Origin of the sequence: Streptomyces albus subsp. chlorinus, assembly GCF_013302895.1 — a bacterium.
Lineage (GTDB): Bacteria > Actinomycetota > Actinomycetes > Streptomycetales > Streptomycetaceae > Streptomyces > Streptomyces chlorinus.
The window spans coordinates 2,415,786-2,463,870 of sequence record NZ_VJOK01000001.1 but is presented as its reverse complement, the minus strand read 5'-3'; the positions used below and the strand labels follow the sequence as shown (position 1 = coordinate 2,463,870).

At 70.9% G+C, this 48,085-nt stretch carries 41 protein-coding genes and 2 tRNA genes; 29 read left to right on the top strand and 14 right to left on the bottom strand.

The window, feature by feature from the left end; all coding sequences use genetic code 11:
- The coding region (pepN, locus tag FM076_RS11115; protein ID WP_173874663.1) for an aminopeptidase N at nucleotides 1–2,557 on the bottom strand (2,557 nt) is incomplete at its 3' end.
- A 199-nt stretch (nucleotides 2,558–2,756) separates the two neighbouring features.
- Here pepN and FM076_RS11110 point away from each other — a divergent pair.
- Nucleotides 2,757–3,410, top strand: coding sequence for a DsbA family protein (locus tag FM076_RS11110; protein ID WP_173869903.1), 654 nt, complete (start codon nucleotides 2,757–2,759; stop codon nucleotides 3,408–3,410).
- A 143-nt stretch (nucleotides 3,411–3,553) separates the two neighbouring features.
- Here the strand turns inward: FM076_RS11110 and FM076_RS11105 are convergent, their stop codons facing one another.
- Together FM076_RS11105 and FM076_RS11100 are read right to left on the bottom strand one after the other, a co-directional pair.
- Nucleotides 3,554–4,195, bottom strand: a complete 642-nt coding sequence (locus tag FM076_RS11105; protein WP_173869901.1) for a superoxide dismutase — start codon at nucleotides 4,193–4,195, stop codon at nucleotides 3,554–3,556.
- Between the two features lie 190 nt (nucleotides 4,196–4,385).
- Nucleotides 4,386–5,858, bottom strand: a complete 1,473-nt coding sequence (locus FM076_RS11100) for an amino acid permease (protein ID WP_173869899.1) — start codon at nucleotides 5,856–5,858, stop codon at nucleotides 4,386–4,388.
- 395 nt (nucleotides 5,859–6,253) lie between these two features.
- Between FM076_RS11100 and FM076_RS11095 the strand changes: the two genes are divergently transcribed.
- Complete coding sequence (locus FM076_RS11095) at nucleotides 6,254–6,862, top strand: biotin transporter BioY (RefSeq protein ID WP_173869897.1); 609 nt, start codon at nucleotides 6,254–6,256, stop codon at nucleotides 6,860–6,862.
- A 115-nt stretch (nucleotides 6,863–6,977) separates the two neighbouring features.
- Here FM076_RS11095 and FM076_RS11090 read toward each other — a convergent pair whose 3' ends face one another.
- Nucleotides 6,978–8,465 carry an amino acid permease gene (locus FM076_RS11090; RefSeq protein WP_173869895.1) on the bottom strand — a complete coding sequence of 496 codons (1,488 nt, stop codon included), beginning with the start codon at nucleotides 8,463–8,465 and terminating at the stop codon, nucleotides 6,978–6,980.
- Nucleotides 8,466–8,644: 179 nt separating this feature from the next.
- On the opposite strand from FM076_RS11090, the gene FM076_RS11085 reads away from it, so the two are divergent.
- Both FM076_RS11085 and FM076_RS11080 read left to right on the top strand, forming a co-directional pair.
- Nucleotides 8,645–9,142 (top strand): ribose-5-phosphate isomerase, encoded by a 498-nt coding sequence (locus FM076_RS11085; RefSeq protein WP_173869893.1) that lies wholly within the window; start codon nucleotides 8,645–8,647, stop codon nucleotides 9,140–9,142.
- A 4-nt stretch (nucleotides 9,143–9,146) separates the two neighbouring features.
- On the top strand, nucleotides 9,147–9,989 hold the full coding sequence (locus FM076_RS11080) for an Fpg/Nei family DNA glycosylase (protein ID WP_173869891.1): 843 nt from the start codon (nucleotides 9,147–9,149) through the stop codon (nucleotides 9,987–9,989).
- A 67-nt stretch (nucleotides 9,990–10,056) separates the two neighbouring features.
- On the opposite strand, the gene FM076_RS11075 is transcribed toward FM076_RS11080, so the two are convergent.
- Nucleotides 10,057–11,313 (bottom strand): GNAT family N-acetyltransferase, encoded by a 1,257-nt coding sequence (locus tag FM076_RS11075; RefSeq protein ID WP_173869889.1) that lies wholly within the window; start codon nucleotides 11,311–11,313, stop codon nucleotides 10,057–10,059.
- A gap of 149 nt (nucleotides 11,314–11,462) precedes the next feature.
- Between FM076_RS11075 and FM076_RS11070 the strand changes: the two genes are divergently transcribed.
- The 3 genes from FM076_RS11070 to FM076_RS11060 all read left to right on the top strand — a co-directional run bounded on the left by FM076_RS11070 (nucleotide 11,463) and on the right by FM076_RS11060 (nucleotide 14,497).
- Nucleotides 11,463–12,626 (top strand): PP2C family protein-serine/threonine phosphatase, encoded by a 1,164-nt coding sequence (locus FM076_RS11070; RefSeq protein WP_173869887.1) that lies wholly within the window; start codon nucleotides 11,463–11,465, stop codon nucleotides 12,624–12,626.
- Nucleotides 12,627–12,788: 162 nt separating this feature from the next.
- Nucleotides 12,789–13,655 (top strand): ABC transporter ATP-binding protein, encoded by an 867-nt coding sequence (locus FM076_RS11065; protein ID WP_173869885.1) that lies wholly within the window; start codon nucleotides 12,789–12,791, stop codon nucleotides 13,653–13,655.
- On the top strand, nucleotides 13,652–14,497 hold the full coding sequence (locus FM076_RS11060; RefSeq protein WP_173869883.1) for an FtsX-like permease family protein: 846 nt from the start codon (nucleotides 13,652–13,654) through the stop codon (nucleotides 14,495–14,497). Before FM076_RS11065 ends, FM076_RS11060 begins: the two co-directional genes overlap by 4 nt.
- Before the next feature lie 284 nt (nucleotides 14,498–14,781).
- Here FM076_RS11060 and FM076_RS11055 read toward each other — a convergent pair whose 3' ends face one another.
- Nucleotides 14,782–16,005, bottom strand: a complete 1,224-nt coding sequence (locus tag FM076_RS11055) for an acyltransferase family protein (protein WP_173869881.1) — start codon at nucleotides 16,003–16,005, stop codon at nucleotides 14,782–14,784.
- Nucleotides 16,006–16,585: 580 nt separating this feature from the next.
- Here FM076_RS11055 and FM076_RS11050 point away from each other — a divergent pair.
- On the top strand, nucleotides 16,586–16,780 hold the full coding sequence (locus FM076_RS11050; protein ID WP_173869879.1) for a hypothetical protein: 195 nt from the start codon (nucleotides 16,586–16,588) through the stop codon (nucleotides 16,778–16,780).
- Nucleotides 16,781–17,135: 355 nt separating this feature from the next.
- Here the strand turns inward: FM076_RS11050 and FM076_RS11045 are convergent.
- A tRNA-Gly gene (locus tag FM076_RS11045) sits at nucleotides 17,136–17,206 on the bottom strand.
- 69 nt (nucleotides 17,207–17,275) lie between these two features.
- Between FM076_RS11045 and FM076_RS11040 the strand changes: the two genes are divergently transcribed.
- From FM076_RS11040 to clpX, 5 genes are all read left to right on the top strand, one after another.
- A tRNA-Pro gene (locus FM076_RS11040) sits at nucleotides 17,276–17,352 on the top strand.
- A gap of 101 nt (nucleotides 17,353–17,453) precedes the next feature.
- The gene (gene tig / locus FM076_RS11035; protein WP_173869877.1) at nucleotides 17,454–18,893 is read left to right on the top strand and encodes a trigger factor; all 1,440 of its coding nucleotides are present in this window, start codon (nucleotides 17,454–17,456) and stop codon (nucleotides 18,891–18,893) included.
- 248 nt (nucleotides 18,894–19,141) lie between these two features.
- A complete protein-coding gene (locus FM076_RS11030) occupies nucleotides 19,142–19,747 on the top strand; it encodes an ATP-dependent Clp protease proteolytic subunit (protein WP_173874662.1) in 606 nt (201 codons plus the stop codon).
- 70 nt (nucleotides 19,748–19,817) lie between these two features.
- A complete protein-coding gene (locus FM076_RS11025) occupies nucleotides 19,818–20,477 on the top strand; it encodes an ATP-dependent Clp protease proteolytic subunit (RefSeq protein ID WP_173869875.1) in 660 nt (219 codons plus the stop codon).
- Between the two features lie 172 nt (nucleotides 20,478–20,649).
- Nucleotides 20,650–21,933 (top strand): ATP-dependent Clp protease ATP-binding subunit ClpX, encoded by a 1,284-nt coding sequence (gene clpX, locus FM076_RS11020; RefSeq protein ID WP_173869873.1) that lies wholly within the window; start codon nucleotides 20,650–20,652, stop codon nucleotides 21,931–21,933.
- Between the two features lie 120 nt (nucleotides 21,934–22,053).
- Here clpX and FM076_RS11015 read toward each other — a convergent pair whose 3' ends face one another.
- The 3 genes from FM076_RS11015 to FM076_RS11005 form a co-directional block, all read right to left on the bottom strand.
- The gene (locus tag FM076_RS11015) at nucleotides 22,054–22,830 is read right to left on the bottom strand and encodes a hypothetical protein (RefSeq protein WP_173869871.1); all 777 of its coding nucleotides are present in this window, start codon (nucleotides 22,828–22,830) and stop codon (nucleotides 22,054–22,056) included.
- Between the two features lie 11 nt (nucleotides 22,831–22,841).
- Nucleotides 22,842–23,672, bottom strand: a complete 831-nt coding sequence (locus tag FM076_RS11010; protein WP_173869869.1) for a hypothetical protein — start codon at nucleotides 23,670–23,672, stop codon at nucleotides 22,842–22,844.
- A gap of 221 nt (nucleotides 23,673–23,893) precedes the next feature.
- Entirely contained in the window at nucleotides 23,894–24,967 is a 1,074-nt protein-coding gene (locus FM076_RS11005; RefSeq protein WP_173869868.1) for a hypothetical protein, read from the bottom strand.
- Between the two features lie 131 nt (nucleotides 24,968–25,098).
- On the opposite strand from FM076_RS11005, the gene FM076_RS11000 reads away from it, so the two are divergent.
- From FM076_RS11000 to FM076_RS10935, 14 genes are all read left to right on the top strand, one after another.
- Complete coding sequence (locus tag FM076_RS11000) at nucleotides 25,099–27,741, top strand: valine--tRNA ligase (RefSeq protein WP_173869866.1); 2,643 nt, start codon at nucleotides 25,099–25,101, stop codon at nucleotides 27,739–27,741.
- A 411-nt stretch (nucleotides 27,742–28,152) separates the two neighbouring features.
- Nucleotides 28,153–29,703: a bifunctional tetrahydrofolate synthase/dihydrofolate synthase gene (gene folC / locus FM076_RS10995; RefSeq protein WP_173869864.1), complete on the top strand. Its 1,551-nt coding sequence runs from the start codon at nucleotides 28,153–28,155 to the stop codon at nucleotides 29,701–29,703.
- Nucleotides 29,704–30,069 carry a DUF4233 domain-containing protein gene (locus tag FM076_RS10990; protein WP_173869862.1) on the top strand — a complete coding sequence of 122 codons (366 nt, stop codon included), beginning with the start codon at nucleotides 29,704–29,706 and terminating at the stop codon, nucleotides 30,067–30,069. It abuts the gene before it with no gap.
- Nucleotides 30,070–30,243: 174 nt separating this feature from the next.
- Entirely contained in the window at nucleotides 30,244–30,657 is a 414-nt protein-coding gene (gene ndk, locus FM076_RS10985; RefSeq protein ID WP_173869861.1) for a nucleoside-diphosphate kinase, read from the top strand.
- A 265-nt stretch (nucleotides 30,658–30,922) separates the two neighbouring features.
- Nucleotides 30,923–31,942, top strand: a complete 1,020-nt coding sequence (locus FM076_RS10980; protein WP_016468964.1) for a rod shape-determining protein — start codon at nucleotides 30,923–30,925, stop codon at nucleotides 31,940–31,942.
- 194 nt (nucleotides 31,943–32,136) lie between these two features.
- Complete coding sequence (gene mreC / locus FM076_RS10975) at nucleotides 32,137–33,075, top strand: rod shape-determining protein MreC (protein ID WP_173869859.1); 939 nt, start codon at nucleotides 32,137–32,139, stop codon at nucleotides 33,073–33,075.
- A 24-nt stretch (nucleotides 33,076–33,099) separates the two neighbouring features.
- The gene (mreD, locus tag FM076_RS10970; RefSeq protein WP_173874661.1) at nucleotides 33,100–33,750 is read left to right on the top strand and encodes a rod shape-determining protein MreD; all 651 of its coding nucleotides are present in this window, start codon (nucleotides 33,100–33,102) and stop codon (nucleotides 33,748–33,750) included.
- Complete coding sequence (mrdA, locus tag FM076_RS10965) at nucleotides 33,747–36,029, top strand: penicillin-binding protein 2 (protein WP_173869857.1); 2,283 nt, start codon at nucleotides 33,747–33,749, stop codon at nucleotides 36,027–36,029. The genes mreD and mrdA overlap by 4 nt, the downstream gene beginning before the upstream one ends.
- Nucleotides 36,026–37,225: a rod shape-determining protein RodA gene (gene rodA, locus FM076_RS10960; RefSeq protein WP_173869855.1), complete on the top strand. Its 1,200-nt coding sequence runs from the start codon at nucleotides 36,026–36,028 to the stop codon at nucleotides 37,223–37,225. Before mrdA ends, rodA begins: the two co-directional genes overlap by 4 nt.
- Before the next feature lie 127 nt (nucleotides 37,226–37,352).
- A complete protein-coding gene (locus tag FM076_RS10955) occupies nucleotides 37,353–39,278 on the top strand; it encodes a TIGR03960 family B12-binding radical SAM protein (protein WP_173869853.1) in 1,926 nt (641 codons plus the stop codon).
- Nucleotides 39,279–39,280: 2 nt separating this feature from the next.
- Nucleotides 39,281–39,469 carry a hypothetical protein gene (locus FM076_RS10950; RefSeq protein WP_071281764.1) on the top strand — a complete coding sequence of 63 codons (189 nt, stop codon included), beginning with the start codon at nucleotides 39,281–39,283 and terminating at the stop codon, nucleotides 39,467–39,469.
- A 168-nt stretch (nucleotides 39,470–39,637) separates the two neighbouring features.
- On the top strand, nucleotides 39,638–39,844 hold the full coding sequence (locus FM076_RS10945; RefSeq protein ID WP_079171356.1) for a hypothetical protein: 207 nt from the start codon (nucleotides 39,638–39,640) through the stop codon (nucleotides 39,842–39,844).
- Complete coding sequence (locus FM076_RS10940) at nucleotides 39,828–40,352, top strand: DUF6879 family protein (protein ID WP_173869851.1); 525 nt, start codon at nucleotides 39,828–39,830, stop codon at nucleotides 40,350–40,352. Before FM076_RS10945 ends, FM076_RS10940 begins: the two co-directional genes overlap by 17 nt.
- Nucleotides 40,349–41,182 (top strand): Scr1 family TA system antitoxin-like transcriptional regulator, encoded by an 834-nt coding sequence (locus FM076_RS10935; RefSeq protein ID WP_173869848.1) that lies wholly within the window; start codon nucleotides 40,349–40,351, stop codon nucleotides 41,180–41,182. The genes FM076_RS10940 and FM076_RS10935 overlap by 4 nt, the downstream gene beginning before the upstream one ends.
- A gap of 738 nt (nucleotides 41,183–41,920) precedes the next feature.
- On the opposite strand, the gene FM076_RS10930 is transcribed toward FM076_RS10935, so the two are convergent.
- From FM076_RS10930 to FM076_RS10915, 4 genes are all read right to left on the bottom strand, one after another.
- Nucleotides 41,921–42,505 carry a recombinase family protein gene (locus FM076_RS10930; protein ID WP_173869846.1) on the bottom strand — a complete coding sequence of 195 codons (585 nt, stop codon included), beginning with the start codon at nucleotides 42,503–42,505 and terminating at the stop codon, nucleotides 41,921–41,923.
- 109 nt (nucleotides 42,506–42,614) lie between these two features.
- A complete protein-coding gene (locus tag FM076_RS33625; RefSeq protein ID WP_243274424.1) occupies nucleotides 42,615–42,932 on the bottom strand; it encodes a hypothetical protein in 318 nt (105 codons plus the stop codon).
- Nucleotides 42,933–43,341: 409 nt separating this feature from the next.
- A complete protein-coding gene (locus FM076_RS10920) occupies nucleotides 43,342–44,916 on the bottom strand; it encodes a recombinase family protein (protein ID WP_173869844.1) in 1,575 nt (524 codons plus the stop codon).
- Nucleotides 44,917–45,089: 173 nt separating this feature from the next.
- Nucleotides 45,090–45,443 (bottom strand): hypothetical protein, encoded by a 354-nt coding sequence (locus tag FM076_RS10915; RefSeq protein ID WP_173869843.1) that lies wholly within the window; start codon nucleotides 45,441–45,443, stop codon nucleotides 45,090–45,092.
- A gap of 286 nt (nucleotides 45,444–45,729) precedes the next feature.
- Here FM076_RS10915 and FM076_RS10910 point away from each other — a divergent pair, with 286 nt between their 5' ends.
- On the top strand, nucleotides 45,730–46,662 hold the full coding sequence (locus FM076_RS10910) for a hypothetical protein (RefSeq protein ID WP_173869841.1): 933 nt from the start codon (nucleotides 45,730–45,732) through the stop codon (nucleotides 46,660–46,662).
- Between the two features lie 275 nt (nucleotides 46,663–46,937).
- Nucleotides 46,938–47,753 (top strand): TIGR03936 family radical SAM-associated protein, encoded by an 816-nt coding sequence (locus tag FM076_RS10905; protein WP_173869839.1) that lies wholly within the window; start codon nucleotides 46,938–46,940, stop codon nucleotides 47,751–47,753.
- Nucleotides 47,754–48,085 lie beyond the last annotated feature (332 nt).

Genomic DNA, 48,085 nt, shown 5'->3' with positions numbered 1-48,085 from the left:
CCGGGGCCGCGTCCGGGTGGCCGGCCAGCCACGCGTCGGTGGCCTCCAGCGTCGCCCGGTCCCCCTGCGCGGCGGGGAAGAGCCCGCGCACGACGGCCATCGCGATCTCGATGGAGCGCGAGGCCCACACCTCTTCCAGCACCTCGAAGTACCGGGCCGTGTAGGGGGCCGTCAGCTCGGCCTGCCCCGGCTGGGCGAACCCGGCGATGGTCGCCTCGACCAGGGCGTTGGACAGCGCGTCGGACTCCACCACCGAGGCCCACGCCTGTGCCTTGACGGCGGCGGACGGCCGCGCCGCCAGGCACCGCACCTGGTGCCGCTTCCCCGAGGCGGTGTCGTCCCTGGCCAGCTCCGCCCTGAGCGTCTCCTCGTCCGCGATCCCCTGGGCGGCCAGCGGTTCCAGGAAGGTCCAGCGCAGCTCCTGGTCCACCTCCAGGCCGTCGATGCGCCCGGTGCCGGCCAGCAGCCCCTCCAGCAGCCGCAGTTCCTGCTCGCCGGAGGCGACCGACGCCAGGAAGCGGGCCCAGGCCAGCTGGTGCCCGCTGCCGGGCGCGGCCTGCCGCAGCTGGGTGACGGCGCCCTCGGACAGCAGCCGGCGGCCCTCGGCCCGCCACGCGGGCGCCGTGTAGTGCTCCAGCGCCAGCCGGGCCTGGGCGTGCAGCATCTGGAGCACCCCGATCTCGGACTCCTGCCCGGCGAACCGCAGCACCAGGCGGAGGAAGTCCCGGGCCGGCATCAGCCCGTCGCGGGTCAGGTTCCACACCGCCGACCAGCACAGGGCGCGGGCGAGGGGGTCCGTGAGGGCGCCGAGGTGGTCGCGGAACGTGGCCAGCGACACCTCGTCGAACCGCACCTTGCAGTAGGTCAGGTCGCCGTCGTTGACGAGCACCAGATCGGGCCGTTCGGCGCCGGCCAGTTCGGGCACCGCCGTCCGCGCCCCGGTCACATCGGTTTCGGCGTGCGCGTACCGCTCCAGCACGCCGCGGGCCGGGTCCCTGCGGTAGAGGCCGACGGCGACCCGGTGGGGCCGCAGCACCGGGTGGGACTCGGCGGCCCCCTGGAGGACGGCCAGCTCGGTGACGCGGCCGGCCGCGTCGTAGGTCAGCTGCGGGGTGAGGGTGTTGACGCCGGCGGTCTGGAGCCACGCCTTGGACCAGGTGGCCATGTCGCGGCCGGAGGTCTCCTCCAGCACGGCCAGGAGGTCCTCCAGCCGGGTGTTGCCCCACTGGTGGCGCTTGAAGTAGCGGCGCGCGCCTTCCAGGAACGCGTCCTTGCCGGCGTAGGCGACCAGCTGCTTGAGGACGGAGGCGCCCTTGGCGTAGGTGATGCCGTCGAAGTTGAGCTTGGCGTCCTCCAGGTCCCGGATGTCGGCGGTGACCGGGTGGGTGGAGGGGAGCTGGTCGGCGCGGTAGGCCCAGGACTTGCGGCGGTTGGCGAAGGTGATCCACCCGTCGCGGAAGCGGGTGGCCTCCACCAGCGAGAAGGCGCCCATGAAGTCGGCGAAGGACTCCTTGAGCCACAGGTCGTCCCACCACTCCATGGTGACCAGGTCGCCGAACCACATGTGCGCCATCTCGTGCAGGATGACGTTGGCGCGGCCCTCGTAGGACGCCTCGGTGACCTTGCCGCGGAAGACGAACTCCTCCCGGAAGGTGACACAGCCGGGGTTCTCCATGGCGCCGATGTTGTACTCGGGCACGAACGCCTGGTCGTACTTGCCGAACGGGTACGGGTAGTCGAAGTGGTCGTGGAAGAAGTCGAGGCCCTGCTTGGTGACGGTGAAGATGTCGTCCGCGTCGAAGTAGGGCGCCAGCCCTTTGCGGCACAGCGCGCCCAGCGGGATCTCCAGCTCGGTGCCGTCCGGGAACCGGCGGCGGTAGGTGTCGGACACGTAGTGGTACGGGCCGGCCACCACCGCGGTGATGTACGTGGAGATCGGCGCGGTGGTGGCGAAGCGCCAGACGGCCGCCGCCCCGTTGTCCACCGGGCGCGGCTCGCCTTCGCGGGCGCCGTTGCTGAGCACCGTCCAGCCGGCCGGTGCGGTGACGGTGAAGTCGAACGGGGCCTTGAGGTCCGGCTGTTCGAAGGTGGCGAAGACGCGGCGCGCGTCGGCCGGTTCGTACTGCGTGTAGAGGTAGACCTCGCCGTCCTCGGGGTCGAGGAAGTGGTGCAGCCCCTCACCGGTGCGGCTGTAGGCGCACTGCGCGTCGATCGTCACTGTGTTCTCGGCGTGCTCGGCGTGCTCGCCGTCGCCGTCCCGCCCGCCGCGCAGTCCGGGCAGGGTGATCCGGCTGCCGTCGAACACGTCGTCCACCGGGAGCGCCTGTCCGTTCAGCGTCACCGAGTGGACGTGCGGGGCCACCAGGTCCACGAACGTCGTGGCGCCCTCCTGGGCGCAGCGGAACCGGATCGTGGTGGTGGACCGGAAGGTGCGCGGCCCCTCGGCCGGCGGCGGCGTGACGGCCGAGCGCAGGTCCAGCGCCACGTCGTACCCGCTGACGGTCAGCAGTGCGGCCCGCTGCCGGGCCTCCGTGCGGGTCAGGTTCTCTCCGGGCACTGCCACGCTCCCTCTCCGTCGTGATCCCTCGTGATCCGTCACGATCCGTCCTGCATGTGTCGTTCCGTTGCCGTACCGCATGGTGGACAACCTGCCCAGCATCGCATGCGCCGCCGACACGCAGTAGCGGGAATGCCGCCGGTGGCTGGGTACGTTGTCCGCGAGCGAGACCACCCATCCGCACTGCCTAGGAGCGCGCATGCCCCAGTCACCGGAGAACCAGTCACCGGAGAAGACCCCCGCCGACTTCTGGTTCGATCCCCTGTGCCCCTGGGCGTGGATGACCTCCCGCTGGATGCTGGAGGTGGAGAAGGTACGGCCGGTGGAGGTCCGCTGGCACGTGATGAGTCTGGCGGTGCTCAACGAGAACAGGCTGGACGACGTGCCCGAGCGCTACCGCGAGATGATGCGGCGCGCCTGGGGCCCGGTCCGCGTGTGCGTCGCCGCCGAGCAGGAGCACGGCAGCGAGGTGCTGGGGCCGCTCTACACCGCCATCGGCACCCGTGTGCACCCGGGCGGCCGGGAACTGGACCGCGAGGTGCTCGTCGAGGCCCTGGAGGAGGCCGGGCTGCCCGCCTCGCTGGCGGACGCCGCCGGCTCCGACGCCTACGACACCGCCCTGCGCGCCTCGCACCAGGAGGGCATCGGGCTGGTCGGCGAGGAGGTCGGCACCCCGGTGATCGCCGTCCCCGGCGCGGACGGGGAGCGGATCGCCTTCTTCGGGCCCGTGGTCACCCCCGCTCCCAAGGGCGAGGCAGCGGCCCGGCTGTGGGACGGCACGCTGATGGTGGCCTCGACCCCGGGCTTCTTCGAGATCAAGCGCACCCGCGACGTGGAGCCGATCTTCGACTGAGCCCCGGGCACGCGCACCGGGCGCGTACGGACACGGCGAAGGGCCCCTGTGCGTCACGTCCGCACAGGGGCCCTTCCTCTTTCCTTCCGTCCGCCGCGAAAGGTGAGAAGACGATCACGAGGACGGAAGCGCGGGCCGCGGCCTTACGGCGCCAGCAGCAGGTTGGTGGCGCGCTCCTTGGCGGCCCTGTAGCGGGCGGCGACGTCCTGCCAGTTGACGACGCGCCACATCGCCTCGACGAAGTCCACCTTCTGGTTGCGGTACTGCAGGTAGAAGGCGTGCTCCCAGGCGTCGAAGACGAGGAGGGGCACCGAGCCCTGGCCGACGTTGCCCTGGTGGTCGTAGACCTGCTCGACGATGAGCCGGCCGGTGACCGGCTCGTAGGCCAGCACGCCCCAGCCGGAGCCCTGGGTGGTGGCCGCGGCCTTCGACAGCTGGGCCTTGAACTTGGCGAAGCTGCCGAAGGACTCCGCGATGGCGTCGGCCAGTTCGCCCGTGCCGTCCTTCTCCAGCGGCTCGCCGCCGCCGTCGCCGGTCATGTTCTGCCAGTAGATGGTGTGCAGGATGTGCCCGGACAGGTGGAAGGCGAGGTTCTTCTCCAGGCCGTTGATGGTGCCCCACTGGTCCTTGTCGCGGGCCTGAGCGAGCTGTTCGAGCGTGTCGTTGGCCCCCTTCACGTACCCGGCGTGGTGCTTGTCGTGGTGCAGCTCGATGATCTCGCCGCTGATGACCGGCTCCAGCGCGGAGTAGTCGTACGGCAGCTCCGGCAAGGTGTATGTCGCCATGCTCTCGCCCTTCGCTCGCTAATGCACATTACTTGCAACTAGAAGTTAGCAGCAACAGTGCACGAAACAGCGGAGCGCCCCCTGCCGTCAGGGGGCGCTCCGCTGTGCGGCGAGCGGTCCGAGAACCCGGGCCGCGCCGACCGGCTGAGTCCGCGTCAGGCGGCGGGACCGGGGAGCCGGCGCCGGCCGGTCAGGCGTCCTCGGGCACCGGGGTGCGCGGACGCAGCCGCTGCCGCAGGTAGCCCACGGCCGCCAGCACCACGGTCAGCCCGGCGGTGAAGCCCAGCTGGGTGCGGGTGTCGCCCTCGCGCAGCATCAGCAGCAGGACGGCGACGATGCCCAGCACGGCCACGATGGTCAGCCCGGGGAACAGCCACATGCGCACCACCAGCTTCTCCGGGGCCTCGCGCTCCATCCGGTAGCGGGTGATCAGCTGCGAGACGGCGATGAAGCCCCACACCACCAGCGTGGCCGCGCCGACCATGTTCAGCAGCCACTGGAAGACCGTCTCCGCCCAGAAGAGGTTCAGCAGCACCGCCACGAAGCCGAAGAAGGACGAGGCGATCACCGCGTAGCGCGGCACGCCCTGGGGGCTCAGCCGGTTCAGGAAGACGGGCCCCTCCCCGCGCTCGACCAGGGAGTAGGACATCCGCGAGGCCCCGTAGATGTTGGCGTTCATCGCCGACAGCAGCGCGATGAGCACCACCACGTTCATCACCTGCGCGGCGGCCGGGATGCCGATGTAGTCCAGTACGGCCGCGTACGGGCCCGACAGCACCGACTTGTCGTTCCACGGGATCAGCGTGACGATCACCAGCATCGAGCCGACGTAGAACAGCGCGATCCGCCACACCGCCGTGCGCACGGCCCTGGCGACCCCCGAGACCGGTTTCTCCGACTCGGCCGCCGCGATCGTCACCGTCTCCAGCCCGCCGAAGGCGAACACGGAGGCGAGCAGCCCGACGATCAGTCCGTCGGCGCCGGTGGGGAAGAAGCCGCCGTCACCCGTCAGATGGGCGGCCCCCGGGGAGTCGGTGCCCGGCAGCACCCCGGCTATCGCGAGCACCCCCAGGACCAGGAAGGCGGTGATGGCGAGCACCTTCAGCGCGGCGAACCAGAACTCGTACTCGCCGAAGTTGCGGACCGCGGCCAGGTTGGTGGCACAGAAGACGAGCATGAACAGGGCGACCCACATCCACTGCTCGGTGTCCGGCAGCCAGCCCGTCATGATCTTCGCCGCCGCCGTGGCCTCGGTGGCGATGGCGACGCACAGCAGGGTCCAGTAGATCCACCCCGAGGTGAAACCCGCCCACGGCCCCAGGGCCCGCTCGGCGTGCACGGAGAAGGAGCCGGAGGCCGGACGGGCCGCCGACATCTCGCCCAGCATCCGCATCACGAGCATCACCAGCGCGCCGGAGGCGGCGTACGCCAGGACGATCGAGGGGCCCGCCGCGGCGATGCCCGCGCCGGAGCCGACGAACAGCCCCGCGCCGATCACGCCGCCGAGGGCGATCATCGAGAGGTGGCGCTGCTTGAGCCCGTGGGCGAGGGAGCGCTCGGGGGCACCGTCCTCGCCGTCGGAACCGGAAGAGCGGGAGGAGCCGGAAGAGGGGGAGGGCTCGCCGGGCGGGGGTGGCGCGTCGGAGGTCTCGGTGCGCGTCATCAGTGGCCGTTTCCTGGGTGTGAGGGGACGAACGGGGTAACGTGAGCGGTTCACGGTGCGTGTGCTGCCCCCGTGGTGGTAGGTGTTCGCCCCCAGTGTTGGTGAGGCAGCCCAGCACATCAATAATCGTGCGGCCCATCCCGCGATACGGACAGGCCCCGGAACGCGCGAAACCGGAGCGAAGGGGCGCCCGGCGGGACCCACTGTCGCCAAGCTCACGCCCCGCTCACGCTCGGCGCTCGAGCGGTTTCGGCTAGCGTCGACGGGCAGACAAAAGGCTGTGGCCGGCTGGTCGCCCCGTGTGAGGGCCGCGGTGTCGCAGGGCGGCGGCCCGCACGGGGACGACCAGCCGAACCCGGCCGCTCCTACCCGCTCGCACCAGACGGAGAGTCCAGATGAGTGCCCTCACATCCGCCGCAGCCACCCCGCGCCCCGGAACCGTGCTCGCGGATCTGCTGCCCGCCTCCAGTGCGACCCGCGCCCGTGTCCGCGACGTCGCCCTGGTGGCCGGCGGCGCCGCCCTGACGGGGATCGCCGCGCAGATAGCAATACCCGTTCCCGGCTCGCCGGTGCCGGTCACCGGGCAGACCTTCGCCGCGCTGCTGGTCGGCGCCGGGCTCGGCGCCGGCCGCGGCTTCCTCGCACTGGCCCTGTACGCGATGGCGGGCATGGCCGGGGTGCCGTGGTTCGCCGAGGCGTCCTCCGGGGTGGGCATACCCACGCTCGGCTACGTCTTCGGCATGATGCTGGCCTCCATCGCCGTGGGCGCGCTGGCCCGCCGCGGCGGCGACCGCGGCGCGCTGCGCACCGCGGGCACCATGGCGGCCGGCCTCGCCCTCGTCTACGCCGTCGGCGTCCCCTACCTGGCGCTGTCCACCGGGATGTCGCTGAGCGAGGCCGTCGCCGCCGGCCTGGTGCCGTTCCTGGTCGGGGACGCCCTCAAGGCCGCCCTGGCGATGGGTGCCCTGCCCACCGCCTGGAAGCTGGCGGGCCGCAAGAGCTGAGGCCCCGGCCCCGGCGGGTCCGGGGAGGGACCGGCGGGTCCGGGGAAGGACCGGACGCGGGAGGGCCCGGCGCCGTGTGGCGCCGGGCCCTCCCGCCTGCCGGCCGGGGCCCGGGTCAGCCCGCGTCGGCGGGGGACGTCACCGGCGCCTGGTCCGGCTCCGCGCCGCCCAGCGGCTCCCGGGCCGCCGCCTGCCCGCGCTGGACGCGGTCCTTGACCAGCGAGGTGACCAGCACCACCGCCGCGACGGCCAGCGAGAGCACCATCTGGGTGCGCCCGTCGTCGTCCGTGAACATGTAGCCGATCACGAAGACGATCAGGCCGATGGTGGCCCACGTCAGATACGGGTACAGCCACATCCGCACCGTCAGCCGCTCGGGGGCCTCCCGCTCGATCCGGTGCCGCATCCGCAGCTGCGAGGCGCAGATGACCAGCCAGACGAAGAGCGCGACCGCGCCCGAGGAGTTGAGCAGGAACTCGAAGACGGTGTCCTTGGCGATGTAGTTGAAGAAGACCGCCACGAACCCGAAGGCCACCGAGGCGAGGATCGCGGCCGTGGGCACGCCCCGCTGGTTGGTGCGGCCGAAGGAGGCCGGGGCGTCCCCGCGCTCGCCCAGCGAGAAGGCCATCCGCGAGGCGGTGTAGAGACCCGAGTTGAGGCAGGAGAGCACCGCCGTCAGCACGACGACGTCCATCACGGTGCCCGCGTAGGGGATGTCCAGCGCGTCGAGGACCGCCACGTACGGGCCGTCGGTGGCGATGGCCTCGGAGTCCCACGGCAGCAGCGAGACGATCACGAACATCGAGCCGAGGTAGAACAGGCCGATGCGCCAGATCACGCTGTTGACGGCCTTGCGCACGGCGGTGACCGGGTTCGGCGACTCGGCGGCGGCCAGCGTGACGATCTCGCTGCCCATGAAGGAGAAGACCACCAGCAGCATGCCGGAGAGGATCGCCCCCGGCCCGTTGGGCAGGAATCCGCCCTGCCCGGTGAGGTTCTCCAGACCGGCGGCGCCGTCGGCGGGCGGCAGCCCGACGAAGGCGATCAGGCCGACGGCGATGAACGCGATGATCGCGACGACCTTGATGCCCGCGAACCAGAACTCGAACTCGCCGTAGGAGCCGACGGAGATCAGGTTCGTCCCCGTCAGCACCAGCATCACCAGCAGGGCCCAGCCCCACTGCGGCACGGACGGGATCCAGCCCTCCAGGATGTCCGCGGCGGCCGTCGCCTCGACGGCCAGCACCACCGACCAGAAGAACCAGTACAGCCAGCCGATGGTGAACCCGGCCCAGCGGCCCAGGGCGCGGTCGGCGTAGGTGGAGAACGACCCGGAGGCCGGATCGGCGGCCGCCATCTCGCCGAGCATGCGCATCACCAGCACGACCAGCAGGCCGGCCAGCGCGTAGGACAGCAGGATGCCGGGGCCCGCGTCGGCGATACCGGCCTTGGAGCCCACGAAGAGGCCCGCACCGATCACCCCGCCGATGGCGATCATGGACAGATGGCGGTTCTTGAGGCCCGCCCGCAGGCCGTCACCGTCCCCGGCGGGAGGCTTCTGCGGCGGCTCCCCCGACGTACGCGGGGTCTGCTGAGAACTCATGGGGCAGCCGGCTCCTTGTGGTGTCGTCTTTAACGAGCGTTCACATGTAAGAGGGCGTGCTGCCCACAACGGAAGAGCCGAATCCGGATTGTTGTCTCCGCAACACCGCGGCGACACCCGCTCGCGGCTCGGCGGCCCTGCGTCCGGCCCGCCGGAGCGGGGATGACACACTCTGCGGTATGCGCGTGTACCTCGGCTCCGACCATGCCGGATACGAACTGAAGAACCACCTCGTCGAGTGGCTGGAGTCCGCGGGCCACGAGCCCGTCGACTGCGGCCCCCACATCTTCGACGCCGACGACGACTACCCTCCGTTCTGCCTCCGTGCCGCCGAGCGCACGGTCGCCGACAGCGGCTCCCTCGGCATCGTCATCGGCGGCTCCGGCAACGGCGAGCAGATGGCCGCCAACAAGGTCCCCGGCGTCCGCTGCGCCCTGGCCTGGAGCCGGGAGACGGCCGAGCTGGCACGCGAGCACAACGACGCCAACCTCCTCAGCGTGGGCGCGCGCATGCACACCACCGAGGAGGCCGTCTCCTTCGTCGAGGCGTTCCTGGCCACCCCCTTCTCCGAGGGCGAGCGGCACAAGCGGCGCATCACCATGCTCGCGGACTACGAGCGCACCGGCGCGCTGCCGCCCGTGCCGGCGCACCACCCCAAGTCCCCCGACCAGCCCTGAGCCCGTGCCCGAGGGTCACACCATCCACCGGCTCGCGCGCGATGCCGCGGACCGGTTCGCCGGGCGCACGCTGGACGTCACCAGCCCGCAGGGCAAGTTCGCCGACGGCGCCGCGCTGCTCAACGGCGCGGCGCTCACGGCGACCGAGGCACACGGCAAGCACCTCTTCCTCGGCTTCGGCCCCCTCGGCTGGGTGCACATACACCTGGGCCTCTACGGCACCTTCCGCTTCGGGGAGGGCCCACCGCCCGCCCCCGTGGGCCAGGTGCGGCTGCGGCTGGCGACCCGGCCCGGCGAGCGGCCGGGGGAGCCTGAGGGGCCGCCGCACTACGCCGACCTGCGCGGACCCACCCGCTGCGAGCTGCTGACCGCGCCCGAGAAGCAGGCCGTCAGCGACCGGCTCGGCCCCGACCCGCTGCGCGCCGCCTCCGATCCCGAGGCCGCCTGGGCAAGGATCTCCCGCAGCCGCACCAGCATCGCCGCCCTGCTCATGGACCAGAAGATCGTCGCCGGGGTCGGCAACGTCTACCGCGCCGAGGTCCTCTTCCGGCACGGCATCGATCCCTACCGCGCCGGACGCGACCTGACCCGCGCGGAGTGGGACGCCCTGTGGGCGGACCTGGTGGAGCTGATGACCGACGGGGTGCGCAAGAACCGCATCGACACCGTGCGGGACGAGCACACCCCCGAGGCCATGGGACGCCCGCCCCGCGTGGACGACCACGGCGGCGAGGTCTACGTTTACCGCCGCGCCGCCCAGCCGTGCCTGATCTGCTCCACCCCCGTGGCCACCGCCGAACTGGCGGCCCGCAACCTGTTCTGGTGCCCCACCTGCCAGCGCCGCTGACCCCGGAGGGCCGGGGCCGGCGGCGCCGGTGGCCGTACCGGGCCGGAAGCCGTGCGGCAGGAACGGGTCAGAAGCCGTGCGGCAGGAACGGCGCGGTCCCACTCGACAACGCCGTCGAGACCGCCCGCAGCACACCGGAGGAGGGGCGCTCCTCGGCCACCAGGCCGGCGTCCGCCAGTGCCCCCAGGGACGTGCCGCCCAGGTAGGCGCTGCCGAGTTCGCGGACGGACAGCGCCAGGTCGGCGGCGTCCCGCGTGGGCTCGCACACCGCTCCTTTCTCGTCGCCCGACAGCCGCCAGTTCCCGGTGTTCCACGGGCAGAAGTCGTCCTCGACCCGCAGCACCGCGTCCACGGGTGCGGCGTAGGTGCGGGCGGCCAGTGCGGCGCCCACGTCCACCGGGCGCAGGTAGAGGGAGTCGGTGTTCAGCCGGGTGGTGCACCGGCGGATGTTCTCCACCAGGTGCTGCCAGGGGTCGTCCAGCGGCCGGTTGTCGGAGACGACCCAGGTCGTCAGGTCGATGTCGAACAGGAACTGCCACAGTGCCGCGTACCCGGCCGGGTCGAGGGCCTCCAGGTCCCGCAGCTGCACCTCGCCGTCGGGCGCGTCCGACTCGGTCCAGCGCGTCCTGACCGCGTAGCGGGCGTACGCCACCGGCTCCCCGTCGCGCAGCGCCACCACGCAGCGCAGGGGCGAGGCCCCTTCGCGCAGGCGCTCGGGATCGAGCAGGGGCTCGCGCTCCCATCCCGGGCGCCTCTCCAGCATTCCCGGGCGCCGGGGCACCGCCCGCGCGTACACCGCCTCGCACTCCGCCACCAGCGACGCCGCCTCGTCCGACTGCCGCAGCCGCAGCTTCGCCGCCTCGGCGGCCAGCGGAGCGGGCAGCCGCAGCCCGGCCCTGCTGGTGTCGATCCGCACCGCCAGCGAACGGACCGCCAGGCCGTACCCGAACCGCCCGTAGATCGGCGCCTCCGACGCCGTCAGCGCCGCCAGCGGCTCGGTGCCCGCCGCCCGCACGTCGTCCAACTGCCGCCGCATGAACGACCGCAGGATGCCCCGCCTGCGGTGGGTGGGCGCCACACTCACCATCGTCACCCCCGCCGTCGGGACGAGCGCGCCGCCGGGCACCGCCATCCGGAAGGAGAACAGCCCCGCGGTGGCCACCGGGCGGCCCTCGTCCCACACCCCCAGACAGCGTTCCGTCTCGGTCAGCGAGCGGCGCAGCTCCCGCTCCTCGGCGCTGTCGGTACTGGCGAAGGCGCTCAGCAGGCTGTCGTACCAGGCGTCCCATTCGGAGTCCTGGAGAACTCGCGGTTCCGTTGTCATACCGCCATCCCTAGCAGCGGATTCGAACGGGAGCGAATGTTTTTGTCCCCGCGCGCACCGCCCCGTTGGCCGGACGGCACCGGGCACCCGACCCCGCCGCCCCGCCGGGAATCGACGGGTCACCGAGCGGGTGGCTAGGCTCCCTGGGCATGGCGGAACGCCGCGCGGGACCCTCCACTGCGACGACCCGGTCGCACCAGGCGCTCAAGGCCTGGCACCGGGTCCGCACCAACCTGCGCAGATCCGCCGTCGACTACTTCCGCGGCGGCGCCTCGGACCGGGTGGCGCTGACCGGACTGCTGCTCACCGTCCCGGCGTTGACCTGCGCCACCGTCGTCACCCCGCTGTGGTGCGCGCCCGAGGCGCTGGTGCTCCCGCTGATCGCCGGCGGGCTGCTGCTGCGCCCCGCCAGCCTGCTCGCCCTCTACGCCGCGGCCGCCGTGGCGCTCATGGTCGAGTCGATGCTGCTGGAGCCCTGGAAGACCGGTGACGAGGCGGGCCGCGTCACACCCGGCACCATCCTGGTGGTCGCGGCGGCCGGGCTCTCCGGCCTCCTCGTCGCGCAGTTCCGCAGCCGCGTCGGGGTGCCCTGGCGGCGCGGCGGCACCATGCTCTTCGACCTGCGCGAACGCATCCGCGTCCAGAGCAAACTGCCGAAACTGCCCGCCGGCTGGCACCACGAGATGGCGCTGCGCCCGGCGGGCGGGCAGTCCTTCTCCGGGGACTTCGTCGTCGCGGCCCGCACCGGCCCCGCCCGGCGCACCCTCGAACTCGTCCTGACCGACGTCTCCGGCAAGGGCATGGACGCCGCCTCCCGCGCCCTGCTGCTGTCCGGCGCGTTCGGCGGGCTGCTCGGCTCGCTGCCGCCGCACGACTTCCTCCCCGCGGCCAACGGCTATCTGCTGCGTCAGTCCTGGGAGGAGGGATTCGCCACCTCCGTCCACCTCGTCCTGGACCTCGACACCGGCGACTTCGAGCTGCTGTCCGCCGGGCACGTCCCCGCGATGCAGCTCCACGCCGGGTCCGGCAAGTGGGAGGAGAAGGCCGCCGAGGGCCCGCTGCTGGGCGTCTACGACGGTGCCGAGTTCGAGCCCGTGCGGGGCACGCTGCGCTCCGGCGACGTCCTGATGCTCTTCACCGACGGGCTCGTGGAGACCGCCGAGCGCGACCTGACCGAGGGCATGGACCGCCTCACCGGCGAGGCCGACCGCTACGTCGCCACCAGCTTCCACGGCGCCGCCTGGCACCTGATCGAGTCGGTGGCCCGCGACGTCAACGACGACCGTGCGCTGCTGCTGATCTGCCGCGACTGACCGCCGCCCGGCGCCGCCCCGCCCCCGCCCTGGAGCCGGCCCGAGGCCCGGTAGGGGGGCTGTCCCCACCCCAGGACGGTGGCAAGCGGGATGGTCCCGCCTCACCCCTGATCCGTACGTTCGAGGTGCCACCCAAAGCGGATCACCCGGACGGAGACCAGCATGCGCGAGAACACCCGGCAGCCGGAGGCGGCACCCGGCCTCAGGGCGTACGGCGCCGTGGAGTTGCGCGCGGTCACCCGCCGCTACGGCCGCACCGTGCACGCCCTGCGCGGCATCGACCTCTCGCTGCCGTACGGCACCTTCACCGCCGTCATGGGGCCCTCCGGCTCCGGCAAATCGACGTTCCTCCAGTGCGCCGCCGGACTCGACCGGCCCACCTCCGGCTCCGTGCACCTGGCCGGGACCGACCTCGGCGCGCTCGGCGAGAACAAGCTCACCGCACTGCGCCGCACCCGGCTCGGCTTCGTCTTCCAGGCGTTCAACCTGCTGCCCTCCCTGACGGTCGAGCAGAACGTGCTGCTCCCGCTGCGACTGGCCGGGCACCGTCCCGAGGGGCACCGCGCCGCCCGGGTGCTGGCCCAGGTCGGCCTGGAGGGGCACGCCCGGCGCCGCCCCGACCAGCTCTCCGGCGGCCAGCAGCAGCGCGTCGCCCTCGCCCGCGCCCTGGTCACCTCACCCGAGGTGATCTTCGCCGACGAGCCCACCGGCGCCCTCGACACCACCACGGCGGCCGAGATCCTCGCCCTCCTGCGCGCCGCCGTGGACACCCCGGCCGACGCCGCGGGCCCCGGCGGCACCGGGGCGACCGTCGTCATGGTCACCCACGACCCGACGGCCGCAGCGCACGCCGACCGCGTGCTCTTCCTGGCCGACGGCCGCCTCGCCGGCAGCCTGGAGCGCCGCCCCGGCGAGAACGTCCCACAGCGGGCCGACCGGATCGCGGCCCGCATGGCCGACCTCACCGCCCGCCGGACGGGTCCCGCCGCGCACCCCGCGCCGCAGGCCGCCCCGGAGCCCGTCGCATGAGCCCGCACACCCCCGGGCCCCGGCGCCGCCGGGTGGCGCCGCGCGTTCCGCTGCCCAACGGGCTGGCCCGCGCCGCCGTCCGCTTCGCCCCCGTCTCCTTCGCCGGCACCTTCGTGGCCCTCGCCATGACGGCCATGCTCACCTCGGCCTGCGGCTTCCTCGCCGACACCGTCGCCCTCGACCGCCTCGTCGCCCGCGGCGCCCGCGTCGGGCTCGGCGACCGGATCGGCATCCGGCTGCCGGACGGCACCGAGGCGCACCCCCGGGTCACCGCCCTCTACACCCGGGGCGCCGGCCTCTCCCCGGTGACCCTCCCGCGCACCGCCCTGGAGGGGCACGTGAGTTCGCCCTACGACACGGAAGTGCTGGTCCGCCGGGAGCGGGGCGCCGACGTCGCCCACGTCTCCCGCGCCCTCAGCGCCGTCGGGGAGGTCGCCGGCAAGGCCGCCTACACCCACGCCGCCGACCGCGACCGGGAGGTCAACCGCTGGGGCAACCGCGTCCTGGCCCTCGTCCTGGGCGGCTTCGCCGCCGTCGCCGCGGTCAACACGCTGGTGATGACCGTCGCCGAACGCCGCCACGAGGTGGCCGCGCTCCGGCTGATCGGCGCCACCCGCGCCCAGGTGCTGCGGATGCTCCGCTGGGAGGCGGCGGTGGTCGCCGCCTCCGCCCTCGCGCTGGGTACGGGGATCGCCCTGCTGACGCTCCACCCCATGATCGACGGCCTCTACGAGGCGCCCCCCTACATCCCCCCGCTCCTCTACACGGCGATAGCCGCCACGGTGACCGCCCTCACCTTCACCGCCACCACCCTCCCCGCGAGAGCGGCCCTACGCCGCTAGAACCCCCGGCCCCCGCCGGGACGGTTCCCCCTGATGGGCCGGTGGAGTCCGGCGGTACCGCCCGACCGCGCGGCCCCGGCGCACTGGCGCCCCGGCGCACTGAGGCGTCGGGGTCTCGCCGTCGCGGCGGGGACGAGGTGCCGTCCCGGCGGGGACGAGGTGCCGCGGAAGGGACAAGGTGGACACGGTGCCATTCCCACGCGAACAAGGTGCCGTCGCCGACAGGAGCCGGGCCTTCCCGGGCGGGAGCCGGGCCGCAACAAGGGCGGGGGTGGGGGAGAGGGTTACCGCTTGCGGTGGGAGGCGGGCCTGCGGGCCGGGTCACCGCCCTCCGCGGAGGAGGACTCCCTCTTGCGGGCGAGAGCCCCAGGATCCCGCTTGAAGAACCAGTCCATCTTCGGCTCGATCATGAACTTGAAGAGCCGGGTGACCCACGGAGTGCACAGCACGGTCATCATCAGGGCGGCCAGCGCGGTGATGGCGACCCGGCTGAGCGGGTGGTCGACCCAGTCCATCTCGTACCAGTCGAACTGCCGCGAGCTCTGGATGAAGAAGATGTGCAGCAGGTACGCGTACAGCGTGCCCGCGCCCAGCGCGGTGAACCACATGTGCCGCCGCGGCACCCAGGACATGAAGCAGGCGGTCATCACCAGGCCGCAGCCGAAGAGCGCGAGGTACATCACGGCGCCCGCCCAGGAGGGGACGCCCATCTCGGCGGCGGACTTGTCGTGCAGGAACCATGCCTTGGACATCCGGGGCACGGCCCAGTAGGCGAACGCGACGGTGCACAGGGTGACCGGCACGGCGAGGTAGCGCGTCTGCTTGCGCTTGACCAGCTGGAAGTGGTGGGGGCGCAGCTGGAGGCCGAGCACGAAGAAGGGCAGGAACTGCGCCACGCGCATCAGGTCGAGGTCGCTGCTCATCGAGGGCGTCACGCTGGCGGCCGCCCCGATCGCCAGCGCGACCGGCACGGGCCAGCGCAGGTTCTTCCACAGGGGCGTCGTCAGGCGCCAGATGAACAGCGCGCACAGGAACCACAGCGCGAACCCGGGCTCCTGGAAGTGGAACTCGCGGTCCGGGTCGTCGTTGGCCCAGCGCATGAAGAAGGTGTAGATGACCTGGATCGCCAGGTAGGGGACGACGACCCCGGTGATCAGCCGCTGGACCTGCTTGGGCTTGCCCTCGAAACTCCGGGACAGATAGCCGGAGATGATGATGAAGGCCGGCATGTGGAAGGTGTAGAGGACGAAGTACAGCGCTTCGGCCGTACGGCTGTCCTCGCGCAGCGGGTCCCACGCGTGGCCGATCCCGACGAGGACGATCGTCAGGTACTTCGCGTTGTCGAAGAAGGGGTCCCGCTGCTTGGCTGCTGGTTTCTTCTGTGCCTTCGGGGGCTGTGCCTTCGCAGGTCGCTCCGGAGACGCCGGTGGCGTCTCGGAGGGGGACTCCTGGCGGACGGGGGGGAGCGGCGCCCGCTCATAACCAGCGTGCAACATCTGCCGCACCATAGCGCTTGGACCTGGGACCCGTAAATTCTCGTCCTGGTCGTTGTTCCCGCGTCCGTACGGGCTAATTCCCCTTGCAGGGGACCGATGCTGACGGACCGTGGCGCGAATGTTCGGTTTGTCGTCCGATGTCCCGCATAAACGGGTCGTATGGGGTCGGTGTCCCGTCCCGCTCTTGTCCGCTTTGGTGCGGCTTCGCACCCCTGTGAGTGAGGCCACAATTCCTGGGCGCCGTCCAGGAATTCGCAGACCGGATGCGGTGCGGCACGCGGTGCCGAGATTATTGCACCAGGTGCACATATGCCGCGCAGCGTATTGATCGCGCCGAATTGATGGCCGAATTGCGGACGTACCCCACCGTGTGCGGGCGGCCTCACGCCCCTCCCGCGCGCGAGGGGCCCCGCAGGCGGGTGAGCGTTCGGCCGCCAACCGGGACGATTCACCCGCTGATGGTCCCGACGAGTGGTCACCCGGCTCCTCTGCGGCTCCAGTTGGTGGCACGATGGGTCCGCGCGGGGGTGTGGCCACGAGGGCAGGCCCCCAGGCCGGGTGAGGCGTTCCGACCATGAGGGTGTGAGCAGTTGTGGCCATCTCGCTGTCCGTCGTCCTGCTGTTGGCAGTCATCCTGGTGGTAATGATCCGGAGCAAGTCCATCAAGCCGGGCCCGGCGATCGTCGCCATACTGTTCGGCTTCTTCCTGGCGTCCACCGGGATGGCGCCGTCGATCAACCGCTTCCTGAACTCGATCGCGCACACGATCAACCAGATCAGCCTCTAGCGGCGCCCGCGGGCGGCAGGGGCCGGCCTCCGGCGGCCCGGACGGCGTCCGGCCCGCGGCCCGGCGCGTACGCGTACCGGCTCCTGTTCCGCGCCGTCTTCCCGCGGGACCGTTCCGCTGGGACTGTTCCGCCGCGGTGTGCCCCTTCTCCTGGGGCCCTGACGCCCCTTCCCCTGGGGCCCTGACACGGAGCGTCCCCCTCCGTCACCGCGCGTCCCCGCACGTCCCCGTACGTCCTCCGTCAGGCGCCCTTTCCGGGCGGCCCGGGACGACGTCCGGAGGCCCGGTCCGCCTCCCGGAAGCCCCGTACGACGAAGGCCCGGCCCCCTTCGAGGGGCCGGGCCTTCGTGCCGCGAGCGGGCGACGGGAATCGAACCCGCGTAGCTGGTTTGGAAGACCAGGGCTCTACCATTGAGCTACGCCCGCGTGACCCGGAACGACTGCCGGATCGGCACAAGCCGCATCCTACGACATGTACTCTACGTGTCGCACCGACGGGGTGTGGCGCAGCTTGGTAGCGCGTCCGCTTTGGGAGCGGAAGGTCGTCGGTTCGAATCCGGCCACCCCGACCACGTACTATGAAAGACGCGCGTGCCTGTGTCGTGTCTGCATGCATACGGGGCGCAGCCAAGTACCAGCAAGACCTCCAATGCCAGCCCCAAGGAGACCGACCGTGAAGAGCGCCGTAGAGACTCTGAACCCCACCCGGGTTCGGCTCACTGTCGAGGTGCCCTTCGAGGAGCTCAAGGACAGCCTCGACGCGGCGTACAAGAAGATCAACCAGCAGGTCAGCGTCCCCGGCTTCCGTAAGGGCAAGATCCCCGCGCGCCTGATCGACCAGCGCTTCGGCCGCGGTGCCGTCCTCGAAGAGGCCGTCAACGACGCGCTGCCGAAGCTCTACCAGTCCGCCGTCGAGGAGGGCGAGCTGAACGTGCTCGGCCAGCCCGAGGTGGACATCACCGAGCTGAAGGACAACGAGCTGCTGGCCTTCACCGCCGAGGTGGACGTCCGCCCCGAGATCGAGATCCCCGACTACTCGGGCATCGAGGTCGAGGTCGACGCCGTCGACGTCTCCGACGAGGACGTGGACAAGGCCGTCGAGCAGCTGCGTGAGCGCTTCGCCTCCACCACGGTGGTCGAGCGCGCCGCCGCCGAGGGCGACGTCGTCAAGGTCGATCTGGAGGCCCGGGTCGACGGCGAGGTCCTCGAGGACGGCGTCGCCAACGGTGTCGACTACACCATCGGCTCCGGTGAGCTGCTGGACGGGATCGACGAGGCCGTCACCGGCCTGGAGGCGGGCGGCTCCGCCACCTTCACCTCCGAGCTGAAGGGCGGCTCCGGCGCCGGCAAGGAGGCCGAGGTCACCGTCACGGTGCAGAGCGTCTCCTCCCGCGAGCTGCCGGAGCTGGACGACGAGTTCGCCCAGCTCGCCAGCGAGTTCGACACCCTGGAGGAGCTGCGGGAGGACAGCCGCAAGCGGCTGGCCGACCAGAAGAAGTACGAGCAGGCGACGCAGGCCCAGGAGAAGGTGCTCGACGCCCTGCTGGAGCTGACCGAGGTGCCGATCCCGGAGAAGCTGCTCGCGGACGAGATCGAGAGCCGCAAGCACAACCTGGTCAACCACCAGCTCGCCCAGCTCGGCCTCGACCTCGGCTCGTACCTGAAGATGCAGGACAAGTCCGAGGAGGAGTTCGACGCCGAGCTCAAGGAGCAGGCGGAGAAGGGCATCCGGACCCAGTTCGTCCTCGACGAGCTGGTCAGCAAGGAGAAGCTCAACGTCAGCCAGGAAGAGCTGACCGAGCACCTGATGCGCCGCGCCCAGTCCTCCGGGATGAGCCCCGACCAGTTCGCGCAGGCGGTCGTCGAGGGCGGCCAGGTGCCGGTCCTCGTCGGTGAGGTCGCCCGCGGCAAGGCCCTGGCCACCGTCGTCGAGGCCGTCACCGTCAAGGACACCAACGGCGAGGTCGTCGACCTGAGCGACGACGAGGCGGACGAGGCCGACGCGACCGACGAGACGGCCGCCACGGAGGAGGCCACCGGGACGGCCGGGGCCGACGCCGAGGGCACCGGGGCCGACGCCGAGAAGGCCGGCGCCGACAAGGCCGAGGGCTGACCCGGCCGGACCAGACCCGCGAACGGGGGGCGCCGGGGCGCGCGAGAGCACGCCCCGGCGCCCCCGTCCGGTTCCCGGGCCCGCTCCGGGCGGGTCCTGGGGGGCACCTGCGCTCACAGCGAAATGCGCTCTGACCGGGATGGCTGCCGCCGGGTGGCGCGTTAGGGTCCCCAGTAGACGAAGACCCCAGTGACGGCCAGCTTCGCGTGGCCGTCCGGACACGAGCAGGTGGACACGTGACGCTTCCGATGCCTTCCGCCGCCGGCGAGCCCAACTTCGGTGGTGGCCTCGGCGACCAGGTCTACAACCGGCTGCTCAACGAGCGCATCATCTTCCTCGGCCAGCCGGTGGACGACGACATCGCCAACAAGATCACCGCCCAGCTCCTTCTCCTGGCCGCCGACCCGGACAAGGACATCTTCCTGTACATCAACAGCCCAGGCGGTTCGGTCCAGGCGGGCATGGCGATCTACGACACCATGCAGTACATCAAGAACGACGTGGTCACCATCGCGATGGGCCTGGCGGCCTCCATGGGCCAGTTCCTGCTGACCGCCGGTACGCGGGGCAAGCGGTTCGCGCTGCCCAACGCCGACATCCTCATCCACCAGCCCTCCGCCGGCCTGGCGGGCTCGGCCACGGACATCAAGATCCACGCCGAGCAGCTGCTGCGCACCAAGAAGAGGCTGGCCGAGCTGTCGGCCGCGCACAGCGGTCAGACCGTCGAGCAGTGGACCCGCGACGCCGACCGGGACCGCTGGTTCACCGCCGAGGAGGCCAAGGAGTACGGCCTCATCGACGAGGTCTACGGCAGCGCCGCCCAGCTCCCGGGTGGCGGCGGAACGGGCGCGTGAGCCCCGCCACAGCGCCGCACGGCACCCGCCCCGACCGCAGCCACCAGCTCATCCCCAGGAGAACCTCCCGATGACCTCATTCCAGACGGGCCCGCGGGCCGAGTTCACCGGCATCGCGCCCGAGTCCCGGTACGTCGTCCCGCGCTTCGTCGAGCGCACCTCGCAGGGCGTACGGGAGTACGACCCGTACGCGAAGCTCTTCGAGGAGCGCGTGATCTTCCTCGGCGTGCAGATCGACGACGCCTCGGCCAACGACGTCATGGCGCAGCTGCTGTGCCTGGAGTCGATGGACCCCGACCGGGACATCTCGGTCTACATCAACTCCCCGGGCGGTTCCTTCACGGCGCTGACCGCGATCTACGACACGATGCAGTTCGTCAAGCCCGACATCCAGACGGTCTGCATGGGCCAGGCGGCCTCCGCCGCGGCCGTGCTGCTCGCCGCCGGCACCCCCGGCAAGCGGATGGCGCTGCCCAACGCCCGCATCCTCATCCACCAGCCCTACAGCGAGACGGGGCGGGGCCAGGTCTCCGACCTGGAGATCGCGGCCAACGAGATCCAGCGGATGCGCGACCAGCTGGAGGACATGCTGGCCAAGCACTCCACCAAGGACCGCGAGACCATCTCCAAGGACATCGAGCGCGACAAGATCCTCACCGCGGAGGAGTCCCTCGAGTACGGGCTGATCGACCAGATCGTCACGACCCGGAAGTCCTCCGTGGGAGTCTGACGGGTACGCACAGGCGACCCGTGACCCCTTGGGACGGCACCGGGCCGGCGCGAGAAGTGTCGGTCGGGTCGTTCCAAGGGGGGCCCATTCCGGCGGCCCGGCAAGGTACCGTCGGAGAGCACGTACCTCGGTCCGTATCCCTGACGGATCCCAGGCGAAGGGGAAGCTCCTCGTGGCACGCATCGGTGATGGCGGCGATCTGCTCAAGTGCTCGTTCTGCGGCAAGAGCCAGAAGCAGGTGAAGAAGCTCATCGCGGGTCCAGGTGTGTACATCTGCGACGAGTGCATCGACCTCTGCAACGAGATCATCGAGGAGGAGCTTGCCGAGTCCTCCGAGGTGCGCTGGGACGAGCTGCCCAAGCCCCGTGAGATCTACGAGTTCCTCGAGGGCTATGTCGTCGGCCAGGAGGCCGCCAAGAAGGCGCTGTCGGTGGCCGTCTACAACCACTACAAGCGCGTGCAGGCCGGTGAGAACGGGCAGGGCCGGGACGACGGCATCGAGCTGTCGAAGTCCAACATTCTGCTGCTGGGCCCCACCGGTTCCGGCAAGACGCTGCTGGCCCAGACGCTCGCCCGGATGCTGAACGTCCCCTTCGCCATCGCCGACGCCACGGCGCTCACCGAGGCGGGCTATGTCGGCGAGGACGTCGAGAACATCCTGCTGAAGCTCATCCAGGCGGCCGACTACGACGTCAAGAAGGCCGAGACCGGCATCATCTACATCGATGAGATCGACAAGGTCGCCCGCAAGAGTGAGAACCCGTCGATCACCCGGGACGTGTCCGGGGAAGGCGTCCAGCAGGCGCTGCTGAAGATCCTGGAGGGCACCACCGCCTCCGTTCCGCCGCAGGGCGGACGCAAGCACCCGCACCAGGAGTTCATCCAGATCGACACGACGAACGTGCTGTTCATCGTGGGCGGCGCCTTCGCGGGGCTGGAGAAGATCATCGAGTCCCGCGCGGGTGCCAAGGGCATCGGCTTCGGCGCGAACATCCGCTCCAAGCGGGAGCTGGAGGCGAGCAACCAGTTCGAGGAGGTCATGCCGGAGGACCTGGTGAAGTTCGGGATGATCCCGGAGTTCATCGGCCGCCTCCCGGTCATCACCTCGGTGCACAACCTCGACCGCGAGGCGCTGCTCCAGATCCTCATGGAGCCGCGGAACGCGCTGGTGAAGCAGTACCAGCGGCTGTTCGAACTCGACGGCGTGGAGCTGGACTTCGACCGCCCCGCGCTGGAGGCCATCGCCGACCAGGCCATCCTGCGCGGCACCGGCGCCCGCGGCCTGCGCGCCATCATGGAGGAGGTCCTCCAGTCGGTGATGTACGAGGTGCCCTCGCGCAAGGACGTCGAGCGCGTCGTGATCACCGAGGAGGTCGTGCACTCCAACGTGAACCCCACGCTGGTCCCGCGCGCCCGCGGCAACGGCGACCAGCAGCGCCACGAGAAGAGCGCCTGAGCGCCCCGGCCCGCAGGACACCACACCACATGCGGAAGGGCCCGCCCCCTCGGGGCGGGCCCTTCCGCATGTGGTGTGGTGTCCTGCGGGGGCCTTCCTGGGCTCCGCTCGCCCCGGGGCCTACTTGGGCACCGTCACCTCGTCCTTGACCCGGGCCGTGACCGCGGCGAACTCCTCCAGATCGATGCTGTCCGGGGACGAGTTGGCGACGCTGACCTCCAGCACCGTCGCCGCCGTCGACTCGTCCGCCCAGGCGCAGGCGGGCGCGTACACCCCGACGCCGCCCTGGGAGAGCCGCGTCAGCTGGCAGGAGATCTCCACGTCACCGGAGCCCGGGGTGAACTCCCGGCGCTCCCCGACGACCTCGCCCGCCTGGCTCTGCCGCATGCCGTCCAGCATGTCGTCGCGCATCTTCGCGGAGGAGACGTCGATGTCGCCGTACGCGCCGGAGATCGCCAGCCCGCCGGCCGTCGGGCTGCCCGACGGATCGGCGGAGTAGGTGGCGACCTTGGCCGTGCCGTCGCCGGGCAACTCGTCCTGGAGCTGCCGCTCCTGCTGCTCGACCTGCGCGTTGCCGTCCATGCGGTGGTACTTGCCGCTCTCCAGCGTGGCGGGGAACGCGATCTTCTCGGTGCCCTGCGGTGTGCCCGACCGGACCAGCGCGGCGATGCCGAACAGCATCCCCGCGACCACGACCAGACTGCCCAGCACGATCGCCGTGACGGCACCCGCGCCCAGCGCGCGGCGGCGCGGCGGCGGTGGTGCGGGCGGCCACGCCCCGTACGGGCCGGGGGCACCGTAACCGGGTCCGGGAGGCGGCCCGTAGGGGCCGCCTCCCGGACCCGGAGGCTGCTGGCCGTACCCGCCCGCGTTGTACGGTCCGGGTGGCTGGCTCATGCTCGGTCAGCTCACTTCTCGACGCGGGCGTCGTTGAAGACCTTCGCGGTGGTCTCGGCGGTGCCGTCGATGTCCTTGTCGCCCTGGAGGACGACCTGGCCGATGGTGCTGCCGTCGGCCCAGACGCACGCGGTCAGGGTCTGGGACATCACCGTGTAGGACTGGCACTTCATGACGTCGCCGTCGAAGTCGGACGGCGAGACCTCCTGCGGGTCGCCGGCCGTCTTGCCCATGGACTTGAGGTCGTCCTCGGCCTGGTCGAAGACCCAGTCCACGGCCTTCTCCGGGTCGTCGACCGAGCCCGAGGCGCCGATGAACTGCATCTTCTTGGCGCCGGAGAGGTAGTTGGCGCTGACGGCCTCGTCGGCCGACATGCCCGGGATCTTGTCCTCGCTCTTGCCGAAGGCGCCCTTCTTGCCTTCCTCGTGGTTGCCCGAGCCCTGGCGCTTGAAGTCGCCGGCCACCGTCTCGGGAGTCGTCAGCTTGTACTCGGTGCCGCCGATCACCCCGAAGGCGAACAGCCCGCCGATCACGGCGCCGACGACGACCAGGGCACCCACGACGATGCCGATGGTCTTGCCCTTGCCGCCGCCGCCCTGGGGCGGCATCGGCATCCCCGGCTGCTGGCCCGGCTGTCCGTAGGGCGCGCCGCCCTGCGGCGGCTGGCCCTGCTGGGGGTAGCCGTAGCCCGGCTGCTGGGGCTGGCCCTGCTGCGGGTAGCCGTAACCCGGCTGCTGCGGCTGGCCCGGAGCGCCACCGTAGGGGCCGGGCTGACCCGGCTGCTGCGGCTGCTGACCGTACGGCCCCGACTGGCCGTAGGGGCCTGGCTGGTTGTGGCTCATGGTGGCGCTTCCCCTCGTTGACTCGCTTTCACGCGCTCGGACATCTTGACGGATGCACGACGAGAACGCCGCACCGGGCGCCGAATCGGAGCCCGGTGGGAACACAATCGTGAAGAACCCCCGCTGAGTTGTCCGGTTGCGTCCGGAAGGTCCCCGCCGCACGGCCGGGCCGCACGGCGGGGAACAGCGGGGGAGGGGTCACACGCCAGGTGGCGGCGGGGTCACGCGAGCGGCACGCGCACGTCCTTGCGGACCTTGGCCGTGGTCTCGCCGGCCTGGGAGACCGGGGTGCCCTTGCCGCTGAGGATGTCACCGGGGGAGGCGGTGATCACGAAGCCGATGGTGCTGTGGTCGCCCCACATGCAGAACGGCATGGTGAAGCCGTCGATGCCGGAGGAGTTGCCGGGAGGCGCGGTGAACTTCACCTTCTGGCACTTCATCACGGCGTCGTCGCCCAGACCGGCGGGGTGGACCTCCTGCGGTTCGCCGTCGAGTTCGGCCTTGCCGCCGCCGGAGGTGTCCGGGTCCTCCTTGGCCTCCTTGGCCACCATCAGCAAAGCGGCGTTGACGACCGCCTCCGGGTTCTCGATCTCGCCGTAGACGCCGCCGAAGTTCAGCTCCTTCGCGTTGACCCCGGTGCCGCTGTCCTTGTAGCTGGCGGACACGTTCTTCGGGTCCTTGACGCCGAACTGCTCGAACTTCTGCTTGTCGGACTCGCTGAACCCGGTGGAGGAGTTGTTCTCCGATCCCGGCTTCTTCTCGAACTCCGTGGCGACCGTCTGCGGGGTGATCAGCTTGTACTTCTTGCCGTCGTCGGCGACCGAGGAGCCGCCGCCCCCGCCCTTGCCGTCCTTGTCGTCGTCGCCGCCGGTGAAGACGAGGACGCCGCCTATCACCGCGCCCACCAGGACCAGTGCGCCGACGATGATGCCGATGGTCTTGCCCTTGCCGCCGCCGCCCTGGGGCGGCACCGGCATCCCCGGCTGGCCGGGCTGGCCGTAAGGACCGGGCTGGGCGTAAGGGCCGGGCTGCCCATAGGGACCGGGCTGTCCTGGCCCGCCCGGCTGCTGCCCGCCGGGCTGCTGCTGGGGGAAGCCGTAGCCCTGCTGGGGCGGCGGCCCGGGGGGCTGCTGCGGGGCGCCCGGCTGCTGCGGGTAGCCGTAACCGGGCTGATTGGGGGCGCCGCCGTAGGGGTTGGCGCCGCCCGGCTGCTGGGGCTGCTGTCCGTACGGACCCGGCTGCTGACCGTAGGGCCCCGGCTGCCCGCCGTACGGGCCGGGCTGGTTGTCACTCATGGCGGCGCTTCCCCTCCGTGAACATGTAGTCGAATGCGCTCCGCTCATAGTGACGGATGGCGCCGGAAGGCGCTGCACCGGTCCTCAAACCGATTCGAGACCGGGACATGGGCGCCCGTACACTGGCGGTCGTGACCGACAACACTCAGCAGAGCCCGGAAGCGAACGGGCCGCACAGCGCCACCCCCGCAGATCTGCCGACCCAGTACACGCCGGCCGACGTAGAGGGGAAGCTGTACGAGCGCTGGGTAGAGCGGGGCTACTTCGAGGCGGACGCCAAGAGCGAGAAGCCGCCGTACACCATCGTCATCCCGCCCCCGAACGTCACCGGCTCCCTCCACCTCGGCCACGCGTTCCAGCACACCCTCATGGACGCCCTCACCCGCCGCAAGCGGATGCAGGGTTACGAGGCGCTGTGGCTGCCCGGCATGGACCACGCGGGCATCGCCACCCAGAACAAGGTCGAGCAGCAGCTCGGCGAGGAGGGCAGGTCCCGCCAGGACCTCGGCCGTGAGGCGTTCGTCGAGCGCGTGTGGCGGTGGAAGGAGGAGTACGGCGGCAAGATCCTCGGCCAGATGCGGCGCCTGGGCGACGGCGTCGACTGGAGCCGCGAGCGCTTCACGATGGACGAGGGCCTCTCGCGCGCCGTCCAGACCGTCTTCAAGAAGATGTACGACGACGGTCTGATCTACCGCGCCGAGCGGATCATCAACTGGTGCCCGCGCTGTCTGACCGCCATCTCCGACATCGAGGTGGAGTACCAGGAGGACGACGGCGAGCTGGTCCAGCTCAAGTACGGCGAGGACGGCGACGGGGCGGGGACGGTCGTCGTCGCCACCACGCGCGCCGAGACGATGCTCGGTGACACCGCGGTGGCCGTCCACCCCGACGACGAGCGCTACCGGCACCTGATCGGCAAGCGGATCAAGCTGCCGCTGACCGACCGCACCATCCCCGTCGTGGCCGACTCCCACGTGGACCCCGGGTTCGGCACCGGCTGCGTCAAGGTGACCCCGGCGCACGACCCGAACGACTTCGAGATCGGCCGCCGCCACGACCTGCCCCTGCTGACGGTCATGGACGAGCGCGGCGTCATCACCGCGCACGGCCCCTTCCAGGGCCTGGACCGCTTCGAGGCACGCTCCGCGATCGTGGCCGCGCTCCGCGAGCAGGGCCGCGTCCTGGAGGAGAAGCGCCCCTACGTGCACAGCGTCGGTCACTGCTCCCGCTGCGGGACGACGATCGAGCCGCGGCTGTCCATGCAGTGGTGGGTCAAGGTCACCCCGCTCGCCGAGGCCGCCGGCGACGCGGTCCGCGACGGCCGTGTGAAGATCCACCCGGCCGAGATGTCCTCCCGGTACTTCGACTGGGTCGACAACATGCACGACTGGACGATCTCCCGCCAGTTGTGGTGGGGCCACCGCATCCCGGTCTGGTACGGCCCCGAGGGCGAGGTCGTGTGCGTCGGCCCCGACGAGGAGCCTCCGGCCGGCGAGGGCTGGCGCCAGGACCCGGACGTCCTGGACACCTGGTTCTCCTCAGGACTGTGGCCCTTCTCCACCCTGGGGTGGCCGGACCGCACGCCGGACCTGGAGAAGTTCTACGCCACCGACGTCCTGGTCACCGGTTACGACATCATCTTCTTCTGGGTCGCGCGGATGATGATGTTCGGCATGTACGTGATGGAGGAGCCGCCCTTCCACACCATCGCGCTGACCGGCCTGGTGCGCGACGAGCACGGCAAGAAGATGTCCAAGTCCTTCGGCAACGTGGTCGACCCGCTGGACTGGATGGACGCCTACGGCTCCGACGCGCTGCGCTTCACCCTGGCCTCCGGCGCCAACCCCGGCACCGACGTGCCGATCGGCGAGGACTGGGTCAAGGCGTCCCGCAACTTCGCCAACAAGGTCTGGAACGCCACCCGCTTCGCGCTGATGAACGGCGCCACGGTGGCGGGCCCGCTGCCGGATCCGGCCGAGATGGCCGCCACCGACCGCTGGATCCTCTCCCGGCTGAACGAGGTCGTGGCCGAGGTCGACGGCTACTACGAGGACTACCAGTTCGCCAAGCTCTCCGACGCCCTGCGGCACTTCGCCTGGGACGAGGTTTTCGACTGGTACGTCGAGCTGTCCAAGACCACCTTCGCCAAGGGCGGCAGGCCCGCGGAGGTCACCCGCCGCGTCCTGGGCGAGGTGCTGGACGTGACGCTCCGGCTGCTGCACCCGGTCGTCCCGTTCGTCACCGAGGAGCTGTGGACGACGCTGACGGGCGGCGAGTCCGTCGTCGTCGCCGGCTGGCCGGCGGACTCCGGCTTCCGCGACGCGGACGCCGAACGGGAGATCGCCACCGTCCAGCAGGCGGTCACCGAGGTCCGCCGCTTCCGCGCCGACCAGGGCCTCCAGCCCGGCCAGAAGGTCCCCGCCGACCTCGACCTGGCCGGTACGGCGCTGATGGCCCACGAGGACGCCATCCGGCAGCTGCTGCGCCTCCAGCCGGCGGGGGAGGGCTTCCAGGCCACCGCGTCGCTGCCGGTCGCCGGCGCGACCGTCAGCCTCGACCTGTCCGGGGCCATCGACGTGGAGGCCGAACGCAAGCGCCTGACCAAGGACCTGGCCGCCGCCGAGAAGGAGCTCGCCCAGACCGGGGCCAAGCTCACCAACGAGGCGTTCCTCGCCAAGGCGCCCGAGCACGTGGTGGAGAAGATCCGCGGCCGCAAGGCCGCCGCGGAGGCCGACATCGCCCGGCTGCAGCAGCAGTTGGAGCGGCTCGGCTGACACCCCGTCGCCGGGGGAGCCTCACGGTCGCGATGCGGCGCGCGGCGAGCGCCGGGTGGCCCTCGGGCCCGGCTGCCGGTTCGTCGCCGGCCGCCCGGGTCTCGACGGCCACCCGGACCCCGTCGCCGCCGTGCCGGCCACCAGCCGCAGGGTGAGCGAGGCGGCACGTTCGGGGGCGCCCTCCCGCTGGCGAGGGCGAGGGCGCGGGCGCTGGAGAGGGGGCCGGGGGCCCGGCGACCGGCATGCCAGCAGGTTATGCCGCCATGGCGCGGCCTGCCCTCACACGGCGCTCTTCCGGAAGGCGGGCCTCAGCGGGCCGCGGCCGCGCGGCCCGGTGCGGCCGCGCGGCGGTGGCGTCCGTTGTCCACAGGGGGGCCGGGGGCGGTCGTGCTCTTCCGTAGACTTGTCCGCGTGAGCGACGAGCCCCAGCAGCCCCACGAACCCGATCCCTCGTCCGAGTCGTCCGACCCCGCCGAGTCGCCCGACGCCTTCGAGGCGATCGTCGGCGAAGAGACCGACCGCGATCCGGACCTCGCGGTGATCGAGGCGGGCAGCCGCACCCTGCGGGCCCAGGCCGGACCCCCGCAGCCGGACGTGGTGCCGGGCCGGCCCGAGGACCCGGAGCTGGACCGGGCGCTGCGCGAGGTGGAGGAGGAACTGGCCACCCGCTGGGGCGAGACGAAGCTGGACCCCTCGGTCAAGCGCATCGCCGCGCTGGTGGACGTGCTGGGCGAGCCGCAGCGCTCCTACCCCTCCATCCACATCACCGGCACCAACGGCAAGACGACCACGGCCCGCATGATCGAGGCCCTGCTCGGCGCCTTCGAGCTGCGCACCGGCCGCTACAGCTCCCCGCACGTGCAGTCGGTCACCGAGCGCATCAGCATCGACGGCGCCCCGGTCTCCGCCGAGCGCTTCATCGAGACCTACCGCGACATCAAGCCGTATGTGGAACTGGTCGACGCCCAGCAGGACTACCGGCTCTCCTTCTTCGAGGTGCTGACCGGCATGGCGTACGCGGCCTTCGCCGACGCGCCCGTGGACGTGGCCGTCGTCGAGGTCGGCATGGGCGGCACCTGGGACGCCACCAATGTGATCGACGCGAGCGTCGCCGTCATCACCCCCATCTCGCTGGACCACACCGACCGGCTCGGCGACACGCCCGAGGCGATCGCGGTGGAGAAGTCCGGCATCATCAAGCCCGACGCCACCGTCGTGCTGGCCCAGCAGCCCGTCGAGGCCGCCTCGGTGGTGCTGAAGAAGGCCGTCGAGGTGGACGCCACCGTCGCCCGCGAGGGCATGGAGTTCGGCGTCGTCTCCCGCCAGGTGGCCGTCGGCGGCCAGCAGCTGACGCTGCGCGGGCTGGGCGGCGAGTACCCCGACATCTTCCTTCCGCTGCACGGCGCCCACATGGCGCACAACGCCAGCGTGGCCCTGGCCGCGGTCGAGGCGTTCTTCGGAATCGGCCAGCAGCACGCCCGCACCCTCGACATCGACGTGGTGCGCCAGGCGTTCGCCTCCGTCTCCTCGCCCGGCCGCCTGGAGCTGGTGCGCACCAGCCCCTCGGTGGTGCTTGACGCCGCGCACAACCCGGGCGGGGCGCGCGCCACCGCCGAGGCCGTCAGCGAGGCGTTCGGCTTCAGCCGGCTGGTCGGCGTCGTCGCACCCACCGCGGGCAAGGACGTGCGCGGCCTGCTGGAGGCGTTCGAGCCCGTCTTCGCGGAGGTCGTCGTCACCCGCAACTCCAGCCACCGCGCCATGGACGTGGACGAGGTGGCCGCCCTCGCTGTCGAGGTCTTCGGCGAGGAGCGGGTCCAGGTGGAGCCGCGGCTGGACGCGGCGCTGGAGGAGGCGGTCACCCTCGCCGAGGAGGCGGGCGAGTACGCGGGGGCCGGCGTGCTGGTCACCGGCTCCGTCATCACGGTCGGCGAGGCCCGGCTGCTGCTGCGAGGGAGGCGCTAGATGCGAACGCTGTGTGCGTCCACGCTGATCGGGGAGTTCTTCGTCATCGGTTTCGCCGGATTGGTCGCGATGCGAACGAGTGACCTTTCGACCGCCACGGTCTGGACGGTCAGCGGCATCGCGATGGTGCTGTGCGTGCTGCTGTGCGGCGTGCTCACCCGTCCGGGTGGCGTACAGCTCGGCTGGGTGCTCCAGATCGCCCTGATCGCGAGCGGTTTCGTCGTTCCGGTGATGTTCTTCCTCGGTGCCTGTTTCGCGGGGCTGTGGTGGGCTTCGGTGCACTTCGGGCAGAAGATCGACGAGGCCAAGGCCCGGTTCGCCGCGCAGTCGGCTGCCGAGGGTGCCCCTGAGCCGGACGCTGTGTGAAAGGCGCCCCGCTCACCCATGTAGCCTCTTGAGACCGCCGGGCTTCGAATCCGCGTCGGAGCGCTCGGCCTGGCGGCCTCTGCCCTCCCCCGGGGGTGCCTCCCAGTGGTCGTGGGGGGACTTCGGCCGGGAGGTGCCGCAGCTGTCTGCCGACCAGCCAAGGAGCACCGCACCATGAGCCAGCGCACCCTCGTCATCCTCAAGCCGGACGCGGTCCGCCGCGGACTTGTGGGCGAGATCATCGGCCGTATCGAGCGCAAGGCGGGCTGGTCCGTCACGGCCATGGAGCTGCGGACGCTGGACCGGGCCACGCTGGAGCAGCACTACGCCGAGCACGAGGGGCGCCCCTTCTACGAGCCGCTGATGGAGTTCATGGCCTCCGGCCCCTCCGTGGTCATGCTGGTCGAGGGCGAACGCGTGATCGAGGGCATCCGGGCGCTGGCGGGGCCGACCGACCCGATCGGGGCCCCTCCCGGCTCGGTGCGCGGCGACTTCGGCACCATCGTGCGGGAGAACCTCATTCACGCCTCGGACTCGGAGGAGTCCGCCGAGCGCGAGCGGAAGATTTTTTTCCCGAGCTTTGCCTGAGGCGGAGTCGACCACCTGGGACGGAAGAGGCGGCAAGGCCGCCGGATGAACGCCCTCAAGGGCGGTCTCCGACACGACGTCACCATTACGGTGGCCCATCCCACTTCCGCCGACAATGGCGGAGGAACCGTCTCCACGTGTTCGAGCAAGCGCGTCTACGATGGAACCCGCGCGCTTTGAGCATGCCGGCGCGTACCCACATCCTTCCGTAGCCGCACACCACATCGCCCCACTTGGAAGGCCAGACGCATCCATGGGAACCAACATGTCGTTCATCGGCCGTGATATGGCTGTCGACCTCGGGACCGCCAACACGCTGGTGTACGTCAGGGGTCGCGGGATCGTCCTCAACGAGCCGTCCGTCGTCGCGATCAACACCAACACAGGCGGAATTCTCGCGGTCGGCGCCGAAGCGAAGAAGATGATCGGCCGCACCCCTGGCAACATCGTCGCCGTCCGGCCCTTGAAGGACGGCGTCATCGCCGACTTCGAGATCACCGAGCGGATGCTCCGCTACTTCATTCTGAAGATCCACAAGCGGCGTTATCTCGCCCGGCCCCGGGTCGTGGTGTGTGTGCCCTCCGGCATCACGGGGGTCGAGCGCCGCGCCGTCATCGAGGCGTCCACCCAGGCGGGTGCCCGCCAGGTGCACATCATCGAGGAGCCGATGGCCGCGGCGATCGGCTCGGGCCTGCCCGTCCACGAGGCCACCGGCAACATGGTGGTCGACATCGGCGGCGGCACCACCGAGGTCGCCGTGATCTCGCTGGGCGGCATCGTCACCGCCCAGTCCATCCGGGTGGCCGGCGACGAGCTGGACAACGCGATCATCCAGCACATCAAGAAGGAGTACAGCCTTCTGCTCGGTGAGCGCACCGCCGAGAGCATCAAGATCACCATCGGTTCGGCCTACGACCTGGAGAAGGACGAGCACACCGAGATCCGGGGCCGCGACCTGGTCAGCGGGCTGCCCAAGACCGTGGTGATCTCGGCGGCCGAGGTCCGCAAGGCCATCGAGGAGCCGGTCAACGCGATCGTCGACGCGGTCAAGACCACCCTCGACAAGTGCCCGCCCGAGCTGTCCGGTGACGTGATGGACCGCGGCATCGTGCTCACCGGCGGCGGCGCCCTGCTGCGCGGCCTGGACGAGCGGCTCCGCCGCGAGACCGGTATGCCCATCCACATCGCCGAGGACCCGCTGGACTCGGTGGCGCTGGGTTCGGGCAAGTGCGTCGAGGAGTTCGAGGCCCTCCAGCAGGTGCTCGACGCGCAGCCACGCCGCTGACCGCCATTCCGCCGGGATGGCACCCGGCCGCAGTGCCCCAGCTTCCGCTGGGCCGTGGTCCCGAGGGAGCGCACGGCCCACCTGTTCGCAATAACTGACCGTTCACGCGGCGGGTCGTACGAGCGCAGTGGCGGCCGCCGCCTCGCACCCCGCCCAGGCGGGGCTGCCCCACCAGAAAGGCACGGCCGCCGCACGTGAGGGACACACGAGAAAGCCGGCTGCTGCTCGTCCTGCTGATCGCCATCGCGTTCGCACTGATCACGGTGGACCTCAGAGGGGGCGAGCGGTCTCCGCTCGACGGCGCGCGGCGGTCAGCCGCCTCCGTCCTGGGCCCGGTCGAGAACGGCGTGGCCTTGGCGGTCGATCCCGTCGGCAACGCGATCGCCGCCGTCCGCGACTCGGGGGACCGCCACGACCGCATCAGCCGGCTGGAGCAGGAGAACGCGGCGCTCAAGCAGAAGCTCGGCTCCACGGACCGCAACCGGGCCCGTGCCCGGGAACTCGACAAGCTCCTCAGGACCGCCGGCGCCGGCGGCTACGGCGTCAAGGGCGCCCAGGTCATCGGGATCGGCGCGGCGCAGGGCTTCTCGTGGACGGTCACCATCGACGCGGGCCGCGAGGACGGGCTGCGCCGCGACATGACGGTCCTCAACGGCGACGGCCTGGTCGGCCGGGTCACCACCGTGGGCCCCTCCACCTCCACCGTCCTGCTCGCCAACGACCCGGACTTCACCGTCGGCACCCGCCTGGAGAAGAGCAACGAGCTGGGATTCGCCACCGGGCGCGGCGGCAACGCGCTCAACGTCCAGCTCCTCAACGGCAGGGCGCGGGTCGAGACGGGCGACCGCCTGGTGACCTTCGGTTCCAGCGGCGACAAGCCGTTCGTGCCCGGCGTCCCCGTCGGCCGGGTCACCAAGGTCGAGCGGCACAAGGGCGACCTCACCCGGACGGTGCGGGTGCGGCCCTACGTCGGGTTCACCCGGCTCGACGTGGTCGGCGTCGTCGTCCAGCCCCCGCGTGAGGACCCGCGCGACGAGGTCCTCAAGTCCAAGAAGCCGGCCAAGCCCCGGCCCACCCCCACGGTGACCGTCACCGCCACCCCCAGCGGCACGCCCTCCTCGCCCAGGAGCTGACCCCAAGTGCTCTACCTCAACCGGATGCTGCTCACGGCCGCCCTCGTGGTCGTCGCCCTCATCGTCCAGGTCACCGTGCTGGCCAGACTCCAGCTCCCCGGCGCCGTCCCCGACCTCCTGCTGCTCGTCGTCCTCGGTCTCGCGCTGGTCCACGGCCACACCGCGGGCGCTCTCGTCGGCTTCTTCGCCGGGCTGCTCGCCGACGTCGCCCCGCCCGCCGACCACGCGGTGGGCCGCTACGCGCTGGTGCTCTGCCTGATCGGCTACGCCGCGGGCCTGACCAAACCGGAGGGCGGGCAGCACCGCTCGGCGACGGTGCCCATGCTCGTGGTCGCCTCCGCCGCCATCTGCTCCACCCTGCTGTACGCCGGGGTCGGCGCGCTGGTGGGGGACACGGCCGCCCGGCAGGTCGGGCTCACCGGCCTGCTGATCACCGCCACGGTCTACGACCTGCTGCTCGCGCCGTTCGTCGTCCCGCTGATCATGTCGCTGGCGCGGCGCGGCGAGAAGGACCCGCTGGGCACCGAGCCCGGCGGGGGCAGCGCGGGCGGCGGGATGCGCGCCTACGGCTGGCTCGCCTCGGGCGCCAGCCTCAGCCCCTCCGGCAGCGGCAAGGCCGGCAAGGCCCCCAAGGTCGGCAAGGCGGCCAAGCTCAAGGGGGTCAAGCGGCTGTGACCAACATTCCTGAGACCGGCCGCTCCTCCCGCGTCACCATCCGGCTGATCGCCATCCAGATCCTGGTGGTCTCGCTGCTGCTGACGCTCGGCGGGCGGCTGTGGTACCTCCAGATCCGCAACGGGGACGAGTACCAGAAGGAGGCCAGGGGCAACCACGTCCAGCAGGTCGTCGAGCCCGCCGTGCGCGGCTCCATCCTGGACGCCCGCGGCATGCCGCTGGCCGACAACGAGACCCGGCTGGTGGTCTCCGCCTCCCGGACCGAGCTGATGAAGCAGGACGACGAGGGCAGGGCCGTCCTCGAACGGCTCGCCAAGGTGCTGGGCATGAAGCCCGAGACCGTCCGGCAGAAGGTCCGGCTCTGCGACGCGAAGACCCCCCAGCCCTGCTGGAACGGCTCGCCCTACCAGCCGATCCCCGTCACCGACGACGCCAAGCCGCAGCAGGCCCTGCAGATCCGCGAGCGCTCCGAGGACTTCCCCGGCATCACCGCCGAGCCGGAGGCCGTCCGCCGCTACCCGGCGCCGTACGGGGCCAACACCGCGCAGGCGCTCGGCTACCTCTCGCCCGTCACCGACGAGGAGATCGAGAAGGCCAAGGACACCGACTCCCCCTTCCTGCCCTCCGACGAGATCGGCCGCTCCGGGCTGGAGCGCACCTACGACAGCAAGCTGCGCGGCAGCTCCGGCGTCACCCGCTACGAGGTGGACAACCTCGGCCGCGTCATGGGCGAGGCGGAGAGCGAGAAGGCGCGGCCCGGCTCCAACCTGGTCACCTCCCTCGACGCCCGCGTCCAGGCGGTCGCCGAGAAGGAGCTGGACCAGGCGATGAAGAAGGCGCGCACGGAGTTCGACAAGAACACCGGCCGCAACTACAAGGCCGACGCGGGCGCCGTCGTCGTGATGGAGAACAGGACCGGCCGCGTCGTGGCCATGGCCTCCAACCCGGAGTACGACCCCAACGCCTGGGTCGGCGGCATCTCCGGCAAGGAGTACGCCAAGCTGACCGGCAAGAAGTCCAACTATCCGCTGCTCAACCGCTCCATCCAGGGGCTGGCGGCGCCCGGCTCCATCTTCAAGGTCATCTCCACCAGCGCCGCCGTCAAGGCGGGCTACCCCTTCGACGGCAACTACGACTGCTCCTCCAGCTACGAGGTGGGCGGGCAGGTCTTCAAGAACTTCGAGTCCAAGGGGTACGGGAACATCGACCTCGGCCGCGCCCTGGAGGTCTCCTGCGACACCGTCTTCTACGACCTGGCCTACAAGGAGTGGAAGAAGGACGGCGGGAACATGCCGAAGAAGGGCGCCAAGGACTGGTTCTACAAGACCGCCCACCAGTTCGGCCTCGGCAAGAAGACCGGCGTCGACCTGCCCAACGAGGTCTCCGGCCGCGTCCCGGACCGCCGGTGGAAGAAGAACTACTGGGAGGCCAACAAGGACGCCTGGTGCAAGCAGGCCAAGAACGGCGGCGGCGCTCCCAGCTACGCCGAGAGGATCGCCAAGGAGAACTGCGTCTCCGGCATGAAAATGCGGGCCGGTGACAGCATCAACTACTCCATCGGCCAGGGCGACACCCTCGTCACACCGGTCCAGATGGCGGCCGTCTACGCGGCGCTCGGCAACGGCGGCACCCTCTACGACCCCACCATCGGCAAGGCGGTCGTCAGCCCCGACGGCAAGTCCGTCGACGAGATCGCGCCCCACCCGCACGGCAAACTGCCGCTGAGCCGCAAGACCCTCGGCCAGATGGACAAGGCCCTCCAGGGCGTGGCCACCCGGGGGTCGGCGGCCTGGCGGTTCGGCGAGGCGGGCTGGCCCCAGGACAAGATCAAGCTGCGGGCCAAGACGGGTACCGCGGAGGTCGCCGGCAAGCAGACCACCTCGTGGCTGGCCACCTACACCGACGACTTCACCGTCGTCATGACCATCTCCCAGGGCGGCACCGGCTCCGGCGCCTCGGGTCCGGCCGTGCGCAACATCTACAACGCGATGTACGGCGTCGGCAAGGACGGCGGCATCGACCGGAAGAAGGCCCTGCTGCCCAAGCCGCACACCGAGCTGCCGAAGATCTCCAAGGACGGCACCATCGTGGCCCCGCGCGACAAGCGTCCCGCCGACGACGGCACCAAGCGCCGGGTCGCCGAACCCCCGGCCGAGACGCCCGACACCCGGCGCGAGGCCCAGGCCGCGCGCAACGAGGGCGAACGACAACAGCGGCAGCGCGACTCGGCCCGGCAGGCACACGACGTGCGCCTGCTGGCGGGAGGTGAGCGCCCGTGAGCACCCGCGCCTTCTCCCTCGGCGGCTACGGGCCCCGCCACCGCTCGCTGTGGGACCGGCTGACCGCCCGCGACTCCCTCGTCTGGCGGATGGACTGGATCATGCTGCTGTCCGGCGCCGCGCTCGCGGTGATCGGCTCGCTGCTGGTCTACTCCGCCACCCGCAACCGCACCGAGCTGAACCAGGGCGACCCGCAGTACTTCCTGGTGCGGCACGTCATCAGCCTGATCATCGGGATCGCGCTGATGTCCGGCACCGTCTGGCTCGGCCACCGCAGACTGCGCACCGCCGTGCCCGTGCTCTACGCCGTCACCGTCCTGCTCGCCGTCTGCGTGCTCACCCCGCTCGGCGCCACCATCAACGGCTCCCGCGCCTGGCTCAACCTGGGCGGCGGCTTCACCGTGCAGCCCGCGGAGTTCATCAAGATCACGGTGATCCTGGGCATGGCGACGCTGCTCGCCGCCAAGGTCGACGCCGGCGACCAGGAGCACCCCGACCACCGCACCGTCCTGCACGCCCTCGGCCTGGCGGCCCTGCCGATCGCGGTCATCCTGCTGATGCCCGACCTCGGCTCGGTGATGGTGCTGGTCATGATCGTCCTCGCGGTCCTGCTGTCCTCCGGGGCCTCCAACCGCTGGATCATCGGCCTGTGCCTGGCCGGGGCGCTGGGCGCGGTGCTGGTGTGGGCGCTGGGGCTGCTCGACGAGTACCAGATCAACCGCTTCGCCGCCTTCGCCAACCCCGCCCTCGACCCCTCCGGTGTCGGCTACAACACCAACCAGGCCCGCATCGCCATCGGCTCCGGCGGCCTCACCGGCAAGGGACTCTTCCAGGGCACCCAGACCACCGGGCAGTTCGTCCCCGAGCAGCAGACGGACTTCGTCTTCACCGTCGCGGGGGAGGAGCTCGGCTTCGTCGGGGGCGGGCTGATCCTCGTCCTGCTCGGCGTCCTCATCTGGCGGGCCTGCCGGATCGCACGCGAGTCCACGGAGCTGTACAGCACCGTCGTGGCGGCGGGTGTCATCGCCTGGTTCGCCTTCCAGGCGTTCGAGAACATCGGCATGACGCTGGGCATCATGCCGGTCGCCGGCCTGCCGCTGCCCTTCGTCTCGTACGGCGGCACGTCCATGTTCGCCGTCTGGATCGCGGTGGGGCTGCTGCAGTCGATCCGCACCCAGAAACCGATAGCGGCCTAGGCGCCGCGGGCGGGGGCCGGGCGAGGGGCGAGGGGTTGGGGCCGCACCGGTTACTCTGGACGACCGGCCCCTGTCCTCCCCCAGCCTGCGGCCGGGGGCAACCCCGAACGAAAGCGCGCCTGGAGATATGCCCGTCGAGTCGGTCTTCCCCCAGCTAGAGGCCCTCCTCCCGCACGTCCAGAAGCCGATCCAGTACGTCGGCGGCGAGCTGAATTCCGTGGTGAAACCATGGGACGAGACGGATGTGCGCTGGGCGCTGATGTACCCGGACGCCTATGAGGTCGGGCTGCCCAACCAGGGCGTCATGATCCTCTACGAGGTGCTCAACGAGCGCGAGGGCGTCCTGGCCGAGCGCACCTACAGCGTCTGGCCGGACCTGGAGAAGCTGATGCGCCGGCACGGAGTCCCGCAGTTCACCGTGGACGCGCACCGCCCGGTCGGCGCCTTCGACGTGCTGGGCGTCTCCTTCGCCACCGAGCTGGGCTACACCAACCTGCTCACCGCCCTGGACCTGTCCGGCATCCCGCTGGAGGCGGGGGACCGCACCGAGGACCACCCGATCGTGATGGCCGGCGGCCACGCGGCCTTCAACCCGGAGCCGATCGCGGACTTCATCGACGTGGCGGTGATCGGTGACGGCGAGCAGGCCGTCCTGGAGGTCACCGAGATCATCCGGGCCTGGAAGCGTGAGGGCCGCCCCGGCGGCCGGGACGAGCTGCTGCTGCGCCTGGCCAAGACCGGCGGCGTGTACGTGCCGCGCTTCTACGACGTGGAGTATCTGCCCGACGGCCGGATCGCCCGCGTCGTGCCCAACCGCTCCGGCGTCCCGTGGCGGGTGAGCAAGCACACCGTCATGGATCTGGACGAGTGGCCCTACCCCAAGCAGCCGCTGGTCCCGCTCGCGGAGACGGTGCACGAGCGGATGTCGGTGGAGATCTTCCGCGGCTGCACCCGCGGCTGCCGCTTCTGCCAGGCGGGCATGATCACCCGCCCGGTGCGGGAGCGCTCGATCACCGGCATCGGAGAGATGGTCGACAAGGGCCTGAAGAACACCGGGTTCGAAGAGGTGGGCCTGCTCTCCCTCTCATCCGCCGACCACAGCGAGATCGGCGACATCGCCAAGGGCCTGGCCGACCGCTACGAGGAGGACAAGGTCGGCCTCTCTCTGCCCTCCACGCGTGTGGACGCCTTCAACATCGACCTGGCCAACGAGCTGACCCGCAACGGGCGCCGCTCCGGCCTCACCTTCGCCCCCGAGGGCGGCAGCGAGCGCATCCGCAAGGTCATCAACAAGATGGTCTCCGAGGACGACCTGATCCGCACGGTCGCCACCGCCTACGGCAACGGCTGGCGGCAGGTGAAGCTCTACTTCATGTGCGGGCTGCCCACCGAGACCGACGAGGACGTCCTCCAGATCGCCGACATGGCCACCCGTGTCATCGCCAAGGGCCGCGAGGTGGCGAAGTCCAACGACATCCGCTGCACCGTCTCCATCGGCGGCTTCGTCCCCAAGCCGCACACCCCGTTCCAGTGGGCGCCGCAGCTGTCGGCGGAGGAGACGGACGCGCGGCTGGGCAAGCTGCGGGACAAGATCCGCGGTGACAAGAAGTACGGCCGCTCCATCGGTTTCCGCTACCACGACGGCAAGCCCGGCATCGTCGAGGGCCTGCTCTCGCGCGGTGACCGCCGGATCGGCGCGGTCATCCGCGAGGTGTACGAGCGCGGCGGGCGCTTCGACGGCTGGCGTGAGTACTTCTCCTACGACCTGTGGATGGAGTCCGCCGCCAAGGCGCTGGACGGCACGGGCGTGGACGTCGACTGGTACACCACCCGCGAGCGCTCCTACGAGGAGGTGCTCCCCTGGGACCACCTCGACTCCGGCCTCGACAAGGACTGGCTGTGGGAGGACTGGCAGGACGCCCTCGACGAGACCGAGGTCCCCGACTGCCGCTGGGACCCCTGCTTCGACTGCGGGGTGTGCCCGCAGATGGATACGGCTATACAAATCGGCCCCACCGGCAAGAAGCTGCTCCCGCTCACGGTCAAGAAGTAGCCGTGACCAGCGGCGATGCCATCCAGCGGATGGCTGAGGCGCTTGCCGAGTTACCCGAGGCGGACCGCATCGAAGCCCTCCGAGGGCTCGGCGCGACGGAGCGCGAGCAGGCTCCCCGCCGTGAGCGGCGCACGCCGCTTCCCGCCCCTCGGCGTGACCCGGGCATCGTCTCGGCGGTCGAGTGGGTGTAGACGAAGAGAGGCGTTCGGACGATCTGGTCCGGGCGCCTCTCGGCGTTCGTGGGGTCCTGTTTATGCGACAACGTGCATGAGTCACGTCTGTGCATGGACGGCCGCGAGCGGCCCCCGTACGGTCCTCTCAGGCGGCCCGCCCGGGCCGACAAGTCAAGGGGGTTCCGCATGGCACGCGAAGAACTGACTCGGCTGACTGGCAACGGCAACGGCACGTGTGGAGAGGACGACTGCCCGAACGTCTACCGCACCGCTTCCGGCTCCATCGTGGTTCAGGGCGACGTGTCCGACGCCTTCACTCCCCCGCAGGGGGAAGGGCTCGTGGAGATCCCCGAAAGCGTTCTTCAGGAGGCCGTTCGTGCTCTTGGATGGTGACGAGTGGCGGGCGATGCTCCGGGGCTTCCAGTCCGAAGCGTGGCGGCTGGAGACCCTGCCCCAGTACCTCGTGCCGCAGGAGGCGGAAGAGCTCGAAGCCTTCCGGGCAGGCAAGCGCGTCGACCCGCACGCCTACTCGTCCGCGTACACGGAAGACCTGAAGCGGTTGCGCGGCGAGGGCAAGAGCAAGGGGCGAGTGCACGTCCTGACTCGACCGCTCTCCGAGTACCTGCGCTTCGAGTTCTCCCGGTATTACGCCCCGCACGTGCTCGCTGGGGAGGACATCCGCATCCTTGACGTGACCGAGCGAGAGAACCCGTTGCCGGAAGTCGGGGACTTCTGGATGTTCGACCGCTCGACGGTCGTCCTGATGCACTACGAGGGCGACGGCACGCAGATCAGCCGGGAGCTGTACGAGGGTGACCCTGCGCCTTTCATCGAGTGGCAGCGCATCGCCGTTGCCGAGTCGGTTCCCTTCCTGGAGTACGCGGAGCGCGTGACGGAGTGACGTTCGAAGCTGAGCAGCTTGGCGAGTCTGGTTCCGAACTCGCCTCTCTGCTTCGGGACTTGCGAAAGCGAGCCGGCCTCTCAGGGGACCGGCTCGCAGCGCGCTGCAACATGTCCCAGTCGAAGGTGTCTCGCATCGAGAACGGCCGGACACGGCCGTCCCTGGTCGACGTCGAGCAGATCTTGCGAGCGCTGGACGCTCCGCCGGAACTGGTCGCCGAGGTCTCTGCCCTTGCCAGGATGGCGAACACCGAGTGGCGGAACCTCCGAGAGCTTCGGCGCAAGGGGCTCGGTACGAGGCAGGCTGAGCTGAAGTCACTCGAAGCGTCCTCTACGCAGATGCGCTATTTCCTGCTCTCGATGGTTACCGGGCTGCTCGCAACACCGGAGTACGTACGGGCGAGCCTTGCTCACTCGACGGCCGACACGAGCAAGGCCGTAGCGGGGAAGCTGGGACGGCAAGCCGTCCTCTACGACGCCTCGAAGCGGTTCACGTTCGTTCTGACCGAGCAGGCGGTTCGCTGGCCGGTCGTCGCCCCGCTGGCACTGGCCGAGCAGATGGACCGGCTGGCGTCCCTGTCCTACCTCCCGAACGTTCAGATCGGGGTGATCCCCGTAGGAGCACCGACGCCCCGAACCCCTCTGAGTACGTTCACCATCTACGACGCCGCGTTGGTCACCATCGAGACGACGGCGGGAAGTCTCGTACTCCGCGACGGCCGAGATGTTCAGGCGTACCTGAAGGAGTTCGCCGGGTACGAGGAGTACGCCCTCTTCGGCGAAGACCTGAGGGCACGGCTCACCGAGTGGTCCGCCGCTTGCCGTGCATGACTTCAGTCGACTACGCGACTGAAGCGCCATCCCGTGCGCTCCCCGGGGGATCATCCTTCGGCAGGCGAACAGTCGGGAGGTCGCACGGATGAGCACGCCCAAGACGACGATGGCAGGGCCAGTGAACCTGACCCTTCCGGAGGGAGACCCGAACCCTGTCGCGGGATGTCGGCAGTGCCTCGGCGTCGCCGTGACCCGAGCCAACGCCCGATCGGTCGGCGACTACTCGAAGGCGACGGACGCGAACGTCGTGCTCCGCACGCACCTCCGGGAAGACCACGGGGCCGAGTGATGTCGCGCGCGGTCCTGCGGTTCGTGACGCACCGAATCACGCAGCATCCGGACACGGACGTGACTTTCGAGGCGGAGTGCCTGCACTGCAAGTGGAAGGCGGAGCCGTCGACGGACAGTGCGGCGGTCGATGCCGAGTGCATGAGTCACACCGGCCTGAGTAACCACCGTGGATTCCGGCGGGTCTGTACGTCGTTCGCCATGGTCGTGCGGGCCGAGCAAGACAGACCCCCGGCGCGCTGAGGGACGGCAAGCACCACAGACCAGAGGTGCGCTGGAAGGGGTGCAGCGTGAGCGACATGCGCCCCTGTGCTGGCCCCTGTCGACTTTCCCCGTGGTCGGCAGGGGCCAGCATCGTTGCAGCCGTCAGACAACGTTGTATGTCCTTGCACGACAACGGCCCCCGGTGTAGAACCGAGGGCCTGTCTGAACTGCTGTGCGCCTGCCTCAGGCGCTCTTTCCCAGGTGCCGGTACAGCGTGGCTCGGGAGACTCCGAGGGCCTTGGCGATGGTGCTGACGCTCTCGCCCTTGGCCTTCCTGGCGCGGGCTACGGTGAGTATGTCCTCGTCCACCACGGACGGCCGGCCGCCGGTACGGCCCTGCGCCTTGGCCGCTTCCAGCCCGGCCCGCGTGCGGTCCTTGATAAGTGCCCGTTCGAACTCCGCCATGGCGGCGATGATCTGGAAGAACAGGCGGCCGTCGGCCGACGTGGTGTCGACAGAGGAGAGCGCACCATCGAGCACGCGGAACCCTATGCCGCGCTCGCGCAGGCCATCGACGATGGACACAAGGTCGATGAGCGACCGGCCGAGTCGGTCAAGCTTCCACACGCACAGGACGTCGCCCGGTCGGGCGTAGTCCAGTACAGCAGCGAGCTGTGGCCGGTCGGTGTTCTTGCCACTGGCCTTGTCCTCGAAGATGCGGGCGCACCCCGCGCCCGTCAGCGCGTCGCGCTGCAACTGCGCTTCTTGGTCGTCGGTGGAGACGCGGGCGTAACCGATGAACTGGCCGGTGGTGGTGTTCGTCGTCATGTCGCGGGCTGTCTCAGAACTCGTCTCAAAAGATCAAGTCCGAGGCGGGGGTTCCGAGACGGGTTTTGAACAGGGCTGCACCCCTGTGAGGGGCGCTCGGTCTCTCGTCTCACAAACCTCCCTTCTGGAACAGGTGGGAAGGAAGGACGAGGCAGGCGGCCCCGGAACGGGGCGACACAAGGTCCAGTTCCTTGGCGCGGGCCACCGCGTTGCGGGTGCTCTGGTCGGACAGTGGCTTGCCGTTCTTGCCCAGCAGGGTGGCCAGCCGGCCGGGCTCGAAGCCTGCGTGTCCCTGCCTGTCCGCCCATCCGATGGCGGCGAAGTGCACGCGGTAGGCGAGAGTGTGGCCTGGGTTCTGCGCCATGCGCCGGTACTCGTGCTGGGAGACTGCGCCCCACGAGCGGTCATGGCCGAAGCTGATAGCCACCGGTCGCACCCCCTTCCTGCGGGGCACGGCCGCAGTCGTGCGTCTCTCCCTCGACGAGGGGTGAGGCGCAGACCTCACAAGTCCAGACGACTTCGATCGTGATGTTCAAGGGCTGGCGACTCCTGGCGCTGGCCGAGGGCAGCACGGAGCCGCGCCTCAGCGTTGGGTGGAAGTCGCGCAGTACCGTCCTGCGCTTCGGGATGTCCTCGACGTCCCTGCGAGCCCCTCGGGATCGCGGCCCCTCACGGAGTGGCCAGCTCTACCGCCGCTGAACGGCGGGAGCTACGGTGTCCGCTCCCAGAAGGAGCGGGAGAGTCTTCTTATCCGGAGCCCGCACCGGCCGTCAAGCCGGAACACCTCCGGGTCTGGCTGACCGAGCCGCCCGGAGATGGCTGTCCCTGCTCCCTCGTCAGAGCCTTGCGGCGAAGTCGTCACCCTTGATGACCAGTCGTTCGCGGACGTCGCGCGGGATCTTGAGCCGCAGGTGTACGGACGGGGCGCGCACCCCCTTGACCTTCGTGCGAGTCACCTCGCACGTGACGCCCACGCGGCGAAGGTCCTCGGCCATGGCCTCCATGCCGCCCGCTTCCCACATCTCCCGGAAGGTCTTGCCGTTGTGCACGAGGACCCAACGGTCTTGCGTGGTCTCGGGATCGATGGCGTTCAGCTCTTCCGTGAGCTTGTCGAGCGTCTTCTCCGCTCGCTCGCGAGTGAACCGTGTCTTCGAGAAGCGGCCCTCTGGTTCGAGCTCCGCCATGTAGTAGGAGATGGCATCTTCGAGCCGTTTCACTTCCGCGCGTGCCTCGGCTCCCTTCGCGTACTCCCGGACCTGGACGGGGAAGTCGCCGAGGACGCGGAGCACGTCGCCCACGAGGACGTCGTACACGTCCTGCGGGTTGGGTGCTCCGAGGCCGCCGCCCTTGCACTTGCCGCAGCGCAGGTAGGTGTAGCTCCGGCCGTTGCTCATGTTCTTCTGCACGGTCATGTTGGTCGAGCAGTCGACACAGATCAGGACTCCCAGGAACTGTGTCGCTCCGCCCGTCTGCCGGGTGGGCTGGTTCTTGCCCCGGCGGTCGAGTGCCGCTTGAAGGGTCTCGAACTCCTCCGTGGTGAAAATCGGAGGGCCGACTCGTATCGGCTTCCCGTCGTTGCCGAGCACGAGTCTGCTCCGTCGCTTCCCGCCCTGCTTGTTCTCCTCGACCCGGTACCCCATGAGTGCGGGGTTACGAAGGCGGCGGAGGAGAGTCGACGTGGTGAGTCCTGCCGACATGAGGCCGGAGCGGACGAGACAGAGGGCCATGCGGCGGGCGGAGACGCCCCGGAGTGCCATGCGCCGGGCCCAGTGCAGTGCCTTGTGTGCGCTCGGCTCGATGGCGAGTGCCGGCTTGCCGTCCGCCTTCGTCGTGACGTAGCCGTAGGTCGGCTTGCCGACGAGCCATGAGTCCTGCGTGCGTGCGTAGTCCCACAACGACGTCACGCGGGTCGACGTGTTCGCCGCCTCGATCTCCGCGATGCCGCCGATGAGCGTGACCATGATCCGGCCCACGGTCGTGCTGAGGTCGATCGCGTCGTTCTTCGACACGAGGTTCTTCCCGTACCGCTCGCACCACTCGATCATCGTGGACAGGTCCGTCATGCGACGGATGAAGCGGTCGAGCTTCCAGAAGAGCAGAGCATCGAACTCCGGGGCCCGGTTGTTGAGCCACTCTCCGAGCTCCTTCCGCTTCCACGGCGGAACCTTCGTCGCCGACACGTTGAGATCGGAGGCGACGCCGACGACGCGGTACCCCTTCTCTCTGGCCAGGAGACGCAGGTCGAGTTCCTGCCGCACCGGCGATGTCGTGTCCTCCGTAAGTACGGACAGGCGGACGGAGAGGAGTGCGCGCGGGGCGTCCTCGGGGAGCAGTGCCTCCGCCCGCTTCAGGTCCTCCAGGAGGGCCAGGTCCGAGGTGGTCCACTCGCTCTCGATGTCGTACGTCTTCATGGTCGCGGAGCGTACAGGCTGGATGTTGAGCTGTCTCGCTATAGTCGCAGATGGACACCGAGATCCAGATCGGGCCCACCGGCAGGAAGCTGCTGCCGCTGTCGGTCGTCGGCAAGTGACGACGGCGGGGGCCGTGGCGCCGAGCGCCACGGCCCCCGCTTGGCGTTCCGAGGTCAGCCCTCGTTCTGGTCCTGCTCCGAGCCCTCGATCTCGAAGGGGGCGCTCGCGCCCTTGCCCTTCGCGATGTTCTTCACGTGGCCCGTGCGGATCGCCTCGTTCTGAGTGGCCAGGCGGATCTTCTTCGCGTGGTGGATCCAGTTCGCCGCCAGGTTGCCGGGACCGAACTCGTTGGCGAACTGGGCGTCACCGGTGCCGACGTAGACGTTGATGGCCTGCGAAGCCTGCGACGGCTTGGCGTGGTGGTGGCCCTTCGGGGTCGCGGCGGCGGCCGAGGCGGCCGGGGCGACGGAGACGGCCAGGCCGACGGCGGCGACGACGGTCGCGGCGTTGCGGACGAGATTCCTCATCGGTTACTCAACTCTCCTCGTGACGGATCGGTGCTCTCCCTGGCGGGAAGCATGATGATCCTTTCCGCCTATGGCAGGACTGTCCGACTATCGACGCCCGTGATCACCTGATCCGGCGCAGAACCGGGTCCGAACGGCCGCCTGCCGCGACCTGAACGCCGTACGCGGCTGTCGCCCGTCCGCCCCGCCGCCGCCCCGCCCCCCGCCGCGCGGCTGCACGGGATCTTCACCGCCCCTCTCGTGACCAGGCGAAACCGTCCGCCCGCCCGGTCGCGTCCCCTCCCGCATGAGCCCCCACGAGCCCCGGCACGGTCCCGTCCAGCTCACGAAGAGCGATCCGGGCCACGGCGTCGAACCGGCGCGGCCCGAGGGCTGCCTGGTCGCCGCCGTCCGGATGCCCGTGCGCGTCCTGACGCTGGTCCTCGTCCTGCCCCTCCGGCTGCTGTGGGACCTGTGCGCCGCCGCCGGCCGCCTCCTGCACCGGGTCCTGCTGCGCCCGGCGGGCCGCGCGCTGGCCTGGCTAGGGCGCACCCTGGTCGTCCTGCCCGCCCGGTGGCTGTGGCGGTACATGCTCCGCCCGCTCCTGTACGCGCTACTGGTGTGGCCACCGGTCGCCCTGTGGCGGTACGTGCTCCTCCCGCTGGGACGCGGTGCCGCCTGGCTCGGGCGCAGCCTCGTCGTCCTGCCGCTCGCCTGGCTCTTCCGGCACCTGCTCGCCCCCCTCGGGCGCGGCCTGCTCACGGCACTCCGCCTGCTGGGCCACCACCTGCTGGTGGTCCCGGCCGCCGCGATCGGCAGAGCCCTGGCCTGGCTGGGCCGGTACCTGCTCGTCGTCCCCGCCGTCGCCCTGTACCGCTGGGTGCTGGCACCCGTGGGACGCGGCATCGCGCTGGTCGTACGGGAGATCGCGGACGCGTTCGCGGTGGCCTGGCGGGTGGCGGGCCGGGTGACGGCGGTGCTCGTCCGGTTCCTGGGACGCGTCCTGTACGTGCTGCTGGTGGCGCCGTTCGTCCAGTTGTGGCGGTACGTGCTCGCTCCGGTGGGGCGGGTGCTGCGCGACCGGGTGTGGCGGCCGGTCGCCTCGGGGTTGCGGGCGGCGGGGCGTGCGGTGCGGTCGGCTCTGCGGACCGCCCGGGCATCGGTGCGCGCGACCCGGGCAGAGATACGGCGTGCCCTCTTCGGGGCGCCCCGTTCACGGGAGCGGGAGCCGCTGCCGTAGGGCAGCCGCGTACCCTGGGCAGAAGGATCACCGCACAAACGCACAACGCGCCCGTCCGGGCGGCCCGGCAGACCGGGTACGGCCCGACGGACGGACGCGCACCGCGTACGGCCCCGGGCCGGACGTCCCGCCCCCGGGGCGTGGGCCGGGCCGGTGCGGACTTCCGCCTTCGTATCGTCCTGTCAGACAGAGGCGGCCGTCCCGCGAGCCGCCCGGCACATAGGAGAGAACCACTGGGCAAGCGACAGCCCGAAGGCCCGCCGCCCGCACCTGCCGTGCAGCGCGTCCGCCTGCGCTACACCAAGCGGGGCCGCCTTCGGTTCACCAGCCACCGCGACTTCCAGCGCGCCTTCGAGAGGGCGCTGCGCCGGGCCGAGGTGCCCATGGCGTACTCCGCAGGGTTCACCCCGCACCCCAAGGTCAGCTACGCCAACGCCGCGCCCACCGGCACCGGCAGCGAGGCCGAGTACCTGGAGATCGCCCTGGTCCAGCGGCGCGACCCCGAGCAGTTGCGCGCACAACTCGACGCCTGCCTGCCCGACGGGCTCGACGTCGTCGACGCGGTCGAGGCCCACGGCTCCGACTTCAGCGACCGGCTGGAGGCATCCGAATGGGAGCTGCGGCTCGACGGCGTCTCCCCGCGGCGGGCCCGCGACGCGGTCGGGGCGTTCCTGGCCGCCGAGTCCGTCGAGGTGGAGCGGCAGACCAAGAAGGGCATCCGCACCTTCGACGCCCGCGCCGCCGTCCTGACGCTCACCGTCGCCGAGGCGCCGGGGCAGCACCCCTCCCCGGCCGCCGCACACCGGTCGCCGGGCGCCGATGGGCCGGAAGAGGGCGCCTGTGCGATACTGCGCCTGGTAGTACGACACGTGACACCTGCCGTACGACCCGACGACGTCCTGTCCGGCCTCCGCGCTGCGGCCGACCTGGCGCCGCCGGTTCCCGCAGCGGTGACCAGGCTGGCGCAGGGGCCGCTCGATGAGGAGACCGGCACGGTGACCGACCCGTTCGCACCCGACCGTGCCGCGGTCCTGGAGCCCACCGGCTCAGGGGTATCCAGCGCCGCGACGGTGCCGGGCGACACCGCGTAGGAGCGCCGCCGAAGCCGCGCGCCGCCGCCGACGCACGCCAGGGAGCCACCCGGGCCGCTGTGCGGCAGGCGAACGCACCGACCAGCAGACTTTCGCCGTAGCCGGGCCGTACAGGGCCGGAACCGGCGAGTGAGACAACAGCTCCCGTGCGGCGCCCGCGCCCCGGAGAGCGCACCGCCCCCGGGCGGGCGCCCCGGACCGAACGAGCGCGGCGCCCGGGAGCGTGACGGGAGAACCGCCCGCATGCTCGAACCAACTGAATCCCACGAGGCAGAGGCAGCCACCGCGGGTGGCGCCACCGACGGATCCGCCGTCTCCGGCGTCTCCTCGGG

Excerpts from the sequence above, each read along its gene's own strand:
- FM076_RS11110 (WP_173869903.1), top strand. The coding sequence starts at position 2,757 with ATGCCCCAGTCACCGGAGAACCAGTCACCGGAGAAGACCCCCGCCGAC.
- FM076_RS11105 (WP_173869901.1), bottom strand. The coding sequence starts at position 4,195 with ATGGCGACATACACCTTGCCGGAGCTGCCGTACGACTACTCCGCGCTG.
- FM076_RS11100 (WP_173869899.1), bottom strand. The coding sequence starts at position 5,858 with ATGACGCGCACCGAGACCTCCGACGCGCCACCCCCGCCCGGCGAGCCC.
- FM076_RS11095 (WP_173869897.1), top strand. The coding sequence starts at position 6,254 with ATGAGTGCCCTCACATCCGCCGCAGCCACCCCGCGCCCCGGAACCGTG.
- FM076_RS11090 (WP_173869895.1), bottom strand. The coding sequence starts at position 8,465 with ATGAGTTCTCAGCAGACCCCGCGTACGTCGGGGGAGCCGCCGCAGAAG.
- FM076_RS11085 (WP_173869893.1), top strand. The coding sequence starts at position 8,645 with ATGCGCGTGTACCTCGGCTCCGACCATGCCGGATACGAACTGAAGAAC.
- FM076_RS11075 (WP_173869889.1), bottom strand. The coding sequence starts at position 11,313 with ATGACAACGGAACCGCGAGTTCTCCAGGACTCCGAATGGGACGCCTGG.
- FM076_RS11070 (WP_173869887.1), top strand. The coding sequence starts at position 11,463 with ATGGCGGAACGCCGCGCGGGACCCTCCACTGCGACGACCCGGTCGCAC.
- FM076_RS11065 (WP_173869885.1), top strand. The coding sequence starts at position 12,789 with ATGCGCGAGAACACCCGGCAGCCGGAGGCGGCACCCGGCCTCAGGGCG.
- FM076_RS11060 (WP_173869883.1), top strand. The coding sequence starts at position 13,652 with ATGAGCCCGCACACCCCCGGGCCCCGGCGCCGCCGGGTGGCGCCGCGC.
- FM076_RS11055 (WP_173869881.1), bottom strand. The coding sequence starts at position 16,005 with ATGGTGCGGCAGATGTTGCACGCTGGTTATGAGCGGGCGCCGCTCCCC.
- FM076_RS11030 (WP_173874662.1), top strand. The coding sequence starts at position 19,142 with ATGCCTTCCGCCGCCGGCGAGCCCAACTTCGGTGGTGGCCTCGGCGAC.
- FM076_RS11025 (WP_173869875.1), top strand. The coding sequence starts at position 19,818 with ATGACCTCATTCCAGACGGGCCCGCGGGCCGAGTTCACCGGCATCGCG.
- FM076_RS11015 (WP_173869871.1), bottom strand. The coding sequence starts at position 22,830 with ATGAGCCAGCCACCCGGACCGTACAACGCGGGCGGGTACGGCCAGCAG.
- FM076_RS11010 (WP_173869869.1), bottom strand. The coding sequence starts at position 23,672 with ATGAGCCACAACCAGCCAGGCCCCTACGGCCAGTCGGGGCCGTACGGT.
- FM076_RS11005 (WP_173869868.1), bottom strand. The coding sequence starts at position 24,967 with ATGAGTGACAACCAGCCCGGCCCGTACGGCGGGCAGCCGGGGCCCTAC.
- FM076_RS10990 (WP_173869862.1), top strand. The coding sequence starts at position 29,704 with ATGCGAACGCTGTGTGCGTCCACGCTGATCGGGGAGTTCTTCGTCATC.
- ndk (WP_173869861.1), top strand. The coding sequence starts at position 30,244 with ATGAGCCAGCGCACCCTCGTCATCCTCAAGCCGGACGCGGTCCGCCGC.
- FM076_RS10980 (WP_016468964.1), top strand. The coding sequence starts at position 30,923 with ATGTCGTTCATCGGCCGTGATATGGCTGTCGACCTCGGGACCGCCAAC.
- mreD (WP_173874661.1), top strand. The coding sequence starts at position 33,100 with ATGCTGCTCACGGCCGCCCTCGTGGTCGTCGCCCTCATCGTCCAGGTC.
- FM076_RS10955 (WP_173869853.1), top strand. The coding sequence starts at position 37,353 with ATGCCCGTCGAGTCGGTCTTCCCCCAGCTAGAGGCCCTCCTCCCGCAC.
- FM076_RS10945 (WP_079171356.1), top strand. The coding sequence starts at position 39,638 with ATGGCACGCGAAGAACTGACTCGGCTGACTGGCAACGGCAACGGCACG.
- FM076_RS10930 (WP_173869846.1), bottom strand. The coding sequence starts at position 42,505 with ATGACGACGAACACCACCACCGGCCAGTTCATCGGTTACGCCCGCGTC.
- FM076_RS10920 (WP_173869844.1), bottom strand. The coding sequence starts at position 44,916 with ATGAAGACGTACGACATCGAGAGCGAGTGGACCACCTCGGACCTGGCC.
- FM076_RS10915 (WP_173869843.1), bottom strand. The coding sequence starts at position 45,443 with ATGAGGAATCTCGTCCGCAACGCCGCGACCGTCGTCGCCGCCGTCGGC.
- FM076_RS10910 (WP_173869841.1), top strand. The coding sequence starts at position 45,730 with ATGAGCCCCCACGAGCCCCGGCACGGTCCCGTCCAGCTCACGAAGAGC.